Annotated in this window: 59 protein-coding genes and 1 other RNA gene (2 of these 60 running past the window's edge); 48 read left to right on the top strand and 12 right to left on the bottom strand. The window is 73.0% G+C overall.

Features of this window, described 5'->3' with window-relative positions; translation table 11 throughout:
- Nucleotides 1-131, bottom strand: the 5' end (the start) of a protein-coding gene (locus AC3D3D_RS13105) for a PH domain-containing protein (RefSeq protein WP_463663335.1). 382 nt of this gene lie to the left of the window's left edge; 131 of the gene's 513 nt are visible here — the first part of the coding sequence; it begins with the start codon at nucleotides 129-131; its stop codon lies beyond the left edge, outside the window.
- Between the two features lie 198 nt (nucleotides 132-329).
- On the opposite strand from AC3D3D_RS13105, the gene AC3D3D_RS13110 reads away from it, so the two are divergent.
- The 10 genes from AC3D3D_RS13110 (at nucleotide 330) to AC3D3D_RS13155 (ending at nucleotide 7241) form a co-directional block, all read left to right on the top strand.
- A complete protein-coding gene (locus AC3D3D_RS13110) occupies nucleotides 330-1556 on the top strand; it encodes a TadA family conjugal transfer-associated ATPase (protein ID WP_463663336.1) in 1227 nt (408 codons plus the stop codon).
- A gap of 376 nt (nucleotides 1557-1932) precedes the next feature.
- Nucleotides 1933-3027, top strand: a complete 1095-nt coding sequence (locus AC3D3D_RS13115) for an IS110 family RNA-guided transposase (protein ID WP_488512121.1) — start codon at nucleotides 1933-1935, stop codon at nucleotides 3025-3027.
- 14 nt (nucleotides 3028-3041) lie between these two features.
- Nucleotides 3042-3344 carry a maleylpyruvate isomerase N-terminal domain-containing protein gene (locus AC3D3D_RS13120; RefSeq protein ID WP_463662901.1) on the top strand — a complete coding sequence of 101 codons (303 nt, stop codon included), beginning with the start codon at nucleotides 3042-3044 and terminating at the stop codon, nucleotides 3342-3344.
- Between the two features lie 122 nt (nucleotides 3345-3466).
- Entirely contained in the window at nucleotides 3467-3667 is a 201-nt protein-coding gene (locus AC3D3D_RS13125) for a hypothetical protein (RefSeq protein ID WP_463662902.1), read from the top strand.
- On the top strand, nucleotides 3658-4515 hold the full coding sequence (locus tag AC3D3D_RS13130) for a type II secretion system F family protein (RefSeq protein WP_463662903.1): 858 nt from the start codon (nucleotides 3658-3660) through the stop codon (nucleotides 4513-4515). Before AC3D3D_RS13125 ends, AC3D3D_RS13130 begins: the two co-directional genes overlap by 10 nt.
- Nucleotides 4512-5444, top strand: a complete 933-nt coding sequence (locus AC3D3D_RS13135; protein ID WP_463662904.1) for a type II secretion system F family protein — start codon at nucleotides 4512-4514, stop codon at nucleotides 5442-5444. Before AC3D3D_RS13130 ends, AC3D3D_RS13135 begins: the two co-directional genes overlap by 4 nt.
- Before the next feature lie 54 nt (nucleotides 5445-5498).
- Nucleotides 5499-5696, top strand: coding sequence for a hypothetical protein (locus AC3D3D_RS13140; RefSeq protein ID WP_463662905.1), 198 nt, complete (start codon nucleotides 5499-5501; stop codon nucleotides 5694-5696).
- Nucleotides 5697-5911: 215 nt separating this feature from the next.
- Complete coding sequence (locus AC3D3D_RS13145) at nucleotides 5912-6250, top strand: TadE family protein (protein ID WP_488512123.1); 339 nt, start codon at nucleotides 5912-5914, stop codon at nucleotides 6248-6250.
- 53 nt (nucleotides 6251-6303) lie between these two features.
- Nucleotides 6304-6732 carry a pilus assembly protein gene (locus tag AC3D3D_RS13150; protein WP_463662906.1) on the top strand — a complete coding sequence of 143 codons (429 nt, stop codon included), beginning with the start codon at nucleotides 6304-6306 and terminating at the stop codon, nucleotides 6730-6732.
- Nucleotides 6729-7241, top strand: a complete 513-nt coding sequence (locus AC3D3D_RS13155) for a pilus assembly protein TadG-related protein (protein WP_463662907.1) — start codon at nucleotides 6729-6731, stop codon at nucleotides 7239-7241. The genes AC3D3D_RS13150 and AC3D3D_RS13155 overlap by 4 nt, the downstream gene beginning before the upstream one ends.
- On the opposite strand, the gene AC3D3D_RS13160 is transcribed toward AC3D3D_RS13155, so the two are convergent.
- The 3 genes from AC3D3D_RS13160 to AC3D3D_RS13170 all read right to left on the bottom strand — a co-directional run bounded on the left by AC3D3D_RS13160 (nucleotide 7238) and on the right by AC3D3D_RS13170 (nucleotide 10616).
- Nucleotides 7238-8767 (bottom strand): HNH endonuclease, encoded by a 1530-nt coding sequence (locus AC3D3D_RS13160; RefSeq protein ID WP_463662908.1) that lies wholly within the window; start codon nucleotides 8765-8767, stop codon nucleotides 7238-7240. The two genes, AC3D3D_RS13155 and AC3D3D_RS13160, sit on opposite strands and share 4 nt — an antisense overlap.
- Nucleotides 8768-9228: 461 nt before the next feature.
- Nucleotides 9229-10218, bottom strand: a complete 990-nt coding sequence (locus AC3D3D_RS13165; protein ID WP_463662909.1) for a GTP pyrophosphokinase — start codon at nucleotides 10216-10218, stop codon at nucleotides 9229-9231.
- Nucleotides 10215-10616: a Fur family transcriptional regulator gene (locus AC3D3D_RS13170; RefSeq protein ID WP_463662910.1), complete on the bottom strand. Its 402-nt coding sequence runs from the start codon at nucleotides 10614-10616 to the stop codon at nucleotides 10215-10217. Before AC3D3D_RS13170 ends, AC3D3D_RS13165 begins: the two co-directional genes overlap by 4 nt.
- Nucleotides 10617-10740: 124 nt before the next feature.
- Between AC3D3D_RS13170 and AC3D3D_RS13175 the strand changes: the two genes are divergently transcribed.
- The 13 genes from AC3D3D_RS13175 to AC3D3D_RS13235 all read left to right on the top strand — a co-directional run bounded on the left by AC3D3D_RS13175 (nucleotide 10741) and on the right by AC3D3D_RS13235 (nucleotide 24990).
- Nucleotides 10741-11583: a septum formation family protein gene (locus AC3D3D_RS13175; protein WP_463662911.1), complete on the top strand. Its 843-nt coding sequence runs from the start codon at nucleotides 10741-10743 to the stop codon at nucleotides 11581-11583.
- 294 nt (nucleotides 11584-11877) lie between these two features.
- Nucleotides 11878-13701, top strand: coding sequence for a septum formation family protein (locus AC3D3D_RS13180; protein WP_463662912.1), 1824 nt, complete (start codon nucleotides 11878-11880; stop codon nucleotides 13699-13701).
- 14 nt (nucleotides 13702-13715) lie between these two features.
- The gene (prfB, locus tag AC3D3D_RS13185; protein WP_463662913.1) at nucleotides 13716-14822 is read left to right on the top strand and encodes a peptide chain release factor 2; all 1107 of its coding nucleotides are present in this window, start codon (nucleotides 13716-13718) and stop codon (nucleotides 14820-14822) included.
- A 201-nt stretch (nucleotides 14823-15023) separates the two neighbouring features.
- On the top strand, nucleotides 15024-15764 hold the full coding sequence (gene ftsE, locus AC3D3D_RS13190) for a cell division ATP-binding protein FtsE (RefSeq protein ID WP_463662914.1): 741 nt from the start codon (nucleotides 15024-15026) through the stop codon (nucleotides 15762-15764).
- The gene (ftsX, locus tag AC3D3D_RS13195; protein WP_463662915.1) at nucleotides 15761-16675 is read left to right on the top strand and encodes a permease-like cell division protein FtsX; all 915 of its coding nucleotides are present in this window, start codon (nucleotides 15761-15763) and stop codon (nucleotides 16673-16675) included. The genes ftsE and ftsX overlap by 4 nt, the downstream gene beginning before the upstream one ends.
- A gap of 7 nt (nucleotides 16676-16682) precedes the next feature.
- Entirely contained in the window at nucleotides 16683-18182 is a 1500-nt protein-coding gene (locus AC3D3D_RS13200) for a peptidoglycan DD-metalloendopeptidase family protein (protein WP_463662916.1), read from the top strand.
- A 230-nt stretch (nucleotides 18183-18412) separates the two neighbouring features.
- The gene (aztD, locus tag AC3D3D_RS13205) at nucleotides 18413-19912 is read left to right on the top strand and encodes a zinc metallochaperone AztD (RefSeq protein ID WP_463662917.1); all 1500 of its coding nucleotides are present in this window, start codon (nucleotides 18413-18415) and stop codon (nucleotides 19910-19912) included.
- 37 nt (nucleotides 19913-19949) lie between these two features.
- Nucleotides 19950-20855, top strand: a complete 906-nt coding sequence (locus AC3D3D_RS13210; protein WP_463662918.1) for a metal ABC transporter substrate-binding protein — start codon at nucleotides 19950-19952, stop codon at nucleotides 20853-20855.
- Between the two features lie 102 nt (nucleotides 20856-20957).
- Nucleotides 20958-21479: an SsrA-binding protein SmpB gene (gene smpB / locus AC3D3D_RS13215; RefSeq protein WP_463662919.1), complete on the top strand. Its 522-nt coding sequence runs from the start codon at nucleotides 20958-20960 to the stop codon at nucleotides 21477-21479.
- Nucleotides 21480-21599: 120 nt separating this feature from the next.
- Nucleotides 21600-21967, top strand: a transfer-messenger RNA (tmRNA) gene (ssrA, locus tag AC3D3D_RS13220).
- 163 nt (nucleotides 21968-22130) lie between these two features.
- Nucleotides 22131-23087: an alpha/beta hydrolase gene (locus AC3D3D_RS13225; protein WP_463662920.1), complete on the top strand. Its 957-nt coding sequence runs from the start codon at nucleotides 22131-22133 to the stop codon at nucleotides 23085-23087.
- Nucleotides 23084-24130: an ATP-binding cassette domain-containing protein gene (locus tag AC3D3D_RS13230; protein ID WP_463662921.1), complete on the top strand. Its 1047-nt coding sequence runs from the start codon at nucleotides 23084-23086 to the stop codon at nucleotides 24128-24130. The genes AC3D3D_RS13225 and AC3D3D_RS13230 overlap by 4 nt, the downstream gene beginning before the upstream one ends.
- Entirely contained in the window at nucleotides 24127-24990 is an 864-nt protein-coding gene (locus tag AC3D3D_RS13235; protein WP_463662922.1) for an ABC transporter permease, read from the top strand. Before AC3D3D_RS13230 ends, AC3D3D_RS13235 begins: the two co-directional genes overlap by 4 nt.
- 31 nt (nucleotides 24991-25021) lie before the next feature.
- On the opposite strand, the gene AC3D3D_RS13240 is transcribed toward AC3D3D_RS13235, so the two are convergent.
- Nucleotides 25022-25693 (bottom strand): GntR family transcriptional regulator, encoded by a 672-nt coding sequence (locus AC3D3D_RS13240; RefSeq protein WP_463662923.1) that lies wholly within the window; start codon nucleotides 25691-25693, stop codon nucleotides 25022-25024.
- A 109-nt stretch (nucleotides 25694-25802) separates the two neighbouring features.
- Here AC3D3D_RS13240 and AC3D3D_RS13245 point away from each other — a divergent pair, with 109 nt between their 5' ends.
- The 5 genes from AC3D3D_RS13245 to AC3D3D_RS13265 are packed head-to-tail and all read left to right on the top strand — an operon-like array spanning nucleotide 25803 to nucleotide 30657.
- Nucleotides 25803-26561: an HpcH/HpaI aldolase family protein gene (locus tag AC3D3D_RS13245; protein ID WP_463662924.1), complete on the top strand. Its 759-nt coding sequence runs from the start codon at nucleotides 25803-25805 to the stop codon at nucleotides 26559-26561.
- A gap of 1 nt (nucleotide 26562) precedes the next feature.
- Complete coding sequence (locus AC3D3D_RS13250; protein ID WP_463662925.1) at nucleotides 26563-27366, top strand: carbon-nitrogen hydrolase family protein; 804 nt, start codon at nucleotides 26563-26565, stop codon at nucleotides 27364-27366.
- Nucleotides 27363-28487: a C4-dicarboxylate TRAP transporter substrate-binding protein gene (locus AC3D3D_RS13255; protein ID WP_463662926.1), complete on the top strand. Its 1125-nt coding sequence runs from the start codon at nucleotides 27363-27365 to the stop codon at nucleotides 28485-28487. Before AC3D3D_RS13250 ends, AC3D3D_RS13255 begins: the two co-directional genes overlap by 4 nt.
- Entirely contained in the window at nucleotides 28484-29176 is a 693-nt protein-coding gene (locus tag AC3D3D_RS13260; protein WP_463662927.1) for a TRAP transporter small permease subunit, read from the top strand. The genes AC3D3D_RS13255 and AC3D3D_RS13260 overlap by 4 nt, the downstream gene beginning before the upstream one ends.
- Nucleotides 29173-30657, top strand: coding sequence for a TRAP transporter large permease (locus AC3D3D_RS13265; protein ID WP_463662928.1), 1485 nt, complete (start codon nucleotides 29173-29175; stop codon nucleotides 30655-30657). The genes AC3D3D_RS13260 and AC3D3D_RS13265 overlap by 4 nt, the downstream gene beginning before the upstream one ends.
- Before the next feature lie 85 nt (nucleotides 30658-30742).
- On the opposite strand, the gene AC3D3D_RS13270 is transcribed toward AC3D3D_RS13265, so the two are convergent.
- Together AC3D3D_RS13270 and AC3D3D_RS13275 are read right to left on the bottom strand one after the other, a co-directional pair.
- Complete coding sequence (locus AC3D3D_RS13270; protein ID WP_463662929.1) at nucleotides 30743-31075, bottom strand: hypothetical protein; 333 nt, start codon at nucleotides 31073-31075, stop codon at nucleotides 30743-30745.
- Nucleotides 31076-31402: 327 nt separating this feature from the next.
- Complete coding sequence (locus AC3D3D_RS13275; protein WP_463662930.1) at nucleotides 31403-32287, bottom strand: LysR family transcriptional regulator; 885 nt, start codon at nucleotides 32285-32287, stop codon at nucleotides 31403-31405.
- 199 nt (nucleotides 32288-32486) lie between these two features.
- On the opposite strand from AC3D3D_RS13275, the gene AC3D3D_RS13280 reads away from it, so the two are divergent.
- The 5 genes from AC3D3D_RS13280 (at nucleotide 32487) to AC3D3D_RS13300 (ending at nucleotide 38150) form a co-directional block, all read left to right on the top strand.
- Nucleotides 32487-33584 carry a tartrate dehydrogenase gene (locus AC3D3D_RS13280; protein ID WP_463662931.1) on the top strand — a complete coding sequence of 366 codons (1098 nt, stop codon included), beginning with the start codon at nucleotides 32487-32489 and terminating at the stop codon, nucleotides 33582-33584.
- Between the two features lie 97 nt (nucleotides 33585-33681).
- Nucleotides 33682-34647, top strand: a complete 966-nt coding sequence (locus tag AC3D3D_RS13285; RefSeq protein WP_463662932.1) for a Bug family tripartite tricarboxylate transporter substrate binding protein — start codon at nucleotides 33682-33684, stop codon at nucleotides 34645-34647.
- A 26-nt stretch (nucleotides 34648-34673) separates the two neighbouring features.
- Nucleotides 34674-36362, top strand: coding sequence for a tripartite tricarboxylate transporter permease (locus AC3D3D_RS13290; RefSeq protein WP_463662933.1), 1689 nt, complete (start codon nucleotides 34674-34676; stop codon nucleotides 36360-36362).
- Nucleotide 36363: 1 nt separating this feature from the next.
- On the top strand, nucleotides 36364-36831 hold the full coding sequence (locus AC3D3D_RS13295; protein WP_463662934.1) for a tripartite tricarboxylate transporter TctB family protein: 468 nt from the start codon (nucleotides 36364-36366) through the stop codon (nucleotides 36829-36831).
- 152 nt (nucleotides 36832-36983) lie between these two features.
- Nucleotides 36984-38150, top strand: coding sequence for a mandelate racemase/muconate lactonizing enzyme family protein (locus AC3D3D_RS13300; RefSeq protein WP_463662935.1), 1167 nt, complete (start codon nucleotides 36984-36986; stop codon nucleotides 38148-38150).
- A gap of 82 nt (nucleotides 38151-38232) precedes the next feature.
- Here AC3D3D_RS13300 and AC3D3D_RS13305 read toward each other — a convergent pair whose 3' ends face one another.
- A complete protein-coding gene (locus AC3D3D_RS13305) occupies nucleotides 38233-38661 on the bottom strand; it encodes a VOC family protein (RefSeq protein WP_463662936.1) in 429 nt (142 codons plus the stop codon).
- A gap of 314 nt (nucleotides 38662-38975) precedes the next feature.
- Between AC3D3D_RS13305 and AC3D3D_RS13310 the strand changes: the two genes are divergently transcribed.
- The 4 genes from AC3D3D_RS13310 to AC3D3D_RS13325 all read left to right on the top strand — a co-directional run bounded on the left by AC3D3D_RS13310 (nucleotide 38976) and on the right by AC3D3D_RS13325 (nucleotide 41995).
- On the top strand, nucleotides 38976-39260 hold the full coding sequence (locus tag AC3D3D_RS13310; RefSeq protein ID WP_463662937.1) for an HU family DNA-binding protein: 285 nt from the start codon (nucleotides 38976-38978) through the stop codon (nucleotides 39258-39260).
- A gap of 205 nt (nucleotides 39261-39465) precedes the next feature.
- Nucleotides 39466-39795, top strand: coding sequence for a DUF3039 domain-containing protein (locus AC3D3D_RS13315; RefSeq protein ID WP_463662938.1), 330 nt, complete (start codon nucleotides 39466-39468; stop codon nucleotides 39793-39795).
- Entirely contained in the window at nucleotides 39792-41633 is a 1842-nt protein-coding gene (locus AC3D3D_RS13320) for a DEAD/DEAH box helicase (protein WP_463662939.1), read from the top strand. The genes AC3D3D_RS13315 and AC3D3D_RS13320 overlap by 4 nt, the downstream gene beginning before the upstream one ends.
- Before the next feature lie 113 nt (nucleotides 41634-41746).
- Nucleotides 41747-41995, top strand: coding sequence for a hypothetical protein (locus tag AC3D3D_RS13325; RefSeq protein WP_463662940.1), 249 nt, complete (start codon nucleotides 41747-41749; stop codon nucleotides 41993-41995).
- Nucleotides 41996-42038: 43 nt separating this feature from the next.
- On the opposite strand, the gene AC3D3D_RS13330 is transcribed toward AC3D3D_RS13325, so the two are convergent.
- Nucleotides 42039-43421, bottom strand: a complete 1383-nt coding sequence (locus AC3D3D_RS13330) for a nicotinate phosphoribosyltransferase (RefSeq protein ID WP_463662941.1) — start codon at nucleotides 43419-43421, stop codon at nucleotides 42039-42041.
- 86 nt (nucleotides 43422-43507) lie between these two features.
- Here AC3D3D_RS13330 and clpS point away from each other — a divergent pair, with 86 nt between their 5' ends.
- The 7 genes from clpS to rdgB all read left to right on the top strand — a co-directional run bounded on the left by clpS (nucleotide 43508) and on the right by rdgB (nucleotide 50647).
- Nucleotides 43508-43840 (top strand): ATP-dependent Clp protease adapter ClpS, encoded by a 333-nt coding sequence (gene clpS / locus AC3D3D_RS13335; protein ID WP_463662942.1) that lies wholly within the window; start codon nucleotides 43508-43510, stop codon nucleotides 43838-43840.
- Nucleotides 43841-44551 carry a DUF2017 family protein gene (locus AC3D3D_RS13340; RefSeq protein ID WP_463662943.1) on the top strand — a complete coding sequence of 237 codons (711 nt, stop codon included), beginning with the start codon at nucleotides 43841-43843 and terminating at the stop codon, nucleotides 44549-44551.
- A gap of 10 nt (nucleotides 44552-44561) precedes the next feature.
- Nucleotides 44562-45386, top strand: coding sequence for a glutamate racemase (gene murI / locus AC3D3D_RS13345; protein WP_463662944.1), 825 nt, complete (start codon nucleotides 44562-44564; stop codon nucleotides 45384-45386).
- A complete protein-coding gene (locus AC3D3D_RS13350; protein ID WP_463662945.1) occupies nucleotides 45383-46177 on the top strand; it encodes an MBL fold metallo-hydrolase in 795 nt (264 codons plus the stop codon). Before murI ends, AC3D3D_RS13350 begins: the two co-directional genes overlap by 4 nt.
- Nucleotides 46178-46471: 294 nt before the next feature.
- The gene (locus AC3D3D_RS13355; protein ID WP_463663013.1) at nucleotides 46472-49081 is read left to right on the top strand and encodes a phosphoenolpyruvate carboxylase; all 2610 of its coding nucleotides are present in this window, start codon (nucleotides 46472-46474) and stop codon (nucleotides 49079-49081) included.
- A gap of 151 nt (nucleotides 49082-49232) precedes the next feature.
- Nucleotides 49233-50000 (top strand): ribonuclease PH, encoded by a 768-nt coding sequence (gene rph, locus AC3D3D_RS13360; protein ID WP_463662946.1) that lies wholly within the window; start codon nucleotides 49233-49235, stop codon nucleotides 49998-50000.
- Nucleotides 49997-50647, top strand: coding sequence for an RdgB/HAM1 family non-canonical purine NTP pyrophosphatase (gene rdgB, locus AC3D3D_RS13365; RefSeq protein WP_463662947.1), 651 nt, complete (start codon nucleotides 49997-49999; stop codon nucleotides 50645-50647). The genes rph and rdgB overlap by 4 nt, the downstream gene beginning before the upstream one ends.
- A 32-nt stretch (nucleotides 50648-50679) precedes the next feature.
- On the opposite strand, the gene AC3D3D_RS13370 is transcribed toward rdgB, so the two are convergent.
- Nucleotides 50680-51345, bottom strand: a complete 666-nt coding sequence (locus tag AC3D3D_RS13370) for a hypothetical protein (RefSeq protein ID WP_463662948.1) — start codon at nucleotides 51343-51345, stop codon at nucleotides 50680-50682.
- Between the two features lie 261 nt (nucleotides 51346-51606).
- Between AC3D3D_RS13370 and AC3D3D_RS13375 the strand changes: the two genes are divergently transcribed.
- The 3 genes from AC3D3D_RS13375 (at nucleotide 51607) to AC3D3D_RS13385 (ending at nucleotide 53372) form a co-directional block, all read left to right on the top strand.
- Nucleotides 51607-52302 carry a hypothetical protein gene (locus tag AC3D3D_RS13375; RefSeq protein ID WP_463662949.1) on the top strand — a complete coding sequence of 232 codons (696 nt, stop codon included), beginning with the start codon at nucleotides 51607-51609 and terminating at the stop codon, nucleotides 52300-52302.
- On the top strand, nucleotides 52295-52591 hold the full coding sequence (locus AC3D3D_RS13380) for a hypothetical protein (RefSeq protein WP_463662950.1): 297 nt from the start codon (nucleotides 52295-52297) through the stop codon (nucleotides 52589-52591). The genes AC3D3D_RS13375 and AC3D3D_RS13380 overlap by 8 nt, the downstream gene beginning before the upstream one ends.
- A gap of 67 nt (nucleotides 52592-52658) precedes the next feature.
- Nucleotides 52659-53372, top strand: coding sequence for a hypothetical protein (locus AC3D3D_RS13385; RefSeq protein ID WP_463662951.1), 714 nt, complete (start codon nucleotides 52659-52661; stop codon nucleotides 53370-53372).
- A gap of 65 nt (nucleotides 53373-53437) precedes the next feature.
- Here AC3D3D_RS13385 and AC3D3D_RS13390 read toward each other — a convergent pair whose 3' ends face one another.
- Nucleotides 53438-53827: a DUF3054 domain-containing protein gene (locus AC3D3D_RS13390; protein WP_463662952.1), complete on the bottom strand. Its 390-nt coding sequence runs from the start codon at nucleotides 53825-53827 to the stop codon at nucleotides 53438-53440.
- Complete coding sequence (locus AC3D3D_RS13395; protein WP_463662953.1) at nucleotides 53824-54363, bottom strand: DUF4916 domain-containing protein; 540 nt, start codon at nucleotides 54361-54363, stop codon at nucleotides 53824-53826. Before AC3D3D_RS13395 ends, AC3D3D_RS13390 begins: the two co-directional genes overlap by 4 nt.
- 193 nt (nucleotides 54364-54556) lie before the next feature.
- Between AC3D3D_RS13395 and AC3D3D_RS13400 the strand changes: the two genes are divergently transcribed.
- A protein-coding gene (locus AC3D3D_RS13400; protein ID WP_463662954.1) for an Ltp family lipoprotein crosses the window boundary here: on the top strand, nucleotides 54557-54981 show its 5' portion. Its footprint extends 424 nt past the window's final position; the window shows 425 of its 849 coding nt (coding positions 1-425); its start codon is at nucleotides 54557-54559; its stop codon lies beyond the right edge, outside the window.

The raw sequence follows: 54981 nt of genomic DNA on the forward strand, positions 1-54981 counted from the left end.
ACGAGCGCGGCGAGCAGGACGCCCCAGACGACGAGCGCCCGCAGCGCCCATAGCGCCGTCGCCCGCCGGTCGACGCGCAGTGCCGGTCGGCGGACGTCGACTGTCGTGTGGTTCTCGGCGGTGGTGTGCATGGTCCCCCTCGTGTTTGACCGTCCGGTCCAAGTCTAGACCGATCGGTCAAGAGGCTGAAGGGTGAACGCAGCCCGCGTGGGTGTGCACAACCGGGGCGGCGCGTAGCGGGATCGACGAAACTGGCCCCGGGGGAGCCGATCCCCCGTAGGTTCGAGCCGGGGCGGGACGGTCCGCCGGATGAGTTCCTGGGGGGCAGGATGGTCGATCCGTTGGCGCTGCTGGAGTCCGAGGTGCGCGAGCTCGTGCGCCGTCGGGACATCGACCCGGCGCGCGAGCCGGAGGCGACGCGCACGCTGACCGTGGCCGCCGCGACCGAGTTCGAGGAGCGCTCCACGCGTGGGCTCGTGCCGCCGTTGGCGGACATGGATGCCGCCGTCAAGCACGTGATGGACGCCGTCGTGGGCTTCGGACCGCTGCAGGCGCTGCTCGACGACCCCGAGGTCGAGGAGCTGTGGATCAACGAGCCCGGCAAGGTCTTCGCGGCCCGGCACGGGCGGGCGGAGCTGACCACCGTCCTGCTCGACACCCAGCAGGTCCGCGACCTCGTCGAGCGGATGCTGCGCACGAGCGGGCGCCGGCTCGACCTGTCCTCGCCCTTCGTCGACGCCGCGCTGCCGGGTGGCGAGCGGCTGCACGTCGTCATCCCGGTGATCACGCGCGAGCACTGGGCGGTCAACATCCGCAAGTACCTCGTGCGGGCGCGTTCGTTGGACGACCTCGTCCAGCGCGGCTCGCTCACCCGTCATGCCGCGCGCGTGCTCGACGCCTCGGTGCGGGCGGGGCTCAACGTGCTGGTCTCCGGGGCGACGCAGGCGGGCAAGACGACGATGCTGGCCGCGCTGTGCGGGTCGATCCCCGCCAGCCAGCGGGTGGTGACCGTCGAGGAGGTCTTCGAGCTCAACCTGACCAGGCGCGACGTCGTGGCCATGCAGACCCGGCAGCCCAACCTCGAGGGCACGGGCGAGATCCCGCTGCGGCGCCTGGTCAAGGAGTCGCTGCGGATGCGGCCCGACCGGATCATCGTCGGGGAGGTGCGCGAGGCCGAGGCCTTCGACCTGCTCGTGGCCCTCAACGCCGGGCTGCCCGGGGCGGCGACCCTGCACGCGAACTCCGCACGCGAGGCGATCACCAAGCTGTGCACGCTGCCGCTGCTGGCGGGCGAGAACGTCACCTCGGACTTCACCGTGCCGACGGTGGCGACGTCGGTCGACCTCGTCGTCCATCTCGACCTCGACCACGACGGCCGGCGCACCGTGCGCGAGATCGTCCACGTCACCGGCCGGGTCGAGGGTGGGGTGGTGGAGACCTCCCGCCTGTTCGAGCGGGCGGGCGCGCGTCTCGTGCGTGCGAGCGGGCACATCGGGCCCGACCCGCGGTTCGAGCGGGCCGGGGTCGACATCTCCGCGCTCCTCGCCGAGTCGTGACGACGACCTGAGAGAGGCGGCGCGGGGCACGACGCCGCAGTCGTGACGACGACCTGAGAGGGACGGCGGGGGGCGATCCGGGCGTGGACTCCGTCGGCACCTCTTGCCAGCACGGGGAGCGCTCTCTAGCGTCGCGGTCAGTGTGAGGCTTGGTGGTGCCGCGGATGTCGCGGTGGTTGGATCCTTTCCATCCGGTGATTGGCTCCTAGCCTTGCTGCCACTCCTGGCTGAGTTGGCCTGCATGCGTATTGCCGTCGCCGGATGGGAAGGACCGGCCGGCGTGACTTGATAGGAGCGTGCAGCTGCCCCACTGAGGTTTGTCCGCCGACCGGCCCGACCGTTCGACCCCCACTCGGATTCAAGGGAGGCAGTCACCATGGTGGTGCTGATCGGCGCGGACGTCCACAAGAAGTCACACACCTTCGTCGCGGTCGACGCGGCGGGTAAGCAGATCGGGCAGGTCACGGTCCACGCGACCCACAGCGGTCATGAGAAGGCCTACCGATGGGCCCAGAAGAGTTTTATCGAGCAGGACCGCCGGTGGGGGCTGGAGGACTGCCGCCACCTCACCGGCCTGCTCGAACGCGACCTCCTCGCTCACGGAGAGCCAGTGGTCAGAGTGCCGGCAAAGCTGATGGCCCGCCAACGCGCCACCGCGCGCACCCGTGGGAAGTCCGACCCCATCGACGCTCTCGCCGTCGCGCGGGCGATGGCTCGCGAAGAGGATCTGCCGACCGCGTCCACCGATGAGCAGGCACGAGAGGTCAAGCTCATCCTGGCCCGCCGGGAGGACCTGGTCGCGGAGCGGACCCGGGTGATCAACCGCCTGCGCTGGCACCTGCACGAGCTCGATCCCGAGGTCGACCCACAACCACGCGCGCTGATCCATCGGCCGGCCCAGGCACGGGTGCGGGAGGTGATCGAAGCCAGCGAAGGAATCGTCGCGGAGATCGCGGGCATGGTCCTGGCCGATCTCGAACGGCTCTGCCACTTGATCAGCGAGCTCGACACGCGGTTGCGGGCCATGGTCCGAGAGGTCGAGCCGGTGCTGCTGGAGATCCCCGGCTGCGCAGACCTGTCGGCCGCGAAGATCATCGCCGAGACCGCCGGGATCACACGATTCGCGAACGAGGGGAAGTACGCGATGTTCGCCGGCTGCGCCCCGATCCCGGTCTGGTCGGGCAAGACAGAAGGTCGAGTCCGCCTCAACCGTGGCGGGAACCGGCAGCTGAACTGCGCGATCCACCGCATCGCCATCACCCAGATCCGCCTCGAGGGACCAGGCAAGGACTACTACGAACGCCTCCGCGAACAGGGCAAGACCGTCATGGAAGCCCTCCGCTGCCTCAAGAACGCCATCGCCCGCCGCATCTGGCGCACCCTCACCCGAGCCCACCGGCAACGCGCCCTCACTCCCCCTCCGATCCCCCTGACCCCCACCTCAACGACTTGCGTCCAGCAAGCCGCTTGACATAGGAGATACGCATGGCACGCGCCCTGCGCTTCGACCCGACGGATCTGCGACGTGTCTACGCCGAGATCGGCGAGGTGGTGTGCAGCCTCGTCGAGACGGTCGGCCCGTACGCGTGGGACGGGCCCGGTCTTGGCGGCTGGACCGTGCGCAACCTCGTCGGGCACACCGGTCGCTCCTTCGTCACCGTGACGACCTACCTGAGCGCCGGCGCCGGTCAGGCACCCACCCTGCACCACCCGCTCGACTACGCCCAGGCCTACCGGGCGGTCGCCGCCGATCCGTCGGGCGTCGAGGAACGCATCTCGGTCGTGTAGCGACCCACGCCGGGTCGGGATCGACGTCGTGCAGGGAGCCGAGTCGGGCCGGATCGTCCCGTGCCGCGAGAACGCCTGTGGAAACAGCGCCACGGCGCCGCGCGCTCGCCTACGCTCCAACAGTGTCCGCGGACACATCGACCACGACCCTGGGGGGCGGGATGGCCGACACCACGTCGCTGCACCGGCGCGCGCTCGAGCACGACTGCTCGGGCGTCGTCGCGATCCGGGCGTTCCCGCGCGACGCGGCGGGCGCGGTCGCGGTGCGGGCGTTCGGGCGCGGCGCAGCGCGCGCCTCGCGGACGGGCGCGTCGTGGGGGTGATCGCGGGGCTCCTGCTGGGAGCCGGACTGTGCCTGGTGTGGTTCTCCTTCTTCGAGGCCGGCCCGCGCACCTCCCGCGTGGCCACGCGGCTCGACCGGATCCAGGACGTCCTGACCCGATCGGGCTCGCCGTCGGTCAGCCCGGGCTCCTTCCTGGCCGTCTCGGTGGTGCTCGGTCTGGCCGTGCTGGTCCTCGTGCTGGCGCTGACGGGGGCGGGTCCTGTCGCCGTCGCCTTCGGGGTGATCGCCGCCGGCGTGCCGTGGCTCGTCGTCACGGCGCGGGCCCGCAGCCGCAGCACCCAGCTGCGCGACGTGTGGCCCGACGTCATCGACGCCCTCGTCTCCGCCGTGCGCGCCGGTCGTTCGCTGCCCGAGGCGGTCGGCACCCTCGCCGAGCGTGGGCCCGAGGCCGTCCGACCCGAGTTCCGGCGGTTCGTGGCCGACCACCGCGCCACGGGCAACCTCGTCGAGTCGCTGGACCGGCTCAAGGCCCGGCTGGCGGACCCGGTCGCGGACCGGATCGTCGAGGCGCTCAAGCTCACCCGGGACGTCGGCGGCTCGGACCTCACCCGCCTCCTGCGGGCGCTGGCCCACATGCTGCGCGAGGACCAGCGCACGCGTGGTGAGCTCGAGGCCCGGCAGAGCTGGACCGTCAACGGCGCGCGGCTCGCCGTCGCGGCACCCTGGGCGGTCCTCGCCCTGCTGGCCGCACGGCCCGAGGCTGCGCAGGCCTACTCGACGTCGACCGGTGCTGCGGTCGTGGCCGCGGGCGCGGCGACCTCGGCACTGGCCTACTGGCTGATGCTCCGGCTCGGCCGGCTGCCTGACGAGGCGCGGGTGCTGCGATGAACCTGACCGTGTACGGCGGGATCGCCGGCCTCCTGCTCGCCGCCGGGGTGTGGGTCATCGTGGCCCGGCTGGGCGCCAGGCGCCCACGCCTGGCCGACCGCCTCGCGCCATACCTGGTGGAGCGGCCCACCTCGTCACGGCTGCTGGCCGAGGCCCCGGCACGCACGCCGTTCACCGTGGTCGAGCGGCTCGTGGCGCCGCTGATCGACGACGTCGTGCCGATGCTGGAGAAGCTCGGCTCGACCACGACGACGGTACGCAAGCGGCTGTCCGAGTCCGGCTCGGCGACGACGGTGGCGCAGTTCCGCACCGAGCAGATGGTCTGGGGCGTCATCGGGCTGGCCGCGGGGCTCGTCGTGGCACTCACCCTCGGTGCCGTGCGGGACGCGCCGGTGCCCATCCTGCTGCTCGGGGTGGTCCTGTTCGGGGTCAGCGGCGCGGTGCTGCGGGACACGCACCTGACCAAGCAGGTGACCAGACGTCGCGAACGGCTGGCCGCCGAGCTGCCGGACATCGCCGAGCTCCTCGCGCTGTCCGTCGGAGCGGGGGAGGGCCTGGTGCCCGCGCTCGAGCGCGTCCAGCAGGTGGCGCGCGGCGCGGTCGCCGAGGAGCTGCGGACCACGCTCGCGGAGACCCGCTCGGGCGTGCCGATGGTGGTCGCGCTCGAGCAGCTGGCCGCACGGACCGGGTCGCCGTCGCTGAGCCGGTTCGCCGACGCGCTCGCCGGCGCTGTCGAGCGGGGTACCCCGCTCGCCGAGGTGCTGCGCGCCCAGGCGCAGGACGCGCGGGAGACCACGCGGCGCGAGCTCATGGAGCTCGCCGGCAAGAAAGAGGTCGCGATGATGGCTCCGGTTGTCTTTCTGATTTTGCCCACCACAGTCATGTTTGCCCTGTTCCCGGGCCTGGCCGCACTGCGGATGGGCCTATGAGCCACGTGCGGGCACCCCAGCTCACGACCGACACCACCCCGAGAGGCGACCGAGATGAACCCCCTGCTGCTCCTGCTGACCTGGCTCGGCGAGAAGATGCGCGACGACGACACCGAACGCGGCGACGTGCCGGGCTGGGTCATGGTCACGTTGATGACCGCCGGCCTGGTCATCATCATCTGGGCCATCGCCGAGACCCAGCTCGGCGCGCTGTTCCAGACGGCGATCGATCGGGTGCTCGGCCGGGGCTGACCGGTCCGCTGGGCGTCGACCCGCGGGGCGCCCGACCGCGGAGTTCCGTCCGGCGGGTCGCCGGCCCGAGGGGCGCCGGACCGCGGAGTGACTCCCCGCGAGGTGCCCGCCCGCAAGTTGCCGCACCGCGGCGCGGGTGTGCGCGAGACGGTACCGAGCGCGCGACACGATCGTGCCGTGATGCCGAGGCCGGGTCGGCGATCGTCGACTTCGTCATGGTCTCGGGCCTGCTCCTCGTGTTCGTGGCCGCCGTCCTCCAGCTCGCGCTGGTCCTGCACGTGCGCAACACGCTCATCGACTCCGCCTCCGAGGGCGCCCGCCACGGCGCGCTGCTCGGCTCGAGCCCGGAGCGGGGCGCCGCACGTACGGAGGAGCTCATCCGTGCCGGGCTCGCCGACTCCTTCGCCGAGGACGTCTCGGCGCGCATCGTCACCTCCGGTGGTGTGCCGCTGGTCGAGGTGAGCGTGACCGCACCCTTCCCCGTGATCGGTCTGCTGGGTCTGGGCGGGGACATCGAGGTCGAGGGGCACGCCGCACTCGAGGTCGAGCCGTGAGCCCCACCGCGCCGTTGGACGGCCGCCGGCGTCGGGGCGCGAGAGACCCCGCCATGGATCCCGAGGCGGGCAGCGCCATCGTGGAGTACCTGGGCGTCGCACTGCTGCTCCTCCTCCCGCTCATCTATCTCGTGGTGGCGGTGAGCCGGATCCAGGCGGCGTCCTTCGCCGCCGAGGGGGCCGCGCGCGAGGCGGGCCGGATCATCGCCCAGGCCGAGGACGCGACGGCCGCAGCCGGCCCGGCGGGCATGGCCGTCGAGCTGGCCTTCGCCGACCAGGGGTTCGAGGTCGACGGGGCGCAGAGCCTGTCGCTGTCCTGCTCGGCCGATCCGTGCCACACGCCGGGGGCGAGGATCGACGTCCAGGTCAGCGCGGTCGTCGCTCTCCCGCTCCTGCCGGAGTCGATCGGCAGCGTGCCGACCAGCATGGACGTCGAGGCGCGACACCTGGTCGTCGTCGAGGACCACCGGGGCACCGGGTGAGCGCCTGGCGTGCCGGCGGGGCCGGCGGGGACGGCCGAGACGGCCGAGACGGCCGGGACGACCCGGAGTCGGGCCAGATCATGGTGCTCGGCATCGGGTTCGTCGTGGTGCTCGTGGCCCTCGTGCTCGTCATCACCGCGGTCTCCGCCGTGCACATCGACCGCAAGAGGGCCCTGGGAGTGGCGGACGCCGCGGCCGCCGCCGCTGCGGACGCCGTGGTCGAGGAGGCCTTCTACGCCGAGGGGCGCGAGACGCTGCTGACCGACGAGATGGTGGTCCAGGCCGCCTCGGAGTACCTCGCTCAGGTCGACGTCTCCACGCAGGGCGGGATCCGATCCGTGGCGCTCGCCGAACCGACCGGTACCCCCGACGGTGCCACGGCGGTCGTCACCCTCGTGGCCGTGATCGAACCGCCCGTCGTGCCGGCGATCGTCTCCCAGGCGGTCGGGCCGATCGAGGTGACGGTGACCGGGCGTGCGCAGGCGTTCGACCGCACCCCTGTGCCCTAGCCCGGCGGGCACGGGGTACTCCCGCCGGTCTCGTCACCGGGGTGTGGTGCCTCGCGTCCGCCGGGGTCGCCTTCCGCACCCGCGGGATCGACGAGGCCTGCGGCGTCGCGCATGCGCGTGCCGTCCCTCGTGCCGGGGTCCTCTGGTCCGTCTCTTCCCCCTGCTTCGTCTGGTGGGCGCGCGGTGCGGCGGGCGACGCGTTCGACGAGTGCGTCGTACCGCTCGGGTGTCATCGGGGGTGGAAGTGGTCGGATCTGGTAGGGCAGTGGTGAGCGGGGGATCAGGTAGCGGTGCCCGGTCGGCGTGTAGACGTCGATGCGGCCGCCTCCGATCTCGTCCCCGACCTCGGGGCCCCCGCCGGGTTCGGCATCGCCCCGGCGTGTGGCGTCGCGCCCGCGTCCATCCCGGCTGCCGTCGGTGTCGCTGGTCTGGGTGGCTGGCGCGTGCCGCCATCCGGGGTGTTCCTTGAGGTAGTTGCAGCTCGCGCACAGCCCGGAGGCGTTGGCGGCGCTGGTCGCGCCACCGTCGGCGTGGGGGATGGTGTGGTCGACGTGCTGGATCGGTGCGTTGCAGTACAGCCCCCGGCAGACGTCGTCCCGCAGGAGGATCAGCTCGCGCAGCCTCCCCGTGAACTCGCGTGCGCGTGACTCGGTCGACACCATCCCGCCAGATGCGGGGTCGGTCCACAACCGGCGGAACCAGACCTGGCCGGCATCACGGACCTGCTCCCGCGCGACCGCGGCGGACAGCGGCCCCTGGCCGGGCACCCATGCGGGCTCGTCGGAGCCGGCGAGGGTGCGGTCGGTCATGACGATCGTCAGGTCGACGTCGGGCGGCTGCGTGGCCGGCGTGCCGGTGAGCTGTTCGACGAGCAGGTCTGCCGCGGTCTGCGACACCGTGCGTCCCGGCGCCTCGCCGGCGTTGACCAGCGTGGCGGCCTGTTTCGTCAGGGTGGCGTGGACCCGCACGGCGTCGGTCATCGGTAGGTAGGCGCTGAGGTAGGCCATCTGGCCGGCGGCCGGACGGACCGAGACCCGACGCTGCCGCTTCTCGCGGGTGTGCCGGGACCGTGCGGCCTCGTCGTCGAGGGCGAGGGTGTGCTTGCGCGCCTGGCGTCGGACCTGGGCATCCCCCCAGGTGGGGAGGTCCTCGGCGATCGCGGCGTCGACCCGTCGGCGGTCCTCGGCGGGCAGGCAGGCCGTCTCCTGGGCGATGATCGTCGCGCGCCACTCGGTGACCTGGCCCTGCTCCATGAGCTCGAGGGTGCGGGGGAGCTCGTGGACCAGGGCCTTGGCCAGGCCCAGGTGACGTGATCCGCGGGCGGGGGAGTCCATCCGTGCCAGTGCCACCTCGGCGGCCAGGCCTCGGCCCCTCTCCTCGCGTGGTATGCCGCGATCTATCTCGTCGTCCTCGCGCATGTGGGCGAGATCGGTGGTCGCGACGGCCTGCGCGGCCGCTGCGGCGGCCGTCAACTCTCCCAGGGCTCGGATCTGATCGATCGCCTCGGCCTGAGAGCTGCGCTTCATCGCGCTCAGCGACAGAGTGAACTGGCGAAGGTCAGCCGCGTCGGGCCAGGACGCGTGGGCAGAAGGGACGACGGCCAGGCGTGGGGGAGCGGGGATACCGCGGTCCCGCGACGGCGGATCGGCCTCGGCCAACGACACGTCCCCCACCCCCTCCCATTCGCTGCTCGAACGTCTGTTCGACGTGTTGAATCTACGGGCCCGCAGGGGTGGGCGCAAGACCTTCGGCAACATCTGTGGACGGCCCTGACCTGGGCATGCATGTGGAAACTTCGTGGCTGGGGACGTGCGAAGGGGATGCTTGCGGTGCCCTGCCGGGTGGCGGGAGAAGAGTCGGCTCGTCGTCACTCCTGGTCCGACTGCCTGGTTTGGTCGTCGGCCCAGTTACCCGGCGCGCCGTCAGACCGGTTGTCTGGCTACCCGCCGCGTCGTCGGCCCGACTACCCGCCGCGCCACCGACCCGGCTACCCCGCTACGCCCTCGGCCCACTCCGTCCCGCCACGCGCGTCGGCGGGCGCGGGTCTGATCTCGTCACGCATCTGCTCCATCCGCTCGTCGAGCTCCGCGGCGACCGCGGCGGCGGCGTCGAGCTGGTCGCGCAGGCGCGGGGGGAGGTTCGTGTCGAACTTGTAGGAGAGCTTGTGTTCCGTCGAGGCCCAGAAGTCCATCGCGATGGTGCGGATCTGCAGCTCGACCGGGATGTGCTCGGTCGACGACGACAGGAACACCGGCACCTGGACGATGAGGTGCAGCGACCGGTAACCGTTCGCCTTCGGCTCCTTGATGTAGTCCTTGACCTGCAGGACCTCGAGGTCGGGCTGGCGGGCGAGCATCCGCGCGATCCAGTACACGTCGGAGATGAAGCTGCAGGTGATCCGGATGCCGGCGATGTCCCGGATCGTCTCCCGGATCGCCGGGATCGTCAGCTCGTCGCAGGTGCGCACGGCCTTGCGCAGCAGGCTCTCCGGCGACTTCAACCGCGTGCGCACGTGCTCGATGGGGCTGTAGTCGTGGACCTGCTCGAACTCCTTACGCAGGATGTTGATCTTCGTCTGCACCTCCTCGATGCCCGCCTGGTAGTGCATCCGCAGGTGGGAGAAGCCCTCGAAGGACGTGCGGAGCTGCTGCGCGATCTCGACCAGGTCCACGGGGCCCTCGAAGCTGCGCTGCCGGGTGGCGACCAGCTCACGCAGCCGCATGTCGCCCTTGGGGTCGATCGGGAGGTCGAGCAGGGACCGGGGCGGCGTCGCCCCGTTCGTCGAACCGGGAGCCACCCCGTTCGTCCGACCGGTACCGACGCCGTCCGACGCAGCCGCCGGTGCACCGTCGAGACCGCCGGCAACCACGCCGTCGGCCCCACCGGCAACCACGCCGTCGGCCCCGCCGTCGCGCGGCGCACCGTCGGACCCGCCGGCAGTCGCGCCGTCGGCCCCCGCACCGATCTCCGGGGTCATCGGTCGGACCGGTCCTTCTCGCGGCAGCTACGGCACCGGCCGTAGATGTCGACGACGTGGCGTACCGGCTCGAAGCCGTGCCTCTCGATGATCTCGGTCATCCACGACTCGTCGGGCGGCGAGAAGTCCACCGTCGCGCCGCACGACTCGCACACGAGGTGGTGGTGGTGCCCGACCTCGCAGGCGCGGAAGAGGGTCTCGCCCTCGGAGGTCTGCAGGGCATCCACCTCGCCGGCGGAGACGAGACGGTTGAGGACCCGGTAGACGGTGGCAAGACCGACCTGCTGATCGGAGTCCTGCATCCGACGGTGCAGCTCCTGCGCGCTGACGAAGGACGTGTCGGCGCCGAGGGCCTCCTCGACCGCGGTCTGCTGCCAGGTCCGGCGTCGTGCGCTCATCGAACCATCATCCTTCATCGCGCGCGGTTCAGCAGTGTGCGCCGCCACGCCTCGGCGCGGGTGCGGACACCCCTCCCCGTACCGTCCGGGCACCGCGGGTGAGACGGGTCGCTACGGTGACCCCGTGAGCCAGTGGAGTGCGCAGAGCCCGGGGAGCGGTCCCGGAGGGTCGTGGGGGAGCGGAGCGCCCACGGGGCAGCCCGCGTACGGCGTGCCGGCGTCGGACCCGTGGGGCTCGACGCCGCAGCCCGGCTACGGCGGTCCTGGCACCCCGGGCGGTCCCTCCGGCCCTGGTGGCCCGGGTGGGAACGGTGACGGCCCCGGCGGCGGCAAGGCCGTCCTCATCGTGGTCGCCATCACCGTCGTGCTGCTCGTGGCGCTGGTCGTCACCGGCTTCTTCATCTACCGCAGCTACAGCTCGGACTCGACGGAACCGCGGACGTCGACTCCCTCACCGGCTCCGTCGACCACGACGGAGCCCTCTCCCACGACCGAGCCGCCGACCACGACCGAGCCGCCCACCACCACGGAGCCGCCCACCACCACCGAGCCCCCCGAGGCCGGGGAGGGCGTCTCGGCGTCGGGTCCCACCACGGTCTTCGAGCTCGAGGTCGGCAACTGCGTGACCTTCGAGGACTGCTCGAGCCAGTCGAACGAGCTCGTCCTCACCCCCTGCGACCAGCCGCACCACCTGGAGTTCTACCACCTGTTCGACGTCGAGGACCGGGCGGAGTACCCCGGGACGGCGGCGATGAACGAGGAGGCGCAGGCCGGGTGCGAGGCGGCCTGGGACGCGCTCCCCACGCCGAACATCGACCTGACCCAGATCCGGCTCTCGACCCTCTCGCCGTCCGAGGGGACGTGGGCCCAGGGCGATCGCGAGGTGCTCTGCCTGGCCCGGAGCGTCGAGGAGGGCGACGCGCTCCAGGGCAACTTCCAGGACGCCTCGGCGATGCTCCTCGACTGAGCCGGCGCCGTTCGCCCGCCGCCCGCAGCGGGGATGGGGAGAGCGACCCATGGGGGCGACGTCGGCCGCGGCCGATGACTATCTATCGTCCTTCCAGAGTCCCCACGCTCGTCGGTACGGCAGCGAGACGCCGATGCGTCTGCCGTGCCGGGGCCGCCCGGGACGCCCCACCACCGGCACAGATCTCGCGAGGGACGCACCACGAACAACGACCACCCCGCAGGCTCCGACGACGTCCCCGTCGTCCGGGCCGACGTCCCACTGCCGCCTGGAGGCGGCTGGCCGACGTACCGCGTGCGGCACGACGACGGGGCGCAGCAGCGACCCCTCGCGACGTCGCCGGAGGACGCCGTACCGCAGGGGCAGGCCGGCGCGACGGACCAGATGGAGCCGCAGGGGCAGGCCGGCGAGTCGGACGGGGAGCGGCCGCAGGGACAGGCCGCGACGCCGGAGCAGGCGGTGCCGCAGGGATCGGGCACCGGGGGAGCGGGCGCCCCGCGTGACCGGTTCGCCCCGACGGCGGACAGCCCGCCGTCCGCGCCGCCCTCGGCCCTCGACCAGCAGGGTCCCGGCGCCCGCCCTCGTCCCCGCCCCGGGACGGCCCGTCCGGCCCCGGCCGCAGTCCGTGTGCGCGAGGCCGCAGCCCGCGGCGCAGCGGCCTCCGCCCGCCCGGCGGGTACGCCGGGCCACGACGTCGGCCGGTCGCCGGCTGGTGCGGTCGCCGCCGGGTCGCCGGCCCGCCCCGGGACGTCCCCCGGCTCAGCCACGACCAGCCCCGGCGGCAGCCCTAGCCCGACGGGCGCCTCCACCCCCGGCGGCGCCATCAGCCCGATCGGCGCCCCCACGCACGGCAGCAGCTCCAGCCCGAGCGGCGCCGCCAACCCCGGCGCGACCGCGTCGAGCACGAACGGCCCCACCACCGCCCGCCGCGCGCTCCCGCGCACCGTCTTCCACGGCATCCAGGCCCGTTCCGCGCATTCGCGTCCCGACCAGGCCCGCCCGACGGCGCTGCCCGCCTCGGTGGAGATCGTCGACCCGGGCGGCGAGCAGGATCACGGCGACACCAGGCGGAGGGGCTTCGGCTCGGCCATCGGCCTGCCGCTGGCCTCGGACCACGTCGGCGACCGGACCAGCGTGTCCGGCACCCTGTCCGAGGACGGTGCGACCGACGTCGCCTCGCATGGCGCGCGCACCTCCTCCGCCTCCGGCCCCGACGCCGACCACCCGGTCCGTGCCGGTGCCGCCGCGACGACAGGAGCGGGGCGTGGCGCGGACCGGCCCGGGGCTCCGCCCGCAGCCCCCGTCGCTCCTCGCGGACGCCGGCCGGGGCACCGCATGCGCCGGGTGCTCGCGGCCGCGGCCGCCGTCGTCGTCCTGGGCGTCGGCGCGGTCACCGTCAGCACGCTCGGGGGCAGCGACCAGGGGGGCAACCTCGCCTCGACGCGTGACGCCGACCGGGAGGGCGTCGAGCCCACGCGGGAGACCGGTCCCGACGTCGAGGTGCCGGGCACGCCCGACGGTGAGACGCCCGGGGCGCCCGGCGCCACCCCGGACACCACGCCGGACTCCGAGAACGAGGCCCTGCCCGACGCGCCGACGACCGCACCCGAGGAGGACCGGCCCGGCAGGGGTGACGCCGACTCGTCGACGGACGAGGAAGGGACGTCCCCGTCGGACGGCTTCACCTCGGGGCTGCAGGGCGCGCGGATGGCGCAGCTGGCACGGCCCGAGCTGGTGGGCACCCAGGGGCTCGCGGTCGGCGACTGCCTGACCCGCGATGGCTTCGAGACGCGCACGCAGGACGTGGAGCTCGTGCCCTGCGAGGGGCGCTCGCAGGTGCAGGTCGTCGACGAGGTCGAGCTGGAGATGGTCCCCTACCCGGGTTCTGCCGAGCTGCTCCCGCTCGCCTGGGAGGCTTGCGCACAGGCCGTCGACGACGATCCGCCCCCGGGGGTGGACCCGGAGCAGGACCTCGTCCTCTCGGCGGTCGTGCCGGACCGCGAGCAGTACGAGTCCGGCGACCGCACGGCGCTGTGCGTGGTCGTCACCTCCGAGGAGGACGCGTGGATGACCGGTCCGCTGCTCGAGGCGGGCCCGGACGCGGGCCCCGGTGGCTAGTAGGATCGATCCTCGTGGCTACCGACTTCTCCTCCGAGATCGCTGACCTGCGGAGCACGTTCGCGAGCATCTCGGCCGTGACCGACCCGGACGCCCTGCGCGCCCGGATCGCCGAGCTGACCGAGGAGTCGGCCGCGCCGGACCTCTGGGACGACCCCGAGGCCGCGCAGGTCGTCACCTCCAGGCTCTCCCACGCCCAGCACGACCTCGAGCGGCTCGAGAAGCTGGAGACGAGGATCGACGACCTCGAGGCACTCGTCGAGCTCGCCGAGGAGGAGGACGACGACCTCGAGGAGGAGGCCGAGTCCGAGCTCGAGGCCGTGCGCAAGCAGTTGAGCGAGCTCGAGGTGCGCACGCTACTGTCCGGCGAGTACGACGAGCGCGCGGCCGTGGTGACCATCCGCGCCGGCGCGGGCGGGGTCGACGCCGCCGACTTCGCCGAGATGCTCATGCGCATGTACCTGCGCTGGGCCGAGCGCCACGGCTACGCCACCACCGTCATGGACACCACGTACGCCGAGGAGGCGGGGCTCAAGTCGGCGACCTTCGAGGTCAACTCCCCGTACGCCTACGGCACGCTCTCGGTCGAGGCCGGCACCCACCGCCTGGTGCGGATCTCGCCCTTCGACAACCAGGGACGCCGTCAGACGTCCTTCGCCGCCGTCGAGGTCATCCCGCTCATCGAGCAGACCGACCACATCGAGATCCCCGAGTCCGAGATCAAGGTCGACGTCTTCCGTTCCTCGGGCCCCGGCGGCCAGTCGGTCAACACCACCGACTCCGCGGTGCGCATGACCCACATCCCCACCGGCGTCGTGGTCTCGATGCAGAACGAGAAGTCGCAGATCCAGAACCGCGCGGCTGCGCTGCGCGTCCTCCAGTCCCGCCTGCTGCTGCTGCGCCAGGAGCAGGAGGCCGCGGAGAAGAAGGCGCTCTCCGGGGACGTCAAGGCCTCCTGGGGCGACCAGATGCGCTCCTACGTGCTGCAGCCGTACCAGATGGTCAAGGACCTGCGCACCGAGTTCGAGTCGGGCAACCCCTCGGCCGTGTTCGACGGCGAGATCGACGGCTTCGTCGACGCCGGCATCCGCTGGCGCCGCTCGGAGGACTCCGCGGACTGATCCGCGACGGGCGGTGCCGACAGTCGGTCCCGGTACCCGGTACCGGACGGTGGGACCCGCCCGCGGACTCGGCGCGGGAACACCCCCCTTGCGGTCCGGTCTCGGGGCGGCGTGGCGTCCACCCCCACCCATCTGCGCGGACGTACCATCCAACCGGCCAGGATCTACCTTCCCTGACACCGACACTGGCCGGATGCAGCTGTGATCCGTTTCGACAACGTCTCCAAGGTCTACAAACGGGGCGCCCGACCCGCCCTGGACGAGGCGACCCTGGAGATCGAGCGGGGCGAGTTCGTCTTCCTCGTCGGCGCCTCCGGGTCCGGCAAGTCGACCTTCCTGCGTCTGGTCCTGCGCGAGGAGCGCGCCACGAGCGGCACCGTCTACGCCCTCGGTCACGACCTCGCCCGCCTGTCCCGCTTCCGCATGCCCCGCCACCGGCGCCAGATCGGCATGGTCTTCCAGGACTACCGCCTGCTGCCGGGCAAGTCGGTCTTCGACAACGTGGCGATCACCATGCAGGTCACCGGGCGCCCGCGCCACCAGATCCTCACCGTCGTCCCGCAGACCCTCGAGCTGGTGGGGCTCTCCGGCAAGGAGAAGCGCCTCCCGCACGAGCTCTCCGGTGGTGAGCAGCAGCGCGTGACGATCGCGCGCGCCATGGTCAACCGCCCTCAGGTGCTCCTGGCCGACGAGCCCACCGGCAACCTCGACCCCGAGACCTCCACCGGGATCATGGAGCTGCTCACCCGCATCAACTCCACCGGCACCACCGTGGTCATGGCCACCCACGACGACGACCTCGTCGACCGGGCCAGGCGCCGCGTCGTCGAGCTCGTCGACGGGCGGGTCGTGCGCGACGAGGCTGGCGGCTCCTACCTCGCCGTCGTGGCGGCCGCGCGCCGCGCCGCCGGACGCGCCGAGGACGAGGAGGGCGCGGAGTGAGGCTGCGCTTCATCCTCGGGCAGGTCACCCAGGGGATCCGCCGCAACGTGGCCATGACGGTCGCCGTCGTGCTGGTCACCTTCGTTTCCCTGGTGTTCGTCGGCGCCGGCCTGCTCCTGCAGTCCCAGGTCGACCGGCTCAAGGACGACTGGTACGGGCGCGTGGAGATCTCCGCGTTCATGTGCCCCACCTCCTCGTCCAACCCGGCCTGCGCCGCGGGCGAGGCCACCCAGGAGGAGATCGACGCCGTCGCGGACCTCCTCGCCTCGGCCGACCTCGACCCCTACGTCGACGAGGTCTTCTTCGAGACCAAGGCGGAGGCCTACGAGAACTTCCGCGATCAGCTCGGCGACTCCGCGTGGTCGCGGCAGGTCACCGAGGACCAGATGCAGGTCTCGTACCGCATCCGCCTCGAGGACCCCGAGCAGTTCCGGATCGTCGCCGACGAGCTCGAGGGCCGGCCCGGGGTCGACGTCGTCATCGACCAGCGCGCTCAGCTCGAACCGCTGTTCGTCATCCTCAACCGCTCGACGGCGGTCGCGCTCGGCCTGGCCGGCGTCATGGCGGTCGCCGCCGTGCTGCTCATCACCACCACCATCCGGCTCTCGGCGCTGTCCCGCCGCCGCGAGACCGGGATCATGCGCCTGGTCGGCGCCTCGAACTGGGTCATCCAGGCCCCGTTCATGCTCGAGGGCGCGATCGCGGCGCTGCTCGGCTCCGGGCTCGCCGTCGGCGGGCTCTGGGCGGCGGTACGTTATGGCGTCGAGGGGTGGCTCGCACCGTCCGCGCCGTGGGTCGCCTTCGTCACGACCGCCGACGTCTGGCGCGTCGCCCCCATCCTTGTCCTCGCCGCCGTGCTGGTGGCCGGGGTGTCCTCTGTCGTCTCGCTCGCCCGGTACACGAAGGTCTAGGTCCCAGATGTCGACGTCCTCCACCACCTCGGTCCGCGCCGCGCGCCCGGGCCTCGCGCGGTTCCGGTACGCCTTCGCCCTGACGGCGACCCTGGCGCTGGGCACCACCCTGGTCGGTCCCGGCGCCGTCGCCGACGACGACGACCCCTCGCGCGACGAGCTCGTCGAGCAGCTCAACGCCAACGAGGAGCGCCGCGCCGAGCTCGAGCACGACCTCGAGGGCGTCTCGGCCGAGCTGGCCACCACCCTCGTCGACCTCCAGCTCACCCGGGAGCAGATCCCCGTGGCCGAGGAGGCGCTGCAGCAGGCCGAGGACGACCTGGCCGCCGCCGAGCGGCACCAGGAGCAGGTCGAGGGACGCCTCGATGTCGCCGAGGCCGAGCTCGCGGACCTCGCCGAGGAGATCGCCGAGGGGGAGAGCGCCTCGGCCGAGACGCAGGACGCGCTCGGGGAGCTCGCCCGCTCGACCTACCGAGGGGACACCGCGCCGTCGACCCTGGCCCTCATCACCGACTCGACCTCCGCCGAGGAGTTCATCGGCTCCTACTCCGTGGTGACCACGGCCGTGCGCACCCAGACGGGGCTGCTCGACCGGGTCGCCGAGCAGAACGCGACCAACCGCAACCAGCAGATGCGTCAGGACACGCTCACCCAGCGGGTCGACGACCTCAACGTCGAGGCCGTCGAGGCGGTCACGGCGGCCGACGAGCTGCGTGAGACCCGTGAGGGCGCGCTGACCGAGGTCGAGGACCTCATGGCCCTCCAGGAGGACCTCGTCGAGGAGCTCGAGGGGCGCCAGGACGAGCTCAACAGCAACATCAACGCGATCCAGGCCTCGAGCCTGACCACGCAGGAGCAGATCGCCGCGATCGACGAGGAGAACCGTCGGCGCGAGGCCGAGCGGCTGGAGCAGGAGCGGCTCGAGCGCGAGGCCCAGGAGGAGCGACGCCGCGAGCGCGAGGCCCAGGAGCGGGCCGAGCAGCTCGCCCGGGACCAGGCCGCCATCGAGCAGCAGCCTGCCGCGCCGCCCCCGCCCGCCCCGGCGCCCGAGCCGGACCCCGCCCCGTCGCCGGACCCGGCGCCGGCCCCATCGCCCGGCGCAACCTTCGTGCCGCCCGTGCCGCGGCCGTTCGTCGTCACCTCGCCCTTCGGCCCGCGCATCTACCCGATCACCGGGGGCTGGTCGATCCACCCGGGGGTCGACCTGCGCAGCGCCTGCGGGAACACGCAGACCGCCATCGCCGACGGCACCGTCACCGCCACCAACCCCTCGGCGGTCACCGGCACGAGCGGCAACCAGGTCATCGTCAACCACGGCATCGTCAACGGGCGCTCGACGGTCTCGACGTACCACCACCTCTCCGGGTTCTCGGTCACGCCGGGCCAGAGCGTGAGCCAGGGCCAGCCGATCGGGACCACCGGCGCGACCGGGAACGTCACGGGCTGCCACGTCCACCTCGAGCTGTGGCTCGACGGCGAGATGACCGACCCGATGAACTACCTCTGACGCCACGCGGACACTGACACCGCAGGCGTCCCGCTGACCGCCGCCGCCCTCCCCGCCCACCGGGGAGGGCGGCGGCGTTCTTGTCGCCCCGACACACGCGCGCGTACGCGCAGGGGGGAGCCACCCCCGGACAGCGAACGATAATGATTCGCAATAGTGTTAACGTGTGGCGTCCCTGAGGAACCACCTGGAAGGAGCCGGGCGCCGCACCCGCGGCGCCCCACCCACCGATGACACGTACCCGCACCGCCGCACGCCCCGTGCGGCCCCGCGCGCTGGCCGCCCTGGCCGCGCTCCCGCTCGTCCTGCTCACGGCCTGCTCGGGATCCGCCGACGGCGACGACGCCACCGACGCCGACAGCGTCTCCGGCGGTGACGCCGCCGAGTCCGCCACCGGGACCGACGCCGACGCGTCCGGCTCCGGCGAGGCCGGCTCCGACGAGGCCCACGCGGACGACGACCACACCGACCACGACCACGAGGGTGACGACGCCGGCGCCGCGACGGAGGCGGCCGCGGCCACCCCGCGTCTCGCGCTCACCTACGACGGCGGGATCCAGGTCCTCGACGCCACGACCCTCGAGGTCGAGGCCGACCTCCCGCTCGAGGGCTTCAACCGCCTCAACGGCGCCGGGGACGGCCGCCACCTCTATGTCTCGACGACCGGCGGGTTCCAGCTCCTTGACGCCGGCGCCTGGGCCGAGCCGCACGGCGACCATGCCCACTACTACACCGCGGCCCCCGCGCTCACCGACGTCCTGGTCGAGGCGGGGATGCCGGGCCACGTCGTCGTGCACGACGGGCGGACGGCGCTGTTCGACGACGCGACCGGTGAGGTCGTCGTCCTCGACTCCTCCGCCGTCGCCGACGACGAGGCCGAGGAGCGCAGCTACGCGACGCCGTCGCCCCACCACGGCGTCGCGGTCGAGCTCACCGACGGCTCCCTCCTCGTCTCCGAGGGCACCGAGGAGGAGCGCACCGGCATCCGCGTGCTCGACGAGGCGGGGGAGGAGATCGCCGCCTCCGACGAGTGCCCCGGTGTGCACGGCGAGGCCATGGCCGCCGACGAGGTCGTGGTCATCGGCTGCGAGGACGGCGCGCTCGTCTACCGCGACGGCGAGATCAGCAAGGTCGACAGCCCCGACGACTACGGGCGGATCGGCAATCAGGCCGGCAGCGAGGCCTCGCCGATCGTCCTGGGCGACTACAAGAGCGACCCCGACGCCGAGCTCGAGCGCCCCACGCGCGTGAGTCTCATCGACACCCGCACCGACGAGCTCACGCTCGTCGACCTGCCGGCCAGCTACTCCTTCCGGTCGCTCGCCCGCGGCGACGACGGCGAGGCACTCGTGCTCGGCACCGACGGGCAGCTGCACGTCATCGACCCCGAGTCCGGCGAGATCGCCGCCTCCTACCCCGTGGTCGAGCCCTGGGAGGAGCCGGAGGAGTGGCAGGAGCCGCGCCCGACCGTCACCGTGCTCGACGGCTCGGCCTACGTCACGGACCCGTCGACGAGCACCATCGTCGCCGTCGACATCCTCACCGGCGAGATCTGGGCCGAGGCCCAGCTCGACGTCGAGCCGAACGAGCTCGCCGCCGTCAGCGGCGACGTCGAGGACGGCTCGACCGAGTTCGGCGAGGGCGACGACCACGAGGGCCACGACCACGGCGACGAGGGCGACGACCACGGCCACGACCACGGGGACGAGGACCACGACCACGACCACTGACGCCCCGCGACCGACCCCTCATCACTGACGGAGAACCATGCGTACCACCTCCCGCACCGCCCGCCTCGCCGCCCCGGCCCTCCTCATGGCGGTGGCGCTCGCCGGCTGCACCGACACCGGCTCGGACGGTGCGGGAGGCGGTGACGACACCGACCGCATCGAGGTCCTCGCCACCGTCTACCCGCTGGAGTTCGTCGTCGAGCGGGTCGGCGGTGACCGGGTCGACGTCGACAACCTCACCCCTCCGGGTGCCGACCCGCACAGCCTCGAGCTCTCGCCCGCCGAGGTGTCCCGCCTGGAGGGGGCGGGGCTCGTCGTCGTCGTGCCCGGTCTGCAGGCCGCCACGGACGAGGCGCTCGAGGTCACCTCGCCCGACCACGTCCTCGACGCCGCGACGGCGGCCGGCCTCGAGGAGTCCGTCATCGGCGCGGACCCGCACTTCTGGCAGGACCCCGAGCTCATGGCGAACGTCACGCACGGCGTCGCCGAGGAGCTCGCCGCCATCGACCCGGACCACGCCGACTTCTACGCCGCCGCCGCGGACACGCTGGCCGAGGAGCTCGACGCGCTCGACGCCGACTACCGCGAGGGCCTCGCCTCCTGCGCCGGTGCCACGCTGGTCACCTCCCACACCGCCTTCGGCTACCTCGCCGAGCGCTACGACCTCGAGCAGGTCGGCATCAACGGCATCGACCCCGAGGTCGAGCCCCCGCCGGCGCGAATCCGCGAGGTCGCCGAGATCGTCGCGTCCGAGGACGTGCACACCATCTACTTCGAGGTGCTCACCGGCGAGGACGTCACCCGGGCGCTCGCCGACGAGGCGCAGGTCGACACCGCGGTGCTCGACCCGATCGAGGGACGCACCTCCCCGGACGCCGACTACCTCGACGTCATGCACGCCAACCTCGAGGCCCTGCGCACGGGCCTGACCTGCACCGGATAGGTGACCTGCGCGACGTCGACGATTCCGCTGGACACCGCTCGGTAGACTCGGTCCTCGGCCCGGACGGGTCGACACCCCAGCAGCGGCGGACGGAGGTCGGTCATGAGCAGGATGAGCAGGGCGGCCGGCAAGCCGACCGCGGCGGAGCGCGCCAAGGAGGCGGCCGACGCGAAGAAGGTCGTCGCCCGCAACAAGAAGGCCCGGCACGACTACCACATCGACGAGACCATCGAGGCCGGGCTCTCCCTGTGGGGGACCGAGGTCAAGGCGCTGCGCGCCGGGCGGGCCTCGCTCGTCGACGGCTGGGTCGAGTTCGAGCGCGGCGAGGCCTGGCTGCGCGACGTGCACATCCCCGAGTACTCGCAGGGGACCTGGACCAACCACGCCCCGCGGCGCCGACGCAAGCTCCTCATGCACCGCAACCAGATCGACAAGTGGGCGGTCGCCTCGCGCGAGAAGGGGCACACCGTGGTCCCGCTCGAGCTGTACTTCGTCGGCGGTCGGGCCAAGGTGGCCGTCGCACTGGCCCGCGGCAAGCAGGAGTACGACAAGCGCCAGACGCTGCGTGAGCGGCAGGACGAGCGCGAGGCCCGACGCATGATGAGCCTGCGCAACCACGGCTGACCTGCCGACAGCTGCTGGACCGGGAATGTCCTCGCGCGGCGCGACGTTGGACGCGTATGATGGGACGTCGCACCACGGCAACCCGGGAGACCGGACCGGCGGTGCGGGTACAACTCAACAGGGGATGATCGGTTTCGACGACGGTCGTGCTTCCAGGAGAAGCGGGTAGAGGATGCAGAGTTATCTCTTTAACGCCCTCTGCAAACCAATAGGTGCCGATTCCAAGCGCACCGACTTCGCCCTCGCCGCCTGAGCGAGCCTCGAAGTCCGTCAGCCCGGGCTAGCTCTCGACCCGGTTCCTGGCGTCATCTAGAGAGCCACTGCTCGTAGCCCTCGTCAGCGGGGCTGCGGGAACACTCAGTTGACTGAGCCCGTCAGCAGCTTGTCCGTGTGACTGCTGGGGCCGAGAAAATCAGCAGCGGACTGCACCCGGAGAAGTCCTGTTCTCACGCCGTCGGACGCGGGTTCGATTCCCGCCATCTCCACAGATGATCTGCCCGGACCCTCGTGGGTCCGGGCTTTTCGTCGTCCTGGCCCAGGCATCCACCCTGAGGCGACGGCCCGTCCACCGGAATGAGTACCGGGGTAGGGGTACCTGGTGGTTCCCCTGGGTGACGCGCAACGGGTAGTGCACTCTCTAACGTTCCGGTCATGACGACAACGGTCCTCCCGCGGCCCCTTCCCGAGCCGGCCCCCGCGGCCCCGACGGACACCGGCCGCAGCGCGCCCCCGCGGCCCCGCCTGCTCGCCCGACCGGGCACCCGGCGCCGGCCCCGTGTCGCGGCGACCCCGCTGGACTACACGCCGCAGGAGATCGACGGCCGCCTCTTCCTCGCGCTCGACCCGCCCGGCGGGGCGCGCGTCGTCGAGGTGATCGGTGAACTCGCCACCGCGGACCACGTCGCCGTCGTCGTCCCGGGCAACGGCCACCACCAGCGCAACTACTTCACCGCCCGCGCCCCGCTCGGCGCGCGCTTCCAGGGCCTGGCCGTCCTGCGCACGATGCAGGCGATCGACCCCGAGGCGCGCGTCGCCGTCGTCGTCTGGGTCGGGTACCACACGCCGCCGGGGATCGCCGCGGCGGCCTGGAACCGCCCGGCGCGCGAGGGCGCCGGCGACCTCGCCCGCCTCACCCACGTCCTGCCGCGCTCGGCCCACCTCACCCTCATCGGGCACAGCTATGGTGCCACCGTGTGCGGGCTGGCGCTCGCCGACTCGCGGGCGCAGGACTGCGTCGTGCTCGGGAGCCCTGGCATGGGCGTGTGGCGCCGCGGCGAGCTCGGCGACCGGGCCCGGCTGTGGGCCGCTCAGGCCGAGCCCGACTGGATCCGCTTCTTCCCGCGCGTGCGTCTCGCCGGCCTCGGCCTGGGGCGCGGCCCCCTGCACCCCGAGCTGGGCGCCCGTCGCGTCGCCGCCGGCTCGATCACCGGCCACCTCAGCTACTACGTCGACCACAGCGAGGCGCTGCGCAACGCCGCCCGGATCGCGCTCGGCCGCTACGACGAGGTGACCGCCGCCGGGCTCCCCGCGCGTGAGATCACAGCGCCCGCCGGGACGGGTCCCGTCGTCGACACCACCTTCGACGTCGCACCGGTGGTCCTGCGATGACCGCCGCCGAGGAGACCGCGCCCGTCGTCGTGGCGCGCGAGGTGCGCAAGAGCTTCCCCGGCACCGGGGCCGCCCTGGACGGGCTGGACCTGACCGTCGCCGCCGGCACGGTGCACGGCCTGCTCGGGCCCAACGGCGCCGGCAAGACGACCGCGGTGCGGATCCTGTCCACGCTGCTCGAGCCCGACTCCGGCCGCGTCCTCGTCGCCGGGCGGGACGCGGTCACCGACCCCGCCGGCGTGCGCGAGCGCATCGGGATGGCCGGGCAGTACGCCGCCGTCGACGGGATCCTCACCGGCCGGCAGAACCTGGTGATGTTCGCCCGCCTGCACCACCTGCGCCCCCGCGCGGCCCGCGCCCGCGCCGAGGAGCTGCTCGAGCGCTTCGACCTCACCCACGCCGCCGACCGGTCGGTGCGCGGCTGGTCCGGCGGCATGCGTCGCCGTCTCGACCTCGCGGTCAGCCTCATCCGCGGACCGCGCGTGCTCTTCCTCGACGAGCCCACCACCGGCCTGGACCCCCGCAGCCGCAGCGAGGTGTGGGACGCCGTGCGCGACCTCGTCGCCGGCGGCACCACCGTCCTGCTGACCACCCAGTACCTCGAGGAGGCCGACCGCCTGTGCTCGACGATCTCCGTCGTCGACCGCGGGCGGGTCGTCGCCGAGGGCTCCCCGGCGCAGCTGACGTCCCTCGTCGGCGGCAGCCGCGCGGAGATCACCGTCCCCGCGGGCCGCGACCTCACCGCCGTCGCCGGGGTGCTCGGGCGCGCCCTGGGCACACCGCCCGACGTCGACCCGGGCACCCGACGCGTCGGGCTTGCTCTCGACGGTGGCACGGACGACCTCATCCGCCTCGCCCCCGCCCTCGACGACGCCAGCATCGAGCTGAGCGACGTCACGGTGCGCCGCCCCGACCTCGACGAGGCGTTCCTGCACCTGACCGGCCGGCGGGCGGCCGCCGCAGGGGACGACGCGGGCGCCGGTGCTGGGGCCGGTGCCGGGGCCGAGGCCGTGGACGACCGACCCGAGGAGGCGCTCCGATGAGCGAAGGCACGGCACCGACGACCACCGTCGCCGACGTGGCGACGCCCGGGACCGGGCACGCCGACGGGCTGCGCTGGGCGGCCGCCGACACCTGGGTGCACGCCGCCCGCCACCTGCGCCGCCTCGTGCGCCGCCCCGACGAGCTGCTCAGCACGCTGCTCGTACCCGTCATGGTCGTGGCCATGTTCGGGCTCGTCCTCGGCGACGCGCTCGGCAGCGCCGGGGGAGTGCCCGGCGCGAGCTACGGTGACTTCCTCCTGCCCGGCGTCTTCGCCCTGACCATGGCCTTCGGCATCGGCTCGACGACGATCGCCGTCGCCGCCGACGTCCGCGACGGGATCCTCGACCGGATGCGCACCCTGCCGGGCGCCACCGCCACCGTGCTGGCCGGCCGGGCGGTGGCCGACCTCGTCGTCGCCGTCGTCGAGCTGGGGATCCTCATGGCGCTCGGCCCGCTCGTGGGCTGGCAGGTGCACGGCGGCCCGGCGGCGGCGCTCGCCGCGGTGGGGCTGCTGCTCCTGCTCCGCGCGGCCTTCTCCTGGATCGGGATCGTGCTGGGCCTGCTCGTCAGCGGCCCCGAGGCGGCGATGAAGTACTTCGCGCTCGTCTTCCCGCTCGCGATGGTGGCCGACACCGTCGTCCCGACGAGCACCATGCCGGAGTGGCTCGCCGGCCCGGCCGCCTGGAACCCGCTCTCGGCGACCGTCGTGGCCGCCCGCGACCTGTTCGGCAACGCCTCGGCGGCGACGTCCTCGTGGGTTGCCGAGCACGCGATCCTCATGGCCGTGCTCTGGCCGGCGCTCATCGTCGGGGTCTGCGTGCCGCTGGCCGTGCGGCTGCTGCGCCGCGCCGGTAGCTGACGGTGGAGGGGGCGGACCCCCGGGAGAGAGGTCAGCGCCCGAAGGCCTGGACGAGCTCGGGGACCTCGCGCAGGTGCGTCGCGAGCGTGCGGGTGGCCGCCTCGGCGTCGTGCGCGTCCAGGGCGGCGATGAGTTCGCGATGCTCGCGCGAGATCGTGTCGTAGCGCCCGGGGGCCGTGGTGATCGTCCGCACGGCGAGCCGGATCTGCCGCGAGCGCAACGACTCGTACATCTGGGTGAGCACGTCGTTGCCGTTCCACCGCACCAGCCGCGCGTGGAAGAGCTGGTCCAGCCGTGACGACTCGTTCCAGCTCCGGGACGCGGCCGCGGCGTCCATCTGGTCGGCGATCTCGGTGAGCTCGGGCGGCGCCCCGAGGCGCCGGGCGCAGATGCTGGCCACGGCATGGGACTCGACGACGTGCCGGGCCTGGTACACCTCGCCCATCTCCCGGGCGTTGACCACCCGGACCTGGGCGCCCCGGCGCGGGACGAGATCGACGAAGCGTTCGGCCTGGAGCCGCTGGAGCGCCTCGCGCACGGGCGTGCGAGAGGTGCCCACGCGCTCGGCCAGGGCCACCTCCTCGACGAACTCGCCCTCGGTGAACTCCCCGGACAGGATCGCCTCGACGATCTGGTCGTAGGCGCGGTCCCCGGCGGGGCGGCGGCGCCGTGCGCCCCGCTGCGTCCCGTCCTGCCTCGACATGGCGACGAGCATAGCGTTTGCACGCCAGATACACGCCATGTATACATGGCGTGCACTTGGTACCCGGGAGCCGTCGCTGCCGCCCGGGCACCTCCGACGAAGGAGGACGATGAACACCCCGAAGCACCCCCACCACGCCGTCTGGCTCACCGAACCGTCGACGGCCGCCGTCGAGATGGCCCGGATCGCCGGCGCCGACACGATCGTGCTCGACATCGAGCACGGGCTGTTCGACCTCGCCGCGCTCGACTCCCTCATCCCCTTCATCCGGGCCACCGGCATGCGCGTCATCGCCAAGGTGCTCGGGCCCGAGCGGGGGCCGATCCAGCAGGCCCTCGACTTCGGCGCCGACGCCGTGGCGATCCCCCACATCGAGTCCGCGGAGCACGCCGCCCGGGTGTGCGGCTACGCGAAGTTCCCCCCGCTGGGCGACCGGTCCTTCGCCGGTGGGCGCACCTCGGCCTACCGGGGCTTCACCGACGAGTGGGTCACCGCCCAGGACACCGGCACCGCCTGCTACCCGATGATCGAGGACGCCTCGGCCTTCGAGTCGGTCGAGGAGATCCTCGCCCTGCCCGTCGTCGACGGGGTGTTCGTCGGGCCCTCCGACCTCTCGCTGCGCCGCGACCGCGGGGCGTACTCCGTGGACGAGGCCGATCTGGCCGACATCCGGGCCGTGGCCCGGGCCGCCGCGGCCGCGGGCAAGCCGTGGGTGCTGCCGGCGTGGAGCCGCGCCGAGCAGGAGCTCGCGGTCGCCGAGGGCGCGGACACGATCGTCGCCGTCATGCAGTACGGGGCCATGCTGAACGGCTTCACCACCACTCTCGACGCGCTGCGCGAGATCGAGTCCACCGCAAGGAGCAACTGACATGACGCTGAGCGCCGCTGTCGTCCAGATCGCACCCGGCCTGGACGTGGACGCCAACCTGAGGACCATCGAGGGCCACCTGCGCGCCGTCGCCGAGCAGGGCGCCCGCCTCGTCGTGCTGCCCGAGTACGCCGTCTTCACCGCCCCGGCGATGGACGAGCGCTTCGTCGACAGCGCCGAGCCCCTGGACGGCCCGACCGTCACCCGGCTCGTCGAGATGGCCACCGAGCTCGACCTCACCGTCGTCGCCGGCGTCAACGAGACCGCCGGCGAGGGGCGCATCCACAACACCCTGGTCGGCATCCAGGACGGCGGTATCGCCGCCGTCTACCGCAAGGTCCACCTCTACGACGCCTTCGGCTACCGCGAGTCCGACCGGGTCGACGCCGCCGACCCCGCCGAGCCCCAGCTGCTCACGGTCGACGGCTTCACCGTCGGCATGCAGACCTGCTACGACCTGCGCTTCCCGGAGACCTCCCGGACGCTCGTCGACGCCGGTGCCGACGTGCTCGCGCTGCCGGCGGAGTGGGTCCCGGGCCCGCTCAAGGAGTACCACTGGAACACGCTCCTGCGCGCCCGGGCCATCGAGAACACCGTCTACGTCCTCGCCGCCGACCAGTGCGCCCCCACCGGCGCCGGGAACAGCGTGGTGCTCGACCCGATGGGCATCGCGCTCGCCGGCGTCGGCGAGGCCCCCGGCACCGCCGTCGCCCGCCTCGAGCGCGCCCGCCTCGACCACGTCCGCACCGTCAACCCGGCACTCGAGCTGCGCCGTTACGAGGTGCGCCCGCGGGAGGCACGGTGACCGGCCGGGCACCCGCGCGCCGCCCCCGCCCGCCCTGGCGTGGTCGCCGCGCGCGCGGCGTCGCCGGCGCCGTCGCCGTGGCGAGCGTCGCGCTGGCCGCCTGCGGCACCAGCGACGGCGCGGAGGAGACCTTCGTCCTCCACTACACGACGTACTCCAACTCCACCTCGGACCAGAGCCGCACCGTCCAGCGCTGGGCCGAGGAGGTCGAGGAGCTGACCGACGGCGGCGTCCAGGTCGAGTTCCACTACTCCGAGAGCCTCGTGGGGGCGGACGAGTCCGTCCAGGCCACGCTCGACGGCCGCGCCGATCTCGCCCAGGTCGGCTCCCTGTACGCCGCCTCGGACCTGCCGATGTACACCGCCGTCGAACTGCCGTTCGAGACCGACAACCCCGAGGTGCACATGCGCACCATCGCGCGGATGCACGAGGAGAACGACACCTACCGGGAGGACTTCGCGCGACAGGGCGTGCGCCAGCTCTTCCCGCTCCCGCTCGGCAGCGCCGTCGTCGGCCTGCAGGAGCCGGTCGAGAGCCTGGGCGACCTGTCCGGGCACAGCATCCGCGCCGGCGGCCTGACCGCCGAGGTGATGCTCGCGGCCGGGGCCAACCCGGTGGCGATGACCGCCACCGACGTCTACGAGTCCATGGAGCGTGGCGTCATCGACGGCTACACCTCGCTGGGCCTGGCCAGCCTGCCCACCTTCGGGCTCGCCGACACCACGCCCTACGTCCTCGACCCCGGGATCGGCGTCTACGGCTCCTCGATCGTCGTCATCAGTGAGGACCTGTTCCAGGACATGCCCGCCGACTATCAGGACGCGATCCTCACCGCCTCGGAGCACGCGATCGACAACGGGCTCGAGGAGATGGACGTCCTGGGTGACGAGTCCTGCGCCGACCTGGTCGCGAACGGCACCGAGATGAACCGCCTGCCGGACGGGGACATCGCCGAGTGGCGGGACGCCGCGGGGGCCGACGCCGACTGGGTCGCCCGCCAGGAGGAGCGCGGCTACGACGCGCAGGCCGTCCTCGAGGACTACCGGCGCATCGTCGCCGAGGAGACCGAGGACTCCTCCTACGCCGACCCGATCGTCCGGTGCATGGAGGAGAGCCAGTGACCGCGCCTCGGCTGCCCCGCCCGCTGACGAGGTTCAGCGCGGGCCTCAGCGTCGTCGCCGGCCTGCTGCTGCTCGTCCTGGCCGGCCTCACCGTCGCCGACGTCCTCGGCCGCTCGCTCGCCGACCGGTCGATCGTCGGCACCGTCGACATCTCCACGCTGCTGCTCGTCGGCGTCGCCTTCCTCGGCCTGGCAGCCGCGGAGGTCGACGGCCGCCACGTCGACGTCGACCTCGTCGAGGCCCGGCTGCCGCGCACGGCGCGCGTCGTGCTCGCCGTCGTGCGCTGCGTCCTGCTCGTGGGACTCGGCGCCGTCCTCGTCTGGGGGCTGACCGAGACCCTGGTCAGCGCCTACGACCGCGGCGAGACGACGAACGACATCCTTCGGCTGCCCACCTGGCCGGCGAAGCTCGTGCTGGTGGTCACCTTCGCGCTGTTCTTCGTCACCGCGGTGTGGAAGACCGTGCACGACGTGCAGGTCCTGCGGCGCGGCGAGGACCTCCCGCCCGCGTGGGCGGACCAGGTCGTCGGCGACGTCGTCGCACCGACCGAGGGTGACCCCGCCCAGGGCGACCCGACCGAGGGCGACACCGCCCAGGGCGACCCCGCCCAGGGCGACCCCGCCCAGGGTGACCCCGAGCCCGGCCGCGTCGCGGCAGCGACGACCACGACCGAGGGAGACAGGCAGTGAGCATCGAGAACCTGGTGGCCCTGTTCGCGGTCATCGTCGTCTTCCTGGCGCTGCTGGCGATCAGGTTCCACGTGGGCCTGTCGCTCATGGCCGCCGGCATGGTCGGCGTCATCATGCTGCGCTCCACCGACGCCGCCGTGAGCACGGTCGCCAGCCAGCCCTACTCGGCCTCGGCCGACTACTCGTTGACGATCATCCCGCTGTTCATCGTCATGGGCGTCTTCGCCGTGCACGGCAGGCTCGCCGCCGCGGGCTTCGACGCCGCCTCACGCCTCCTGCGCCGGCTCCCCGGCGGGACGGCGCTGGCCTCGCTGGCCGGGTCGGGCATGTTCGCCGCCGTCACCGGCTCCAGCGTCGCCACCGTCGCCACGATGGCGCGCGTCTCGACCGACGCCATCGTCAAGGCCGGGCACGGCATCAAGCTGGCGGCGGGCGTCGTCAGCGCCGGCGGCACCCTCGGGGTGCTCATCCCGCCGTCGATCGTCCTCGTGCTCTACGGCGTGGTCACCGAGGAGAGCATCGGCCAGCTCCTCCTGGCCGGGATCGGCCCGGGCCTGCTGACGATCCTCGTCTACGCCGTCACCATCGTCCTGCTCGTCATGGCGGCGCAGCGGAAGAAGGCCCGCCGCGCGGTGCCGGTCGCGGCCGGTGCCGGCGTCGGGGGTGGCACCGGCGAGAGCCAGGGCGCGACCGCCGACGACGGGGTCCCGGCGGCGGGCACGACCGCCGTCGAGGCCACGACCACCGACGACGGCGCAGGTGCCGACGACGCTGCGGGTGCCGATGACACCGCAGCCGGGTCGGACGCGCCCGGCAGCGGGCGCGCGGACTGGGCGGGCACCGCCTACCTCGCGATCATCTTCCTGGTGTCCATCGGCACCATCTACGCCGGGGTCGCGACGCCCACCGAGGCGGCGTCCTTCGGCGCGCTGTCCGCCCTCATCATCCTGCTCATCCGCACCCGACCTCCGCGCTGGCTCACCGTGGTCAAGGAGTCGGTGACCGAGGCGGTCGGGCTCACGGCGATGACCTTCCTGCTCATGGCCGGTGCCGGGGTGTTCACGTACTTCCTGGCGCTCTCGGGGGCGAGCAGCGCGCTCGTCGAGGCCGTGGTCTCGGCGGACCTCTCGCCGTACCTGGTGCTCGTGCTGTGCCTGGTCCTGCTGCTCCCGCTGGGCATGTTCCTCGACGGCATCTCGATGATCCTCGTCGCCGCCCCGCTGCTGCACCCGATCCTCACCGAGTACGGGTTCGACGGCATCTGGCTGGGAATCCTCGTGGTCAAGGTGGCCGAGATGGCGCTCATCACCCCGCCCGTGGGCATGAACGCCTTCGTCTACTCCGGGGCCGTGCCCGAGGCCGGGCTGGGACGGGTGTTCCGCGGGATCGTCCCGTTCATCGTCGCCGACGTCGTCGTGGTCGCGATCCTCATCCTCGTGCCCGACATCGTCACCTTCCTGCCCGAGATGGGCAACGCCTAGCGGGCAGGGCGCGGGCCCCGACGACGAAGGACCCCGGACCAGGTGTGGTCCGGGGTCCTTCGGCGTCCGCGGCCGGCTGTCCGGCTCATCGCAGCAGGCCGAGCGCGAGCAGGTGCTTGCTGTCCTCGACCCGGCGGTACCGGTCGTCGGCGTCCATCCGGGCGGAGGCGTGCTCCTCGGCCAGGACGGCGCGCAGCGCGCCCGTCAGGGCACGCACGACGACCCGGCCAGCGGTGCGGACTGCGGTGCGGAACCGCGTGCCGGCGGGCACGGTCGCGGGCTGCTCGGCGGCGGCGATGCCCCGGTCCTGGTCGACCACCAGGACGTGGTCCTGGGTCCGGCGGTCGCGCATGGCGGTCTCGATCATGGGCGGCTCCCAGCTGAGGGTGGGCGGGGGTGCGGCGGTCAGTACGGGCATGGCGGTGCCTTCCTCGTGGGCATGGCGGTGCCCTGCGGTGTGGTGAGCAGGGCGGACCCGGCGGGCGGCAGGACCCACGGCGATCGGTCGTGGGTGGCCCCGCGGGGCAGGAGGGCGCGCCGAGCTCGCGCTCGTGCAGCCGGTCGTGGGCGCCTCGTCGGTCCGTCGTGCCGACGGCGAGGAGCAGGGGCAGCCCGTGTGCGTCAACGCGTCACGTGGCCTCGTCCCGTGCGCGTCCTCTAGTGCGTCATGCCTGCAACGTTAGGAGACCGGCTACGCGGGTGTCGCGTCTTTTTTCGGCACGCTCGCGGGACACCGCCGGACGGGTCAGATGGACCCGGTGGAGCGGAAGACGTCGAGGAAGGCGGACGCGGCGGGACTGAGGTCGCCGGTGCGGTGCGCGGCGACGATCGTCAGCTCGACGTCGGTCACGAGGTCGCTGACCCGCAGGCCCGCGTGCCTGGCGAGCGAGCGCCACCCCTCGGCCATGATCGCCGTGCCGGTCCCGGCCAGGACCATCGGCAGGATCGCCTCGCGGTGCTCGGACTCGATGATGATGGCGGTGGACCGGTTGCGTGCCACCACCTCGTCGGCCACCTTGCGCATCCCGGTGCCCGGCTGCCCGGCGACGAGCCGGAGCCCCTCGAGGTCGGCGTAGGTCAGCGGCCGTCCCGCGGGGAGCTGGCTGTCGCGCGGAGCGACCACGATGAATCCCTGGTGCGCCACGGGCACCAGCGTGAGGCTGCCGGGGTCGACCGGCGTCGTCGTCGCGGCGACCCCCACCTCGACGGCGCCCGACAGGACCAGCGAGGTGACCGCCGCCGGCGTGCCGGCCGCCCGGATGGCGACCTCGACCAACGGGTAGCGGCGGGCGAAGGCATCGAGCACGCCGGGCAGCGGGTCCACCGCCTGGGAGGGCATCGTGGTGATCGTCAGCCGGCCGCGCCGCAGGCCCGAGACCGCCTCGACGTTCGCCCGCGACAGGGCGAGCCAGTGCAGCACCTGGCGCGCCGGGGCGATGAGTGCCTCACCCGCGTCGGTCAGCCGCAGCGAACGGCCCGCGCGCGAGAAGAGGTCGGTGCCGAGGGACCGCTCGAGGGTACGGATCGACTGGGAGACCGAGGGCTGGGCGACGAACAGCTTCTCCGCGGCCGCGTGCACACCACCCTCGTCGACGACGGCGAGGAAGTACTCGAGCTGACGGGCGTCCATCGGCGGACGGTATCGCGGCCAGAACCTATCGGAGACGCGCCAGGCAGGCCGGAAGTGACGAGTTTTCCTCGCTTTCGATAGGTGTTGCCTATCCGAATGATCCGTTCTTCGTCTTGGACGCTGCGTCGCCCCGGTGGATGTACTGGTCGGGCCGCTGCGAGGACGCAGCGCGCACGGACCCCCTCGACAGGAGCAGGCAGTGGCGCAGGTGCATCGGATCGCAGTCATCCCGGCCGACGGCGTCGGGCGCGAGGTCGTCGCGGTGGGCCGGGTGGTCCTCGAGGAGGCCCTGCTGACGGCCGGTTCGGACGCCAAGCTGGAGTGGGACGAGCTGGACTGGGGCTCGGCCTACTACGCCGAGCACGGCCGCATGATGCCCGCCGACGGGCTCGAGACGCTCCAGGACCGCGACGCGATCTACTTCGGTGCCGTCGGCTGGCCCGGCGTGCCCGACCACGTCAGCCTGTGGGGCCTGCGGCTGAGGATCTGCCAGGGCTTCGACCAGTGGGCCAACGTCCGCCCCGTCGTCTTCCACCCCGGGGTGACCAGCCCGCTGCGCAAGGCCGATGACACCGCGCTGGACTGGGTCGTGGTCCGGGAGAACAGCGAGGGTGAGTACGCCGGGGTCGGCGGGCGCAACTTCTCCGCCCGCGAGGGCGGTGAGGTCGCGGTGCAGAGCTCGCTGTTCACCGAGGCCGGGTGCGAGCGCATCATGCGGTTCGCCTTCGACCTCGCCCGCACCCGGGACCGCAAGAAGGTCACCAGCGTGACCAAGTCCAACGCCCAGCAGTACGGGATGGTCCTGTGGGACGACGTCTTCGAGCGGGTCGCGGCCGACTACCCCGACGTGGCCACCGAGTCCGTGCTCGTGGACGCCATGGCCGCCCGGTTCGTGCTGCGGCCCGAGGATCTGGACGTCGTCGTCGCCTCCAACCTCAACGCCGACATCCTCTCCGACCTGGGCAGCGCGCTGGCCGGCAGCCTCGGCCTGGCCGCCAGCGCCAACCTCAACCCCGAGCGGCGCTTCCCCTCGATGTTCGAACCCGTCCACGGCTCGGCCCCCGACATCGCGGGCACCGGCGTGGCCAACCCGATCGGCGCCGTGCTCAGCGGCTCCCTCATGCTCGACCACCTCGGCGAGGCATCCGCCGCCCAGGCGGTCCGCGCCGCCGTCGACGCCACCACCGCGGCCGGTGTGCTCACCCCCGACATCGGCGGGTCCTCGACGACGGACGACGTCACCTCGACCCTGCTCGCCGAGCTGCGCCGCACCCCGGGCGCCGCGGCCGGCGCCTGACCCTCTCGCGACACACCCCCGCCCACGACCCCCGCCGGCGACGGAGCCGACGGGGCAGCACGGCCCACCATCGAACGATCCAACGGAGGACGAGAAGATGAACCGCCTTGCCAGGACCGCCGTCCCGATCAGCGCCGTCGCGCTCATGCTGGCCGCCTGCGGCGGCGGGGACGACGCCGCCGACTACCCGGACCGGCCCATCGACTACGTCATCGCCTTCGACGCGGGAGGCGAGTCCGACATCACCGCGCGGCTCCAGCAGGACCCGCTGCAGGAGGCGCTCGGCGTCGACGTCACCGTCTCCAACCAGCCCGGCGGCGGCGGCGCGCTCGCCTGGTCCGAGCTCGCCCGGAGCAGCCCCGACGGCTACACCGTCACCGGGCACAACATCCCGCACATTATCCTTCAGCCGATGATGCGCGACGACGCCGGCTACGAGACCGACGACCTCGAGCACGTCTACTTCTTCCAGAGCACCCCCAACGTGCTCATGGTCAGCGCGGACAGCGACATCGAGACCCTCGACGACTTCATCGCCGAGGCCGAGGCGAACCCCGGCACGCTGTCGGTCGGCGGGTCGGGAGACTTCAGCGCCAACCACGTCGCCACCCTCCTGCTCAACGATGAGGCCGGCATCGAGACGACCTACACCCCGTTCTCGGGCACCGGTGCCGCCACCCCGGCGCTGCTCGGCGGGCACGTCGACGCGCTGATGACCTACACCCCGATGATCGACCAGCTCGGCGACCAGGTGCGGGTCCTCGCGGTGGCCACCGAGGAGACCCTCCCGCAGTGGGAGGAGTACGAGACCTTCGTCGAGAACGACATCGAGCTCGCCGACGGCGCCTACCGCGGCGTCGCCGTCCCGCCGGAGACCCCGCAGGAGATCATCGACACGCTCGTCTCCGCGTTCGAGGAGGTCAACCAGGACCCCGAGCTCGTCGAGCAGTTCGAGCAGCAGGGTTTCGTCCTGGAGAACATCGGGCCCGACGAGGCCCAGGAGCTCATCGACGACCGGCGGGAGGTCTACACCGACCTCTTCGAGCGTCTCGGCATGCTCTGAGCGGCGCCGGCTGAGGAAGCGATCTCATGCTGGAGATGATCGGCCAGGGATTCCTGGCGAACCTCGTCCCGTCCATGCTGCTCCTCGTGCTCGTGGGCACGGCGGGCGGCATGGCCGTGGGCGCGATGCCGGGACTGAGCGCCACCATGGGACTGGCGCTGCTCGTCCCGTTCACGTTCACGATGGAGCCGACCAGCGCGATGGTCCTGCTCGGGGCCTTCTACATGGGCGCCATCTACGGCGGGTCCTTCACCGCGATCCTCGTCAACGCGCCCGGCACGCCCTCCTCCGTCGCCTCGGCGTTCGAGGGCTACAAGATGACGAAGAAGGGGAAGAGCGAGCTGGCGATCGTCGCCGCCACGATGGGTTCGCTCGTCGGCGGCCTCGTCGGCGTCGTCGCCCTCGTCTTCCTCGCGCCGCCGCTCGCCGACTTCTCCTTGCGGTTCGGCCCCCAGGAGTACTTCTGGGTGGCGATCTTCGGGCTGACCATCATCGTCAGCATGTCGACCGGTTCGATCCTCAAGGGCGTCATCGGCGGCGCCCTCGGCCTGCTGCTCGCGACCGTCGGCATCGCCCCCGTCGGCGGCGACGTCCGCTTCACCTTCGGTGAGCCCATGCTGCAGGGCGGCATCCCGCTCGTGCCGGCCATGGTCGGTCTGTTCACCATCCCCGAGGTCATCAAGCTCATCGCCCGCAAGGGGCGCGAGGCCGAGATGGAGGCTGCCTCGCGGCAGCGCGAGAGCGTGTGGTCGATGATCCGTCAGACCGTCGGTAGGCCGTTCAACGCCATCCGGTCCGCCGTCATCGGCACCGTCGTCGGCCTCCTGCCGGGCGCCGGCGGAAGCGTCGCCAACCTCGTCGCCTACAGCGAGGCCAAGCGTGCGTCGAAGGTCAAGGAGAACTACGGCAAGGGTGAGGTCGAGGGCGTCGTCGCCGCCGAGTCGGCCAACAACGCCACCGTCGGCGCCGGTCTCATCCCCACGCTGACGATCGGCGTCCCCGGCACGCCGCCGGACGCCATCATCCTCGGTGTCCTCCTGCTCCACGGCCTGCGGCCCGGCGCCGAGCTGTTCGAGACCTCCGGCGACCTCGTGGGCACGCTCATCGTCGCTCTCGCGATCTCCGCGATCATGATGGTGCCGGTCGGGCTCATCGCCGGCCGCGGGCTCCAGCGGGGCGTGATCGCCCTGCCGGCGCGGTACCTCGCCCCAGGCATCATGGTGCTGACCATCGTCGGCGCGTTCGCCGTGCGGTCCTCGGTCGTCGACGTGGCGATCATGCTCGTCGTCGGGGTGTTGGCGTACTTCCTCGGGCTCGTCGGCATCAGCTCGGCGCCGATCGTGCTCGGACTCATCCTCGGGACGATCGCCGAGACCGGTCTGGTCCAGGGCCTGCTCACCGCGCAGGGCGACGCGATGCCATGGCTGTCGTTCTTCACCCGGCCGATCAGCATCGTCCTCATCGCCATGACGATCCTGTCGCTGGCCTGGCCGGTGATCCAGGGGGTCCGACGCCGTCGCGGCACGGCGTCGGACCTCGAGGCCACCCTCGCCGACGGGCACCAGGCCGAGATGGCGGTGAGCGCAAGGGCCGGTGACGCCGACGAGGCGGCCGACGCGACGGCGGCCGACGCCGGCGACCGCGACACGACCACGGGCGGCGAGGCCGCCCCGGGCACCAGGGACCGGACCACCCAGCGAGGGGAGAGGAACTGACATGGCACGCATGATCTCCGCCTCGTCGAAGGCGAACATCCTCGTCGGGGTCCTGCTCGTCGCCGTCGTCGGGGTCTTCTGGGCCCAGCGCGACTACACGTCCCCGCACGGCGGGACGTTCCCCGACCCGATCCTCGTCGTCATCGGCGTCCTCGGGATCGTGCTGGTCGTCCTCGGACTCCTCGGCAAGGAGGTGAGCGGCGGCGACGACCAGGACCTCGAGCGCCTTCCGGTTCTCCGTCTGATCATCGCCGTCGCGGTGCTCTCCGGCTGGATCTTCTCCCTGCCCTACCTCGGCTACGTCGTCGGCGGGATCGTCTTCTTCCTCCTCACCGCGTTCCTCATGCGGAAGGAACGACCGACGTGGAAGGGGATCCTGCTCGACGTCGTCGTCGCGACGGTCGTGCTGCTGTTCTTCAGCTACATCTTCAGCGAGTTCCTCTACATCCGCCTGCCCACGCTCGGCTGACCGCGCCCGACGGCGACCGCGCCCCCGCCCAGGGGGTGGACGTCGTCGCGCCCGCGAGCGGCCGTCATCACCCCGACGAAAGAGAGAACCGACATGACCGTGCACGGCGACCACCGGCCCGGACCCGCCCCGACGAGAGGGGTGCACCTGCGATGAGGATCGTCGAGATCCGGGAGCAGACCTTCCCGATCAGCTCACCCATCCGGAATGCCTACATCGACTTCAGCAGGATGACGCTGAGCCTGGTCGCCGTCGTCACCGACGTCGTGCGGGACGGCCGGCCGGTCGTCGGCTACGGCTTCAACTCCAACGGCCGCTACGGCCAGGGCGCGATGATGCGCGAGCGGTTCATCCCGCGGGTGCTCGAGGCGGACCCGGACAGCCTGCTCGACCAGGCGGGGGAGAACCTCGACCCGACGGCGGTGTGGGACGCGATGATGGCCAACGAGAAGCCCGGCGGGCACGGGGAGCGGTCCGTCGCCGTCGGGACCATCGACATGGCGGTGTGGGACGCCGTCGCCAAGATCGCCGGCCTGCCGCTCTACCAGCTGCTCGCCGACCGGTACGGCCAGGGCACCCCGGAGCGGGAGGTGTTCGTCTACGCCGCCGGCGGCTACTACTACCCCGGCCAGGACCTCGCCGCGCTGCAGGACGAGATGCGCGGGTACCTCGACCGCGGGTACACCGTGGTGAAGAAGAAGATCGGCGGTGCGGGCCTCGACGAGGACCTGCGGCGCATCGACGCCGTGCACGAGGTGATCGCCGGCAGGGCCAAGCTCGCCGTGGACGCCAACGGCCGCTTCGACCTCGACACGGCCCTGCGGTACGCGGAGGCGCTGAAGAGCTACGACCTGTTCTGGTACGAGGAGGCCGGAGACCCGCTGGACTTCGAGCTCCAGGCCCAGCTGTCCCAGGCGTACGAGGGGCCGATGGCCACCGGGGAGAACCTCTTCTCCGTCCAGGACGCCCGCAACCTCGTCCGCTACGGCGGCATGCGCCGCGACCGCGACTGGCTGCAGTTCGACTGCGCGCTCAGCTACGGGCTCGTGGAGTACCTGCGCATCCTCGACATGCTGCGCGCGCACGACTGGTCGCCGTCGCGGTGCATCCCGCACGGCGGGCACCAGATGTCGCTGAGCATCGCCGCCGGGCTCGGCCTGGGCGGCAACGAGTCCTACCCCGACCTCTTCCAGCCCTTCGGCGGGTTCCCCGACGGCGCCGAGGTCGTCGACGGGAAGGTCACCCTGCCCGAGCTGCCCGGCATCGGGTTCGAGGGCAAGGCGGACCTGTTCGCGCTCATGGCCGAGCTGGGGGGCTGACCGGGCAGACCCGGTCCCGCCCACCGACGCCTCGGCCCCCGACCGCACGGTCGGGGGCCGGGGCGTGGCCGGGTGTCGCAGGTCAGCCGACGTTGACCATCCAGCGGATGCCGAAGCGGTCGGTGAGCATCCCGAAGGAAGCGCCCCAGGGGGCCTCCACCAGCGGCTGGAGCACCTCGCCGCCCTCGGCGAGGGTGGCGAAGGCGGCGGTGAGGGACTCCTTGTCCTCGGCGCCACCCACGAGCGAGAGCGCGACGTTGGAGCCGACCGTGGCGGGCATGTCGGGGGTGGTGTCGGCGGCCATGATCTGCAGGCCCGACGGCGTGGTGAGCTGGGCGTGCATGACGAGGTGCGCGGAGGCGGCGTCGACCATCACCTCGCTGCCGGTCGACTCGGCGAAGGACGCGTGCGTGTCGACCTCGAGCTCACCGCCGAGGACGGACCGGTACAGCTCCATGGCCTCGGCCGCGGAGCCCTGGAAGTTGAGGTAGGGGACGAGCGTGACGGTCATACGGGTTCCTCCCGTGGTGCGTGCCCCTGGCGGGGCTGCTCGATGCTGTCGCCACCCGCCTCGGTGCGGGCGGTCCCGGACGCGCGGCGCCCGACGCGAGCCAACCTAGACCTCGGGTCCGACGTCGGCGACCCCCAGGACACCGAGGCGTGGTGCGCGTGTGACTCATGTGGTTGACGCGACGGCAGTGGCGCGATGATCGGCGCCGATCCGCGGAAACCGCGCGGTGCGGCCGCACGCAGGCCCCGATCTGTGCGTAGTCTCGTCGCACTGCGCTCCACCGGGCGCTCACCACGTACGACGAGAGGGATTACATGTCCGTCAACCGCACCGAGCTCGTGGCCGCCATCGCTGAGCGCGCCTCCCTGACGAAGGCCCAGGCCGACTCCGCCCTGAGCGCCTTCCAGGATGTCCTCATCGAGTCGCTCCAGGCCGGCGACCCCGTCAAGGTCACGGGTCTGCTGTCGGTCGAGCGCGTCGAGCGCGCCGCGCGCACGGGTCGCAACCCGCGCACGGGCGAGGCCATCGAGATCCCCGCCGGCTACGGCGTCAAGGTCTCGGCCGGCTCCAAGCTCAAGGACGCCGTCTCCTCGAAGTGACCTTCGGGCTCCGCGACGGGCGGGGGTCGGCCACGGCCGGCCCCCGCCCGTCGTATGTCCGGGGCCGGTTGTCGGGCCTCAGCAGCCGTCGGCGGTCCCCACGCGGCGACCTCCCCGGGCCGTCGCGCCACGCCCGGGACGGGCGTGGCACATCCGACCGGGACGGGGCTGACCGGCGTCGGGGGGCCGACCTAGACTGGCGCCCATGACCTCGATCCCCGACGAGAACCAGCCGCACTCCGCGCCCGCGGGCCCGGCGACGTCGACGGACGTCCTCGAGCGCACCGAGACGTCCCACGAGGAGCAGCTCGACGCCGGTGACGCCGAGCGCTACGCCCACTACGTGCGCAAGGACAAGGTCGAGGCCGGCCGACCCGTCGTCGCCCTGTGCGGCAAGGTCTGGACGCCGGGCCGGGACCCGAAGAAGTACCCCGTGTGCCCCACGTGCAAGGAGATCTACGAGGGCATGAGCGACGGCAGCGGCGGTGGCGGCGGCAGGCGCGGCTGGCCGTTCGGCCGGGGCCGCGGGGAGTGACCGGCCGGTCAGCCCCCCGGTCAGAGACGACCACCCACGCAGGCGGCGGGCCCGCCGCACCGGCCACGCCCTCGACGGCGGCGGCCGAGCAGCTCTCGCCCGCCTTCCCGCAGCGCGCCGCCTGGGGCACGGCCGCGCCCCTGCGTGCCTGGCAGGCCGAGGCGCTCGAGCGGTTCCGGGAGGCCGGCGCGCGGGACTTCCTCGCCGTCGCCACCCCCGGCGCCGGCAAGACGACCTTCGCCCTGCGGGTGGCCACCGAGCTGCTCGCCGGCGGCTCCGTGCGCCGCGTGACGGTGGTCTGCCCCACCGAGCACCTCAAGGCCCAGTGGGCCTCCGCCGCCGAGCGCGTCGGCATCGCCCTGGACCCCGCCTTCACCAACGCCCAAGGGCGCCACGCCGCGCACTTCGACGGCGTCGCGCTCACCTACGCCCAGGTCGCCGCCAACCCCGCGCTGCACCGCGCGCGCACCGAGGCCGAGCCGACCCTCGTCATCCTCGACGAGGTCCACCACGGCGGCGACGCCCTGTCCTGGGGCGACGCCGTCCGCGAGGCCTTCGAGCCCGCCCGGCGCCGGCTCGCCCTGACCGGCACGCCCTTCCGCTCCGACACCGCGGCGATCCCGTTCGTCGACTACGTGGCCGGCACCGACGGCATCCGCCGCTCCCGCGCCGACGTCAGCTACGGGTACGGGCAGGCCCTGGCCGACGGCGTCGTGCGCCCCGTCATCTTCCTCGCCTACTCCGGCCTCATGCGCTGGCGCACCCGCACCGGCGACGAGATGGCGGCCTCCCTCGGCGAGCCGCTGACCAAGGACCAGACCGCCCAGGCGCTGCGCACCGCGCTGGACCCCGACGGCGAGTGGGTCCCCTCCGTGCTGGCCGCCGCCGACGCCCGCCTGACCGAGGTGCGCCGCACCGTGCCCGACGCCGGCGGCCTCGTCATCGCCACCGACCAGTCGGCCGCCCGCGCCTACGCCCGGCGCCTGGCCGACATCGCCGGCGAGGAGCCGGTCGTCGTCCTGTCCGACGACGCCGGGTCCTCGGAGCGCATCGACGAGTTCGCCGCCGGGGACCAGCGCTGGATGGTCGCGGTGCGCATGGTCTCCGAGGGGGTCGACGTCCCGCGCCTGTCGGTGGGGGTCTACGCCACCACCACCGCCACGCCGCTGTACTTCGCCCAGGCCGTGGGCCGCTTCGTGCGGGCCCGGCGCCGCGGCGAGACCGCCTCCCTCTTCCTGCCCTCGGTGGCCCCGCTGCTGTCGCTGGCCGGCGAGCTGGAGGCCGAGCGCGACCACGCCCTCGACCGCCCCGTGCGGGAGGGCGAGTTCGTCGTGCCCGAGGACCAGCTCATGGCCGAGGCCAACCGGGGTGAGCAGGCCTCCGACGAGCTCACCCTGCCCGGGTTCGCCGCGATCGGCTCGCAGGCCACCTTCGACCGTGTCCTGTTCGACGGCGGGCACTGGGGCACGGAGGCCGACGTCGGCTCGCCCGAGGAGCAGGAGTACCTCGGCATCCCCGGGCTGCTCGAGCCGGAGCAGGTCACCACGCTGCTGCGCGAGCGGCAGGCCAAGCAGGCGGCCGCGCAGAAGGAGCAGGCGGCGGCCGCGCGGCGTCGGGCGGCCAACGCCGGCGTCGACGAGCACCGGCGCCGGGCGCAGGCCCGCAAGGAGCTGTCCACGCTCGTCTCCGCGTGGTCGCGGCGGGCGGGCACGCCGCACGGGGTCATCCACACCGAGCTGCGCCGCACCTGCGGGGGGCCCGAGGTCGCCACCGCGTCCACGGAGGAGATCGAGGCGCGGATCGCGCTCGTGCGGAAGTGGTTCGTCGGCGGACGCTGACCGGCGTCGAGGGATGCTGGCCGGCGTCGTGGGACGTTGACCGACGTCGGGGGACCGGCACCCTTCACGACCGACATGGTGGGGAGCGCTGACCGGTCGGGGGCGGCGTCGTCGTGAGAACCTGGACCCGCTCGGACCCGAACCTGGAGGAGACCATGGCCTGGTGGCTGACACCGCTCGTGCTCGGGGCGCTCGCCGTGCTCGCCGGCGTCTACGAGTACCCCGTGGGCTGGCTGCAGTGGATCGGGCTGGGCCTGGTCGTCATCGGCCTCGTCGTCGCCGTCGTCCACCCCGGCAGCACCCGGAGGCGCCCTGGTCGCGCCAGCGACGTGCGCACCCCCGCACAGCCCTACTTCAGCTGAGCCGCTCCGGCGCCTGTGCTCAGGTGCCGCCGGACGGGCGCCGTCAGCCCAGCCCGGTCGGGCCCTCCGGCGCGTCGTCGGACGGGTCGACGTCGACGTGCCGCGTCGGGATCGCCGGCTCACCCTCCGAGAGTCGCCACGCCGGGTAGGGCAGCGCCGCCCGCGCGGCCGCGTGCCGCTCCTTGGCCGCCTCGAGGGCACCGGGCCCGTGGTGCTCAGCCACCGGCTCGCCGCCGACGACGAGATCGACCATCAGCCGCTGCGCACCCTGCCGGTCGACCTCGGTCCACACCTGCTCGGCCGAGGTGCCCGAGACCACCAGCTCCTCGACCGCGCGACCGGCGCCGTCGAGGAGGCGACCGGCGCGCTTGAGCCCGCCGACGGACTTCTTCGACGTCGAGCGCTTGGCGACCTCGTGGGGCCGACCGTCGGCGCCCTCGCGGGAGACGAGCTTGTAGACGAGCTCGGCCGTGGGGTGCCCCGAGCCGGTGACGAGCTTGGTGCCCACCCCGTAGGAGTCCACCGGCGCGGCGTTGAGCGCCGCGATGGCGTACTCGTCGAGGTCCGAGGTCACGGTGATGCGGGTCGTCGTCGCCCCGAGCGCGTCGAGCTGGGCGCGCACGGTGAAGGCCTGGGCGACCAGGTCGCCGGAGTCCAGGCGCACCGCGCCGAGCTCGCCGCCCGCGGCGCGCGCGGCGGCCACGGCCCGTTCGACGCCGACGGTCACGTCGTAGGTGTCCACCAGCAGCGTCGTGCTCGGGCCGAGCGCGGCGACCTGGGCGGCGAAGGCGTCCTCCTCGGAGTCGTGCAGGAGGGTGAAGGAGTGGGCGGCGGTGCCGATCGCCGGGATGTCGTAGCGGCGTCCCGCCTCGAGGACGGAGGTCGCCGAGAACCCGCCGACGACGGCGGCCCGGGCGGCCGCGACCGCCGCTTCCTCGTGGGTGCGGCGCGCGCCCATCTCCAGCAGCGGGCGGCCGTGCGCGGCGGTGGACATGCGCGAGGCCGCCGCGGCCACCGCGCTGTCGTGGTTGAGGATCGACAGCACGAGGGTCTCCAGCACCACGGCCTCGGCGAAGGTGCCCTCGACGACGAGGATCGGCGAGCCGGGGAAGAACACCTCGCCCTCGGGGTAGCCGACGACGTTGCCGGTGAACCGGTACCCGCGCAGCAGGTCGAGGGTCTCGTCGGTGACGACCTCGGCGCGGTGGAGGTAGTCGATCTCTTCGGGGCCGAAGGTGAAGTCGCCCAGGGCGTCCAGCAGCCGGCCGATGCCCGCGACGACGCCGTAGCGGCGCCGGGTGGGCAGGCGGCGGCCGAACACCTCGAAGACGCTGCGTCGCTGCGTGGTCCCCGAGCGCAGCGCGGCCTCGACCATCGTCAGCTCGTACATGTCGGTCTTCAGCGCGGTCGATGCCCGTGCGGTCATGGGCCGAGGGTAGTCGCGCCCCGGCCCGGCGGCCGACCACGCGGCGGTGGGAGCGTGCGCCGGGCGGGCCAGATATCGTGGCGGGCATGGTCCACCCCGCGGCGCCGGCCGAACCGACGGCGCCCGCCCGTCCCTCGGGCGCGGAGCAGGCCGAGACGTCCGTCGTCGAGGCCCCGCGCCGATCAGCGATGTGGCGCTGCGTGGTGCACGACGACCCGGTCAACCTCATGACCTACGTCGCCTGGGTGTTCCGCAGCTACTTCGGCTTCTCCGAGGAGCGCGCCCGGCGGCTCATGCTCCAGGTCCACCACGAGGGCCGTGCCGTGGTCTCGACCGGGACGCGCGAGTCCGTCGAGGCCGACGCCTCCGCCATGCACGGATACGGGCTGTGGGCCACGATCGAGCAGGGGGAGGACTGAGTGGAACCGTTCCGACGCGTCCGCGGGGGAGTGGCCTCCGCGCTCGACATCCACGAGCGGCTCTTCCTCGCCCGCCCCTTCTCCGACGTCGCCGCGCTGCTCGGCCACCGCGAGCCGGCCGGCGACGACGCGACGGCCGGCGATCCGTCGTCCGGTGATGCCCCGACCGGTGATGCCCCGACCGGCGACGACGCGACGGCCGCACCGGCCCCGCCCGCGACCGACGACGACGCCGTGCTGGCCGCCCTCGACTTCCAGCCCACCGACGCCGGTCCGGCCGGCGACCGCCCGCCCAGCGACCCCGCGCTGGCCCGCCTGCTTCCGGACATGTCCGAGGACGCGGCGCTGGCCGGCGAGCTGCGCGAGCTGACCGAGGCCCCGCTGCGGGCGGAGAAGATCGCCCGGCTGCTCGCCGTCGTCGCCGAGCTGGACACGCCGACCGGACCGCGCGGGACCTTCCTCGTGCCCGAGGGCACCGAGACCGACGTGCTGCGCGCCGTCAACGACGTGCGCCTCGTGCTGGCCACCCGCCTGGGCGTGGGGGAGACCATCACCGACGAGGAGCTCTATGAGCGCGCCGAGGCGGCCGGGTCCGGGGCCACCGACCGCCCCGAGGCCGTGGTCGACGCCATGGCGATCCTTTACACGTCCTTGACCTGGTGGCAGGAGTCACTGATCAACGCGCTGCGCAGGCGCCCCCTGCCGAACTAGCGTCATCGCCATGAACGATGCGCCCATCGGCATCTTCGACTCTGGCGTCGGAGGACTGACGGTGGCACGCGCCGTCATCGACCAGCTCCCGCAGGAACAGGTCGTCTACATCGGCGACACGGCGAACGCGCCCTACGGCCCGCGCCCGATCGGTGAGGTCCGCCAGCTCGCCCTGGAGGTGATGGACGAGCTCGTCACCACCGGCGTCAAGCTGCTCGTCATCGCCTGCAACTCCGCGTCCTCCGCCGTCCTGGCCGACGCCCGCGAGCGCTACGCCCTCGACGCCGGGGTGCCGGTCGTGGAGGTCATCCGCCCCGCGGTGCGCCGCGCCGTGGCCGCCACCTCGACCGGCCGGGTCGGGGTCATCGCCACCCGCGCCACGGTCGACTCCGGCGCCTACCGCGACGCCTTCGCCGCCGCCCCCCGCCTCGAGCTGACCATCGGCGCGGCACCGCGCTTCGTCGAGCTCGTCGAGGCGGGCATCACCTCGGGGCCCGAGGTCCTCGCCGTCGCCGAGGAGTACCTGGCCGGGGCGAAGGCCGCCGACGTCGACACCCTCGTCCTGGGCTGCACCCACTACCCGCTGCTCACCGGCGCGATCAGCTACGTCATGGGCCCCGACGTCACCCTGGTCTCCTCCGCCGAGGAGACCGCCAAGGACGTCTACCGCACCCTGGTGGCCCACGGCCTCGAGCGCGATCCCGCCGCGCCGGCCCCGCGCCACCGGTTCCTGTCCACCGGCGATCCCGAGGAGTTCGGCCGGCTGGCCCGCCGATTCCTCGGACCCGAGGTCAGCGCGGTCGAGAGCGTCGAGCGCGGGGCGGTGGCGCTGTGAGGCTGACCGTCATCGGCTGCACCGGCTCGATGTCCGGGCCCGAGTCCGCCGCCTCCGCCTACCTCGTCCAGGCCGAGGGGACCGGCGACGACGGCGCGGCCCGCACCTGGTCGATCCTGCTCGACCTCGGCCCCGGGGCGATGGGACAGCTCCTGCGCCACCTCGACCCCCGCGAGCTCGACGCGGTGGTGCTCTCCCACCTGCACGCCGACCACATGGTCGACGTCGTCGGCATGCACGTCTACCGGCGCTGGCACCCCGAGGGGCCCCTGCCGGTCCTCGACGTCCACAGCACCCCCGGGGCGCTCGAGCGCACCCGCGGCGTCGGCGGGGACGGCCCGGAGGAGGACTACGCCGACGTCCTCGCCTTCCACGACATCCACCCCGGCACGCCGCTGCGCATCGGGCCGCTGACCGTCGAGGTCTTCGACGCGCTGCACCCCGTTCCCGCCTACGGGATCCGGGTGACGGGTCCGGCCGAGGACGGCGGGGGGAGCGTCACGCTGGGGTACACCGGGGACACCGACGCCTGCCCCGGGCAGGACGCCATGGCGCAGGGGGTCGACCTCCTGCTCGCCGAGGCGGCCTTCCAGGAGGGGCGCGACCTCGCGCGCGGCATCCACCTGACCGGGCTGCGGGCGGGCGAGCTGGCCCGCACCGGCGGGGTCGGGCGGCTCGTGCTCACCCACGTCCAGCCGTGGACGGACAAGGCCGCGGTGGTCGCCGAGGCGCGCTCGGTCTACGACGGCCCCGTCGAGCTCGCCGCCCCCGACGCCACCTGGCACCTCTGAGCACCTGCTCGTCCCGCCTGCTCGGCGAGTGAGCACTTTTCTGCCCGTTCCGGGCAGAAAAGTGCTCACTCGTCACGGGCGGGGACGATCCGGGACCGAGGTCCTGTCCGCCCGGCGACCGCTCGCTGGTCGCCCGCACGGGCTGCCCGCCGGTGCCGTTAGCCTGCACGGGTGATCGCACCAGGTGACCGCGCGTCCGACCCGCTCGACCCCACCGGTGAGGGAGGTAGTACCACCACGACGCCGACGCAGCCCGCCCGCGAGGGCCAGGCCGCCGACGGCGTCCCTGAGGCCATGCGCTCCGACGTCCGGCTGCTGGGCAACATGCTCGGCCAGGTCCTGCGCGAGTCCGGCTCCGAGGGGCTGTTCGACGACGTCGAGGCCCTGCGCGAGCTCGTCATCGAGGCCCGCCGCGAGGACGGCCAGCAGGCGCTGACCCGCGCCGAGGAGGTCGTCGCCGGCTTCACGCCGGAGCGGGCCATCGAGGTGGCCCGCGCCTTCGCGTGCTACTTCCACCTCGCCAACCTCGCCGAGGAGCAGCAGCGCGTGCGCGTGCTGCGCGAGACCGAGGGTGGCGGTTCGCGCGGCTTCGACTCGCCGAGCAGCCTGCCGGGCGCCGTGCGCGCCCTGGCCGCCGAGGTCGGCGAGGAGGAGGCCCGACGCCGCCTCGCCCACCTGCGCTTCCACCCCGTCTTCACCGCCCACCCCACCGAGGCCCGCCGTCGTGCGGTGACCCGGGTCATCGGCACCCTCGGTGACCTCCTCGACCGCCGCGACGACGCCCGCCTGGGCCCGTTCGCCGTCGCCGAGATCGACCGCCGCCTCATCGGCGCGGTCGACACCCTGTGGCGCACCGCCGAGCTGCGGCCCTACAGCCCCGGCCCGCTCGACGAGGTCCGCACCCTCATGCAGACCTTCGACAGCTCGTTGGTGCACATCGTCCCGGCCGTCTACCGCCGCCTCGACGACGCCCTCGACCCCGAGCACGCCGGCCTGGCCGACACCGCGGCCCCCGCCTTCGTCCGCCTGGGCAGCTGGATCGGCGGCGACCGCGACGGCAACCCCAATGTCGTCTCGCCGCTGACGATCGAGGCGTCGAAGATCATGTCCGAGCACGCGCTCGAGACGATCGCCGAGCGCACCCGCGCCGTCGCCATGCACCTGACCGTGGCCGACTCGCTGGTCACCCCGGCCGACGCCGTGGCGACCCTGTGGCAGACCCAGCGCCAGCTCAGCCCCGCGGTCTCCGAGCAGGTCGCCTCGACCTCCCCGGGCGAGACCCACCGCAAGGTCCTGCTGTTCGTCGCCGCCCGCCTGGACGCCACCCGCGCGCGCGACGCCGACCTGGCCTACGCCGAGCCGACCGAGGCGCTGGAGGACCTGCGCACCGTGCGGGCCTCCCTGCGCGAGGCCGGTGCACTGCGCGCCGCGAACGGCCCGCTGGCCGACCTCGAGCGCCAGCTCGTCACCTTCGGCTTCCACGGCGCCGAGCTGGAGATGCGTCAGCACTCCAAGGTGCACCGCCAGGCGCTGGCCATCCTCGACGGCGAGGTCGACCCCGAGGTCGACCCGCCCGCCGTGCCCGTCGAGGAGGTGCTGGACACGATGCGCGCCGTCGCCCTGGTCCAGCGCCGGCTCGGCGAGGGGGCCGCCGGGCGCTACCTCGTCTCCTTCACCCAGTCCAGCGAGGACATCGCCAACGTCTACCGCCTGGCGCGGATCGCCGCGGGGGAGGGACGCCACCGGCCGGTCATCGACGTCGTGCCGCTGTTCGAGACCTTCGAGGACCTGGCCAACGCCCCGCGCATCCTCACCGAGATGCTCGACATCCCCGACGTCCAGGAGCGCCTCGCGGCCAACGGGCGCAAGGTCGAGGTCACCCTGGGCTACTCCGACTCCGCCAAGGACGTCGGCCCCGTCGCCGCGACGATCGCCCTGTACGACGCCCAGCGACGCATCGCGGACTGGGCCCTCGAGCACGACATCGAGCTCACCCAGTTCCACGGCCGCGGCGGCGCGCTCGGCCGTGGCGGCGGCCCCGCGCACCGCGCGGTCCTCGCCCAGCCCCCGCACAGCGTGGACCTGCGGTTCAAGGTCACCGAGCAGGGCGAGGTCATCTCCGCCCGCTACGCGAACCAGGCCATCGGCATCCGGCACATCGAGTCCGTCGCCGCGGCCACTCTCATGGCCTCCGCGCCGAGCGTGGAGCGGCGCAACGCGGAGGCCGCCGAGCGCTTCACCGAGCTCGCCGACCGGCTCACCACCACCTCGCGCGCACGGTTCGACGCCCTGGTCGGCTCCGAGGGCTTCCCGGCCTGGTTCGCCCGGGTCACCCCGCAGGAGGAGGTCGGGCACCTGGCGATCGGGTCACGGCCCGCCCGCCGCGGCCTGTCCGTGGAGTCCCTCGACGACCTGCGGGCGATCCCGTGGAACTTCGCCTGGTCGCAGGCGCGCACCAACCTCACCGGCTGGTTCGGCCTGGGCACCGCGCTGGCGGAGGTCGGCGACGTCGAGCTCCTGCGCTCGGCCTACCGGGAGTGGCCGCTGTTCGCCACGATGGTGGACAACATCGAGATGTCCCTGGCCAAGGCCGACGACCAGATCGCCGCCCGCTACCTGGCCCTCGGCGACCGCGAGGACCTCGCCGCCATGGTGCTCGAGGAGCTCGCGCTCACCCGCCGCTGGGTCCTGGAGGTCACCGGCCAGGACGAGCTGCTCCAGTCCCACCGGGTCCTCGGGCGCGCCGTCGCCCTGCGCAACCCCTACATCGACGCGCTCTCGCTGCTGCAGCTGCGCGCGCTGCGGGTGCTGCGCGACGAGGACGTCGAGGCCGACGACGACGTCCACCAGCTGCTCCTCATCACGCTCAAGGGTGCCGCCGCCGGCCTGCAGAACACCGGGTGACCCACCCGCTCGTCGGCGGTGCGGCCGGTCGGCGCGGGGCGCCGGCCGGCCGCATCTCGCCGAAGGCGCCCGGACCGTGCGCACCACGACCGTGCGCAGGGATGTCCGGACGGCCGCACCGGGTGCCGGGGCACGCCGGTAGCCTCGAGGCATGACCTCCGAGAACCCGAGCACGAGCGCGCCCCGCGCCGACGGCCGCGCCCCCGACCAGCTCCGCGACGTCCGCATCACCCGCGGCTGGCAGAAGGCCGGCGAGGGCTCGGTCCTCGTCGAGTTCGGGGACACCCGCGTGCTGTGCGTCGCCTCCTTCACCGCCGGCGTGCCGCGCTGGCGCAAGGACTCCGGCCTGGGCTGGGTCACCGCCGAGTACGCCATGCTCCCGCGCGCCACGAACGACCGCTCCCAGCGCGAGTCCGTGCGCGGGAAGATCGGCGGCCGCACCCACGAGATCAGCCGCCTCATCGGCCGCTCGCTGCGCGCCGTGGTCGACATGTCCGCCCTCGGGGAGAACTCCATCGTCCTGGACTGCGACGTCCTCCAGGCCGACGGCGGCACCCGCACCGCCGCGATCACCGGCGCCTACGTGGCGCTCGCCGACGCGATCGCCTGGGGCCAGCGCGAGGGCCACGTCCGCGCGGGCACCGGGGTGCTCAAGGACTCCGTCGCGGCCGTTTCGGTCGGCATCGTCGACGGCCGCCCGGTCCTCGACCTGCCCTACGTCGAGGACGTCGCGGCCGACACGGACATGAACGTCGTCGTCACCGGCGCCGGGAGGTTCATCGAGGTCCAGGGCACCGCGGAGGGGGAGGCCTTCGACCGCGCCGAGCTCGACTCGCTGCTCGACCTCGCCGTCGCCGGCACCGCCCGGCTCACCGAGATCCAGACCGAGGCGCTCGCCGCCGAGGTGCCCGGCCGGTGACCGCCCACGCGACGGGCAGCCCGCCCCGGCTCGTGCTCGCCACGCACAACCCTGGCAAGCTCGTCGAGCTCCGCGAGATCCTCGCCCCGCTCGTGCCCGGGCTGGCGCCCGAGGAGGTCGTCACAGCCGGCGACCTCGGCATCGAGGCGCCCGTCGAGGACGGCGTGACCTTCGAGGACAACGCCCTGCTCAAGGCGCAGGCCATCGCCGCGGCCGCCGGGCTGCCGGCCGTCGCGGACGACTCCGGCCTCGCCGTCGATGTCCTCGGCGGCGCGCCCGGGGTCTTCTCCGCGCGCTGGTCCGGCCGTCACGGCGACGACGCCGCCAACAACACCCTCCTGCTCGGCCAGCTCGGCGACGTGCCCGAGGAGCACCGGGGAGCCCGGTTCGTGTGCGCCGCGGCGCTCGTGGTCCCGGCGTCGGACGGTGCCGAGGCGGTCGAGGTCGTGCGGCGCGGCGAGATGGTCGGCCGCCTTCTGCGCGAGCCGCGCGGGGACGGGGGATTCGGCTACGACCCGCTGTTCCTGCCCGACGGCGAGACGCGCACCTCCGCCGAGCTCTCCCCGGCCGAGAAGCACGCGATCAGCCACCGCGGCGCGGCGTTCCGTGCACTCGCCCCCGACGTCGCGGCCGTGCTCGGGCGTTGAGATCCCGTTCCGTGCGCTGACCCGAGGAGCGGTCAGGCTCCGCGGGCGCCTGCGCCACCGTGGCGCTGCAGACCGGCGGCCCGTTCGGCGATGTCGGGGCGGTGGTGGGCGACCCACTCGCCGATCCGGCCGTCGGGCCACCGCTCGTCGAGCTGGGCCAGCGGGATGGCGGTGCGGCTCTCGCCCGACGTCGGGTCCTGGCCGTAACGGGCGGGGTCCTGCGCGTAGGTCCTGGCGGCCAGCGGACCACCGGTGACCGTCGTCGTACCGACTCCCACCAGACCGACGCCGACCGGCCGCAGGATGCTGAAGCCCGCGGTGGGCTCGCCGCCGCCGATCGGTTCGATCGTCGGCACCACCTCGGCCGCACGGACGTCCTCCCACCGCATCGTCCGCACCGAGGCGTCGCCGGTGTAGCGCAGGCCCTCGGGGGACAGGACGAGCTCGACCCCCTCCGCGACCGACCGGCCGGCCCGACGACCGAGCCAGGAGATGAGCGCCGTGGACACGGCTGCGCCGATGACGGCGACGAGCGGCGCCCACGGCACGTCCGCCAGGGAGAACAGGGCCAGGTACAGCAGGGCGGTGGCGGCACCGAGTGCGAGCGTCCGGCTCCATGAGCTCGTCAACCGGGCCGCGGCGTGCCTCGACCCGGTCCCGGGGGTGAAGGTCTCCGGTCGGCTGAGGTTGTCTTCCATCCGGTCCCCTCGTGGTGGCGGATTGCATGTCAGCGGCCCTGGGCCGCGAGTGGCGCGCCGCGAGAGCGGCACGTCGGAGAGAGTGCGAGCCTACGCAAGGTCGCGGGGCGTGCGCCGGTCCATCGCGTACGTCGACTCCCGAGATCTCGGGGGAGGAGTCCCCCGGCAAGTGGTCACCCAGGGCGCGACGACGAGGCAGGATGGATCCCCAAGAACGGCCCTTCAAGCGCGGGCCTCCACCGAAGGAGCTACAACACCCCCATGGATCCCAGCACGGACGCACAGCACGAGGGTGAGGACGAGGATCGGTTGATCCTCGTCATGGTGGATGACGAAGCTCGGGTGATCGGGCTCACGCTCGACCCTGAGTGGACGGCCGTCGTCGGCGAGGCGCGGCTCGGCGATGCCCTGGTGTCGGCGCAGCGGGCCGCGGTCTCCGCACGCGATGCGGCGCAGCTCGCCGAGACTGACGTCGCCAGCCTGCTCCGTCGGCTCAGCGTGCTGACCTCGATGTCGCGCGAGGAGCTCACCGAGCATGTCGGTGGCGCGGTCCCGGACGCACCGTGGCGTTCGCACGGATCGGAGACGAACGTCGACCTGCTCGACCCGGGTCTGCGCGCGGAATACTCCGACCGGCTCCGGCAGATCCACCAGGAGCCGGACGAGGTCACCTCGGGCGACGGGCTGCTGCGGATGCAGGGGGTGTCGGGCCGTCCGACCGGGCTGGACATCTCGCGCGGGTGGGGCACCAGGTACGGCGTCCAGCATCAGGCCACGCAACTCTTCGACCTGCTCGTCGGGCTCCAGGAGCGCCACGACACCCGGCTCGGACGGCTCGAGGAGGAGTTCCCCGGGCTCGGTGCGAGGCAGCAGGACATGATCGATCGCGGGCTGTCACTGGTGCGGGGCGTGCCGCTACCGGAGGAGTCCGACGGACAGAGAGGAAGCCATGGCTGACATCGAGATCACCTACAGCGTCGTGCGTGGGGTCGCCACGACGTGGGACAGCACGCTCGCCGAGGAGTACACCAGCCTCAAGGGCCGCGCGGAGTCGTTCACGGTCGACAGCGGGTCCTGGAATGGTGGCGTCGGCGGGGTATACGACGACATTCGGCTCAAGATGGCTGCCGTGGCCGGTGGCGGTAGCGAGGAGATGGACCTCATGGCCGGGGCGCTGACCGCGGCGTGCGACCACTACCAGGAGACGGACGAGGAGTCCGAGTACGAGTTCGACTCGAGGACCTGAGCACCCACCCGGCACGAGCGTGCCCACCACGGACAGCTATTACGTCACCACCTGAGGAGCAACCAACATGTCGTCAGCAGAGTTCGTACGGTCGGAGCTTCGACGCATCTCGGGGGAGTTGCGCGACGCCGAGACCGGTCTGCGCAACCTGCCTAGCCAGGTGCCGGCCGCGATCAGCGGTGCGATCAACGGGCCGGCCAACGACCTGGCGAACAGCTGCGGGGACGCGGCCGCCGATGCGGACCGGGTCGAGCTCGTCGTCCGTGACGACGCGGCCGTACAGCAGGCGAAGGACGACTGGATCGCCTGGGCCGATACGGTGCTTGAGACCATCACCGATCTCAACGGCACAGAGATCAGACCGGAGGACTGGTCGGGTGACGGGGCACTGTCGTACGCCAACGCTCGGACGCCGCAGAACTCTGCCGCGACGTTCATCGAGCAGCATGCGCGCGCGATCGCGGAAGAGCTGGAGATCTACGGGAACGCGATCGACGATCACCGCAACGGCGGACTGTGGTTCGTCGGCGAGGTGGTGCTCTTCCTCGTCTCGGTCGTCGCGATCCTTGCGAGCCCGACGACCCTTGGCATCTCGGCGGTGCTTGGCATCATCGGTCTTGTCGGATCGATCATCATGATGATCAAGACGGTGGTCGGTCTGCATGAACTGGCGAATCAGCTGAAGGACTCGACGCCGTTCGACGAACTGCTGGCGACGATCTCGAGCACGCCCAACCTGCGGTCCGGCGAGTGGCCGTACGCGCTCAAGGCCAAGGACTGATCGGATCGACCGGGCGCCGTATGGTCACGTCCGCGTGAGGTCGCCGTTCATCGGTGGAGCGGCCATCAGGATCGGTCGGCCCGAGCCCGCCGCACGAGGCCGAGGACGACGCGCCAGCCAAGCAGGAGCGCGCCCAGCACGCCGGTGGCGACGAGGACGAACGACCACGCGGTCCCGCCGCCAGTGACCGCGCGGAGCACCATCCCGAGCGCGACCGTGCCGAGCCAGATGGACACGCCGGCCGGCCACAGGGACCAGGTCACCGAGCGCACGGACGCCACCGCGGTCACGATGACGAGCGCGGCGAGGAAGGGCCAGGCGACCCGCACGATCCCGGCCAGGACGTCGCCGTCGTGGGACGCGATCCCGGCGGAGGCGAACACGAGGACGGCGGCGCCGTCGACCAGGAGCGTCCACCAGCTGCTGCGAAGGCCGGGCCGCGCCGCCTCGGTCATGAGGGCAGGCGGCCCAGGTGCGCGAGCGCGCGGCGCAGCAGGTCGGCGTGCCCCTCGGACATGTCGGCGGTGATCTCCGGGGTGACGGCCTCGCGGGCGGTGAACCAGCCGAGCTCGAGGGTGTCGTTGGAGGGGCGGCAGTCGCCGGCGACGGGCACCACGTAGGCCAGGGACACCGCGTGCTGGCGGGGGTCGAGGTAGTGCTGGCCCGGGGTGGGGAAGTACTGCCCTACGGCGAACGGCACCGGCGACACCGGCAGCTGGGGGAGCGCGAGCGGGCCGAGGTCCTTGTCGAGGTGCCGGACGAGCGCCTGACGGACGGTCTCCTGGAACAGGATCCGTCCGGAGACGAGCTCGCGGGTGATCGTCCCCTCGGGGCGGGCACGCATGAGGAGGCCGATGCCCTCGAGCTCACCGTTGTCGCCGACCCGGACGGGCACGATGTCGACGTAGAGCATCGGGACCTTGCGGCGGACGAGGTCGAGGTCCTCCTCGGACAGCCAGGGGCCCATGTCGTCGGACGCGATGTCGCTCACCCGTCGTTTCTACCCCGACCGGCCCTCTCGACGCGACCTGCCACGCGGACGGTCGAGGCTTCGACGCGCGTGCGTGGGTGGGATCTCATGTGGTGGTCGTCGCAAGCAGGTCCGCGCCCGCGAGAACGCAGTTAGCCTCAGCTCAGTCCCGCATTCGATGACGTCGGGATCCCCCCTCCTGAAGGACAGTCCGATGACCGCGCATTACTCCCCGGATCAGAACCCCTACCAGCCCCAGCCTCCGACGCCCGAGGTGCCGGCCGACGTCCCGCAGAAGAAGAAGCGGCGGTGGATCGCCGTGACGGCGGCCGCCGTGATCGGGTTGTTCGTGGGCGTGGGGATCGGGACGTCGCAGGCGAGCGATCCCTCGCTCGTCGAGGCGCGCGAGGCCGCCGAGGAGGAGGCACAGGACGCCCGCGACGCCCTCGCCGAGGCCGAGAGCGAGGCGCAGGATGCCCGGGACGCCCTGGCCGAGGCCGAGGCCGAGGGGGAGGCGCAGGATGCCCTCGATGCGCTCGCCGACGCCGAGGGGGACGCGGAGGACGCCCGCGGCGCCCTGGCGGACAGCGAGAGCGAGGTCGACGAGCTTCAGGCTCAGGTGGACGAGCTGAACGGGGC

Source organism: Georgenia sp. X1117 (assembly GCF_057784635.1).

Coding starts and splice junctions, on each gene's coding strand:
- AC3D3D_RS13160 (WP_463662908.1), bottom strand. CDS start 8,767: ATGAAGCGCAGCTCTCAGGCCGAGGCGATCGATCAGATCCGAGCCCTG.
- AC3D3D_RS13245 (WP_463662924.1), top strand. CDS start 25,803: ATGAACACCCCGAAGCACCCCCACCACGCCGTCTGGCTCACCGAACCG.
- AC3D3D_RS13240 (WP_463662923.1), bottom strand. CDS start 25,693: ATGTCGAGGCAGGACGGGACGCAGCGGGGCGCACGGCGCCGCCGCCCC.
- AC3D3D_RS13170 (WP_463662910.1), bottom strand. CDS start 10,616: ATGAGCGCACGACGCCGGACCTGGCAGCAGACCGCGGTCGAGGAGGCC.
- AC3D3D_RS13230 (WP_463662921.1), top strand. CDS start 23,084: ATGACCGCCGCCGAGGAGACCGCGCCCGTCGTCGTGGCGCGCGAGGTG.
- smpB (WP_463662919.1), top strand. CDS start 20,958: ATGAGCAGGATGAGCAGGGCGGCCGGCAAGCCGACCGCGGCGGAGCGC.
- AC3D3D_RS13110 (WP_463663336.1), top strand. CDS start 330: ATGGTCGATCCGTTGGCGCTGCTGGAGTCCGAGGTGCGCGAGCTCGTG.
- AC3D3D_RS13225 (WP_463662920.1), top strand. CDS start 22,131: ATGACGACAACGGTCCTCCCGCGGCCCCTTCCCGAGCCGGCCCCCGCG.
- AC3D3D_RS13275 (WP_463662930.1), bottom strand. CDS start 32,287: ATGGACGCCCGTCAGCTCGAGTACTTCCTCGCCGTCGTCGACGAGGGT.
- AC3D3D_RS13375 (WP_463662949.1), top strand. CDS start 51,607: ATGGATCCCAGCACGGACGCACAGCACGAGGGTGAGGACGAGGATCGG.
- AC3D3D_RS13285 (WP_463662932.1), top strand. CDS start 33,682: ATGAACCGCCTTGCCAGGACCGCCGTCCCGATCAGCGCCGTCGCGCTC.
- AC3D3D_RS13115 (WP_488512121.1), top strand. CDS start 1,933: ATGGTGGTGCTGATCGGCGCGGACGTCCACAAGAAGTCACACACCTTC.
- AC3D3D_RS13250 (WP_463662925.1), top strand. CDS start 26,563: ATGACGCTGAGCGCCGCTGTCGTCCAGATCGCACCCGGCCTGGACGTG.
- AC3D3D_RS13120 (WP_463662901.1), top strand. CDS start 3,042: ATGGCACGCGCCCTGCGCTTCGACCCGACGGATCTGCGACGTGTCTAC.
- AC3D3D_RS13165 (WP_463662909.1), bottom strand. CDS start 10,218: ATGACCCCGGAGATCGGTGCGGGGGCCGACGGCGCGACTGCCGGCGGG.
- AC3D3D_RS13135 (WP_463662904.1), top strand. CDS start 4,512: ATGAACCTGACCGTGTACGGCGGGATCGCCGGCCTCCTGCTCGCCGCC.
- AC3D3D_RS13380 (WP_463662950.1), top strand. CDS start 52,295: ATGGCTGACATCGAGATCACCTACAGCGTCGTGCGTGGGGTCGCCACG.
- AC3D3D_RS13310 (WP_463662937.1), top strand. CDS start 38,976: ATGTCCGTCAACCGCACCGAGCTCGTGGCCGCCATCGCTGAGCGCGCC.
- AC3D3D_RS13315 (WP_463662938.1), top strand. CDS start 39,466: ATGACCTCGATCCCCGACGAGAACCAGCCGCACTCCGCGCCCGCGGGC.
- AC3D3D_RS13290 (WP_463662933.1), top strand. CDS start 34,674: ATGCTGGAGATGATCGGCCAGGGATTCCTGGCGAACCTCGTCCCGTCC.
- AC3D3D_RS13140 (WP_463662905.1), top strand. CDS start 5,499: ATGAACCCCCTGCTGCTCCTGCTGACCTGGCTCGGCGAGAAGATGCGC.
- AC3D3D_RS13305 (WP_463662936.1), bottom strand. CDS start 38,661: ATGACCGTCACGCTCGTCCCCTACCTCAACTTCCAGGGCTCCGCGGCC.
- AC3D3D_RS13145 (WP_488512123.1), top strand. CDS start 5,912: ATGGTCTCGGGCCTGCTCCTCGTGTTCGTGGCCGCCGTCCTCCAGCTC.
- clpS (WP_463662942.1), top strand. CDS start 43,508: ATGGTCCACCCCGCGGCGCCGGCCGAACCGACGGCGCCCGCCCGTCCC.
- AC3D3D_RS13295 (WP_463662934.1), top strand. CDS start 36,364: ATGGCACGCATGATCTCCGCCTCGTCGAAGGCGAACATCCTCGTCGGG.
- AC3D3D_RS13270 (WP_463662929.1), bottom strand. CDS start 31,075: ATGCCCGTACTGACCGCCGCACCCCCGCCCACCCTCAGCTGGGAGCCG.
- AC3D3D_RS13370 (WP_463662948.1), bottom strand. CDS start 51,345: ATGGAAGACAACCTCAGCCGACCGGAGACCTTCACCCCCGGGACCGGG.
- AC3D3D_RS13210 (WP_463662918.1), top strand. CDS start 19,950: ATGCGTACCACCTCCCGCACCGCCCGCCTCGCCGCCCCGGCCCTCCTC.
- AC3D3D_RS13385 (WP_463662951.1), top strand. CDS start 52,659: ATGTCGTCAGCAGAGTTCGTACGGTCGGAGCTTCGACGCATCTCGGGG.
- AC3D3D_RS13150 (WP_463662906.1), top strand. CDS start 6,304: ATGGATCCCGAGGCGGGCAGCGCCATCGTGGAGTACCTGGGCGTCGCA.
- AC3D3D_RS13200 (WP_463662916.1), top strand. CDS start 16,683: ATGTCGACGTCCTCCACCACCTCGGTCCGCGCCGCGCGCCCGGGCCTC.
- AC3D3D_RS13390 (WP_463662952.1), bottom strand. CDS start 53,827: ATGACCGAGGCGGCGCGGCCCGGCCTTCGCAGCAGCTGGTGGACGCTC.
- murI (WP_463662944.1), top strand. CDS start 44,562: ATGAACGATGCGCCCATCGGCATCTTCGACTCTGGCGTCGGAGGACTG.
- AC3D3D_RS13300 (WP_463662935.1), top strand. CDS start 36,984: ATGAGGATCGTCGAGATCCGGGAGCAGACCTTCCCGATCAGCTCACCC.
- AC3D3D_RS13235 (WP_463662922.1), top strand. CDS start 24,127: ATGAGCGAAGGCACGGCACCGACGACCACCGTCGCCGACGTGGCGACG.
- AC3D3D_RS13330 (WP_463662941.1), bottom strand. CDS start 43,421: ATGACCGCACGGGCATCGACCGCGCTGAAGACCGACATGTACGAGCTG.
- aztD (WP_463662917.1), top strand. CDS start 18,413: ATGACACGTACCCGCACCGCCGCACGCCCCGTGCGGCCCCGCGCGCTG.
- rph (WP_463662946.1), top strand. CDS start 49,233: ATGACCTCCGAGAACCCGAGCACGAGCGCGCCCCGCGCCGACGGCCGC.
- AC3D3D_RS13355 (WP_463663013.1), top strand. CDS start 46,472: ATGCGCTCCGACGTCCGGCTGCTGGGCAACATGCTCGGCCAGGTCCTG.